The 57,671-nt window shown below is 69.6% G+C and carries 48 protein-coding genes and 2 pseudogenes (1 of these 50 running past the window's edge); 23 read left to right on the top strand and 27 right to left on the bottom strand.

What is annotated here, in order from left to right:
- The 7 genes from ACIBTM_RS23150 to ACIBTM_RS23120 all read right to left on the bottom strand — a co-directional run.
- Window positions 1-148, bottom strand: the 5' end (the start) of a protein-coding gene (locus ACIBTM_RS23150; protein WP_395879151.1) for a hypothetical protein. The gene continues 1,214 nt to the left of window position 1, outside the view; only the first 148 of its 1,362 coding nucleotides appear in the window; it begins with the start codon at window positions 146-148; its stop codon lies beyond the left edge, outside the window.
- 21 nt (window positions 149-169) lie between these two features.
- Window positions 170-706, bottom strand: a complete 537-nt coding sequence (locus ACIBTM_RS23145; protein ID WP_395879150.1) for a hypothetical protein — start codon at window positions 704-706, stop codon at window positions 170-172.
- Window positions 707-730: 24 nt separating this feature from the next.
- Entirely contained in the window at window positions 731-1,039 is a 309-nt protein-coding gene (locus ACIBTM_RS23140; RefSeq protein ID WP_395879149.1) for a WXG100 family type VII secretion target, read from the bottom strand.
- Between the two features lie 36 nt (window positions 1,040-1,075).
- Window positions 1,076-1,393, bottom strand: a complete 318-nt coding sequence (locus ACIBTM_RS23135) for a WXG100 family type VII secretion target (RefSeq protein WP_395879148.1) — start codon at window positions 1,391-1,393, stop codon at window positions 1,076-1,078.
- Window positions 1,394-1,488: 95 nt separating this feature from the next.
- Window positions 1,489-2,178, bottom strand: coding sequence for a hemerythrin domain-containing protein (locus tag ACIBTM_RS23130; protein WP_395879147.1), 690 nt, complete (start codon window positions 2,176-2,178; stop codon window positions 1,489-1,491).
- A gap of 35 nt (window positions 2,179-2,213) precedes the next feature.
- The gene (locus ACIBTM_RS23125) at window positions 2,214-4,850 is read right to left on the bottom strand and encodes an AfsR/SARP family transcriptional regulator (RefSeq protein ID WP_395879146.1); all 2,637 of its coding nucleotides are present in this window, start codon (window positions 4,848-4,850) and stop codon (window positions 2,214-2,216) included.
- 4 nt (window positions 4,851-4,854) lie between these two features.
- Window positions 4,855-6,636 carry a helix-turn-helix domain-containing protein gene (locus ACIBTM_RS23120; RefSeq protein WP_395879145.1) on the bottom strand — a complete coding sequence of 594 codons (1,782 nt, stop codon included), beginning with the start codon at window positions 6,634-6,636 and terminating at the stop codon, window positions 4,855-4,857.
- A 192-nt stretch (window positions 6,637-6,828) separates the two neighbouring features.
- Between ACIBTM_RS23120 and ACIBTM_RS23115 the strand changes: the two genes are divergently transcribed.
- The 3 genes from ACIBTM_RS23115 (at window position 6,829) to ACIBTM_RS23105 (ending at window position 13,151) form a co-directional block, all read left to right on the top strand.
- Window positions 6,829-9,627, top strand: coding sequence for an AAA family ATPase (locus tag ACIBTM_RS23115; RefSeq protein ID WP_395879144.1), 2,799 nt, complete (start codon window positions 6,829-6,831; stop codon window positions 9,625-9,627).
- Window positions 9,624-12,452: an ATP-binding protein gene (locus ACIBTM_RS23110; RefSeq protein ID WP_395879143.1), complete on the top strand. Its 2,829-nt coding sequence runs from the start codon at window positions 9,624-9,626 to the stop codon at window positions 12,450-12,452. Before ACIBTM_RS23115 ends, ACIBTM_RS23110 begins: the two co-directional genes overlap by 4 nt.
- 279 nt (window positions 12,453-12,731) lie before the next feature.
- Entirely contained in the window at window positions 12,732-13,151 is a 420-nt protein-coding gene (locus ACIBTM_RS23105; protein WP_395879142.1) for a DUF4234 domain-containing protein, read from the top strand.
- A gap of 80 nt (window positions 13,152-13,231) precedes the next feature.
- Here the strand turns inward: ACIBTM_RS23105 and ACIBTM_RS23100 are convergent, their stop codons facing one another.
- Entirely contained in the window at window positions 13,232-16,150 is a 2,919-nt protein-coding gene (locus ACIBTM_RS23100) for a BTAD domain-containing putative transcriptional regulator (RefSeq protein WP_395879141.1), read from the bottom strand.
- Between the two features lie 428 nt (window positions 16,151-16,578).
- Here ACIBTM_RS23100 and ACIBTM_RS23095 point away from each other — a divergent pair, with 428 nt between their 5' ends.
- On the top strand, window positions 16,579-17,580 hold the full coding sequence (locus ACIBTM_RS23095; RefSeq protein ID WP_395879140.1) for a DUF4436 family protein: 1,002 nt from the start codon (window positions 16,579-16,581) through the stop codon (window positions 17,578-17,580).
- A 216-nt stretch (window positions 17,581-17,796) separates the two neighbouring features.
- Window positions 17,797-18,381 (top strand): hypothetical protein, encoded by a 585-nt coding sequence (locus ACIBTM_RS23090; RefSeq protein WP_395879139.1) that lies wholly within the window; start codon window positions 17,797-17,799, stop codon window positions 18,379-18,381.
- A gap of 40 nt (window positions 18,382-18,421) precedes the next feature.
- Here the strand turns inward: ACIBTM_RS23090 and ACIBTM_RS23085 are convergent, their stop codons facing one another.
- The 7 genes and pseudogenes from ACIBTM_RS23085 to ACIBTM_RS23055 form a co-directional block, all read right to left on the bottom strand.
- Window positions 18,422-19,084: a GNAT family N-acetyltransferase gene (locus ACIBTM_RS23085; protein ID WP_395879138.1), complete on the bottom strand. Its 663-nt coding sequence runs from the start codon at window positions 19,082-19,084 to the stop codon at window positions 18,422-18,424.
- A 37-nt stretch (window positions 19,085-19,121) separates the two neighbouring features.
- A pseudogene (locus ACIBTM_RS23080) lies at window positions 19,122-19,433 on the bottom strand (DUF6924 domain-containing protein); the annotation flags it as partial.
- 50 nt (window positions 19,434-19,483) lie between these two features.
- Window positions 19,484-20,458 carry a glycine betaine ABC transporter substrate-binding protein gene (locus ACIBTM_RS23075; RefSeq protein WP_395879137.1) on the bottom strand — a complete coding sequence of 325 codons (975 nt, stop codon included), beginning with the start codon at window positions 20,456-20,458 and terminating at the stop codon, window positions 19,484-19,486.
- 28 nt (window positions 20,459-20,486) lie between these two features.
- Window positions 20,487-22,967, bottom strand: coding sequence for an ABC transporter permease subunit (locus ACIBTM_RS23070; RefSeq protein WP_395879135.1), 2,481 nt, complete (start codon window positions 22,965-22,967; stop codon window positions 20,487-20,489).
- A 111-nt stretch (window positions 22,968-23,078) separates the two neighbouring features.
- Window positions 23,079-23,645: a hypothetical protein gene (locus tag ACIBTM_RS23065; protein ID WP_395879134.1), complete on the bottom strand. Its 567-nt coding sequence runs from the start codon at window positions 23,643-23,645 to the stop codon at window positions 23,079-23,081.
- An 842-nt stretch (window positions 23,646-24,487) separates the two neighbouring features.
- A complete protein-coding gene (locus ACIBTM_RS23060; protein ID WP_395879133.1) occupies window positions 24,488-25,474 on the bottom strand; it encodes an AraC family transcriptional regulator in 987 nt (328 codons plus the stop codon).
- Window positions 25,475-25,611: 137 nt separating this feature from the next.
- Window positions 25,612-26,238, bottom strand: coding sequence for a TIGR00645 family protein (locus ACIBTM_RS23055; protein ID WP_395879132.1), 627 nt, complete (start codon window positions 26,236-26,238; stop codon window positions 25,612-25,614).
- Between the two features lie 331 nt (window positions 26,239-26,569).
- Here ACIBTM_RS23055 and ACIBTM_RS23050 point away from each other — a divergent pair, with 331 nt between their 5' ends.
- Window positions 26,570-27,142 carry an EF-hand domain-containing protein gene (locus ACIBTM_RS23050; protein WP_395879131.1) on the top strand — a complete coding sequence of 191 codons (573 nt, stop codon included), beginning with the start codon at window positions 26,570-26,572 and terminating at the stop codon, window positions 27,140-27,142.
- Window positions 27,143-27,149: 7 nt separating this feature from the next.
- On the opposite strand, the gene ACIBTM_RS23045 is transcribed toward ACIBTM_RS23050, so the two are convergent.
- The 7 genes from ACIBTM_RS23045 to ACIBTM_RS23015 form a co-directional block, all read right to left on the bottom strand.
- On the bottom strand, window positions 27,150-27,515 hold the full coding sequence (locus ACIBTM_RS23045) for a VOC family protein (protein ID WP_395879130.1): 366 nt from the start codon (window positions 27,513-27,515) through the stop codon (window positions 27,150-27,152).
- Between the two features lie 29 nt (window positions 27,516-27,544).
- The gene (locus ACIBTM_RS23040; protein ID WP_395879129.1) at window positions 27,545-28,996 is read right to left on the bottom strand and encodes an alpha/beta hydrolase; all 1,452 of its coding nucleotides are present in this window, start codon (window positions 28,994-28,996) and stop codon (window positions 27,545-27,547) included.
- Window positions 28,997-29,187: 191 nt separating this feature from the next.
- Window positions 29,188-30,447 carry a serine/threonine protein kinase gene (locus tag ACIBTM_RS23035; protein ID WP_395879128.1) on the bottom strand — a complete coding sequence of 420 codons (1,260 nt, stop codon included), beginning with the start codon at window positions 30,445-30,447 and terminating at the stop codon, window positions 29,188-29,190.
- Window positions 30,444-32,498 (bottom strand): transglutaminase domain-containing protein, encoded by a 2,055-nt coding sequence (locus tag ACIBTM_RS23030; protein ID WP_395879127.1) that lies wholly within the window; start codon window positions 32,496-32,498, stop codon window positions 30,444-30,446. The genes ACIBTM_RS23035 and ACIBTM_RS23030 overlap by 4 nt, the downstream gene beginning before the upstream one ends.
- 23 nt (window positions 32,499-32,521) lie before the next feature.
- Entirely contained in the window at window positions 32,522-33,649 is a 1,128-nt protein-coding gene (locus tag ACIBTM_RS23025; RefSeq protein WP_395879126.1) for a DUF58 domain-containing protein, read from the bottom strand.
- Window positions 33,649-34,611: an AAA family ATPase gene (locus ACIBTM_RS23020; protein ID WP_395879125.1), complete on the bottom strand. Its 963-nt coding sequence runs from the start codon at window positions 34,609-34,611 to the stop codon at window positions 33,649-33,651. Before ACIBTM_RS23020 ends, ACIBTM_RS23025 begins: the two co-directional genes overlap by 1 nt.
- A 4-nt stretch (window positions 34,612-34,615) precedes the next feature.
- On the bottom strand, window positions 34,616-36,694 hold the full coding sequence (locus tag ACIBTM_RS23015; protein WP_395879124.1) for a fibronectin type III domain-containing protein: 2,079 nt from the start codon (window positions 36,692-36,694) through the stop codon (window positions 34,616-34,618).
- 135 nt (window positions 36,695-36,829) lie between these two features.
- Between ACIBTM_RS23015 and ACIBTM_RS23010 the strand changes: the two genes are divergently transcribed.
- The 6 genes and pseudogenes from ACIBTM_RS23010 to ACIBTM_RS22985 all read left to right on the top strand — a co-directional run bounded on the left by ACIBTM_RS23010 (window position 36,830) and on the right by ACIBTM_RS22985 (window position 44,154).
- Window positions 36,830-38,584: a serine/threonine-protein kinase gene (locus tag ACIBTM_RS23010; protein WP_395879123.1), complete on the top strand. Its 1,755-nt coding sequence runs from the start codon at window positions 36,830-36,832 to the stop codon at window positions 38,582-38,584.
- A complete protein-coding gene (locus ACIBTM_RS23005; protein WP_395879122.1) occupies window positions 38,581-39,357 on the top strand; it encodes an FHA domain-containing protein in 777 nt (258 codons plus the stop codon). The genes ACIBTM_RS23010 and ACIBTM_RS23005 overlap by 4 nt, the downstream gene beginning before the upstream one ends.
- A 413-nt stretch (window positions 39,358-39,770) precedes the next feature.
- Window positions 39,771-39,911 (top strand): annotated as a pseudogene (locus ACIBTM_RS23000) (hypothetical protein); the annotation flags it as partial.
- Window positions 39,912-39,969: 58 nt separating this feature from the next.
- Window positions 39,970-41,394 (top strand): multicopper oxidase family protein, encoded by a 1,425-nt coding sequence (locus ACIBTM_RS22995; protein WP_395879121.1) that lies wholly within the window; start codon window positions 39,970-39,972, stop codon window positions 41,392-41,394.
- A gap of 29 nt (window positions 41,395-41,423) precedes the next feature.
- Window positions 41,424-43,688 carry a heavy metal translocating P-type ATPase gene (locus tag ACIBTM_RS22990; protein WP_395879120.1) on the top strand — a complete coding sequence of 755 codons (2,265 nt, stop codon included), beginning with the start codon at window positions 41,424-41,426 and terminating at the stop codon, window positions 43,686-43,688.
- A 106-nt stretch (window positions 43,689-43,794) separates the two neighbouring features.
- Window positions 43,795-44,154, top strand: coding sequence for a BlaI/MecI/CopY family transcriptional regulator (locus tag ACIBTM_RS22985; RefSeq protein ID WP_395879119.1), 360 nt, complete (start codon window positions 43,795-43,797; stop codon window positions 44,152-44,154).
- A gap of 539 nt (window positions 44,155-44,693) precedes the next feature.
- Here ACIBTM_RS22985 and ACIBTM_RS22980 read toward each other — a convergent pair.
- On the bottom strand, window positions 44,694-44,822 hold the full coding sequence (locus ACIBTM_RS22980; protein WP_395879118.1) for a hypothetical protein: 129 nt from the start codon (window positions 44,820-44,822) through the stop codon (window positions 44,694-44,696).
- 76 nt (window positions 44,823-44,898) lie between these two features.
- Here ACIBTM_RS22980 and ACIBTM_RS22975 point away from each other — a divergent pair, with 76 nt between their 5' ends.
- Window positions 44,899-45,468 carry a VanZ family protein gene (locus ACIBTM_RS22975; protein ID WP_395879117.1) on the top strand — a complete coding sequence of 190 codons (570 nt, stop codon included), beginning with the start codon at window positions 44,899-44,901 and terminating at the stop codon, window positions 45,466-45,468.
- On the opposite strand, the gene ACIBTM_RS22970 is transcribed toward ACIBTM_RS22975, so the two are convergent.
- The 3 genes from ACIBTM_RS22970 to ACIBTM_RS22960 are packed head-to-tail and all read right to left on the bottom strand — an operon-like array spanning window position 45,444 to window position 47,196.
- On the bottom strand, window positions 45,444-45,668 hold the full coding sequence (locus tag ACIBTM_RS22970) for a heavy-metal-associated domain-containing protein (RefSeq protein ID WP_395879116.1): 225 nt from the start codon (window positions 45,666-45,668) through the stop codon (window positions 45,444-45,446). The genes ACIBTM_RS22975 and ACIBTM_RS22970 overlap by 25 nt on opposite strands.
- A 16-nt stretch (window positions 45,669-45,684) precedes the next feature.
- Window positions 45,685-46,731 carry a sulfite exporter TauE/SafE family protein gene (locus ACIBTM_RS22965; protein ID WP_395879115.1) on the bottom strand — a complete coding sequence of 349 codons (1,047 nt, stop codon included), beginning with the start codon at window positions 46,729-46,731 and terminating at the stop codon, window positions 45,685-45,687.
- Between the two features lie 57 nt (window positions 46,732-46,788).
- A complete protein-coding gene (locus tag ACIBTM_RS22960) occupies window positions 46,789-47,196 on the bottom strand; it encodes a hypothetical protein (protein WP_395879114.1) in 408 nt (135 codons plus the stop codon).
- 825 nt (window positions 47,197-48,021) lie between these two features.
- On the opposite strand from ACIBTM_RS22960, the gene ACIBTM_RS22955 reads away from it, so the two are divergent.
- The 8 genes from ACIBTM_RS22955 (at window position 48,022) to ACIBTM_RS22920 (ending at window position 54,576) form a co-directional block, all read left to right on the top strand.
- Window positions 48,022-49,104: a PLP-dependent cysteine synthase family protein gene (locus ACIBTM_RS22955; RefSeq protein WP_395879405.1), complete on the top strand. Its 1,083-nt coding sequence runs from the start codon at window positions 48,022-48,024 to the stop codon at window positions 49,102-49,104.
- Window positions 49,101-50,348 carry an MDR family MFS transporter gene (locus ACIBTM_RS22950; protein ID WP_395879113.1) on the top strand — a complete coding sequence of 416 codons (1,248 nt, stop codon included), beginning with the start codon at window positions 49,101-49,103 and terminating at the stop codon, window positions 50,346-50,348. The genes ACIBTM_RS22955 and ACIBTM_RS22950 overlap by 4 nt, the downstream gene beginning before the upstream one ends.
- Window positions 50,349-50,385: 37 nt before the next feature.
- Window positions 50,386-50,796, top strand: coding sequence for a DUF6153 family protein (locus ACIBTM_RS22945; protein ID WP_395879112.1), 411 nt, complete (start codon window positions 50,386-50,388; stop codon window positions 50,794-50,796).
- 59 nt (window positions 50,797-50,855) lie between these two features.
- Entirely contained in the window at window positions 50,856-51,443 is a 588-nt protein-coding gene (locus ACIBTM_RS22940) for a DUF305 domain-containing protein (RefSeq protein WP_395879111.1), read from the top strand.
- 131 nt (window positions 51,444-51,574) lie between these two features.
- Window positions 51,575-52,063, top strand: a complete 489-nt coding sequence (locus ACIBTM_RS22935; protein WP_395879110.1) for a hypothetical protein — start codon at window positions 51,575-51,577, stop codon at window positions 52,061-52,063.
- 119 nt (window positions 52,064-52,182) lie between these two features.
- The gene (locus tag ACIBTM_RS22930) at window positions 52,183-53,244 is read left to right on the top strand and encodes a C40 family peptidase (protein WP_395879109.1); all 1,062 of its coding nucleotides are present in this window, start codon (window positions 52,183-52,185) and stop codon (window positions 53,242-53,244) included.
- Window positions 53,245-53,281: 37 nt separating this feature from the next.
- Window positions 53,282-53,644 (top strand): BlaI/MecI/CopY family transcriptional regulator, encoded by a 363-nt coding sequence (locus ACIBTM_RS22925; protein WP_395879108.1) that lies wholly within the window; start codon window positions 53,282-53,284, stop codon window positions 53,642-53,644.
- On the top strand, window positions 53,641-54,576 hold the full coding sequence (locus tag ACIBTM_RS22920; protein ID WP_395879107.1) for a M56 family metallopeptidase: 936 nt from the start codon (window positions 53,641-53,643) through the stop codon (window positions 54,574-54,576). Before ACIBTM_RS22925 ends, ACIBTM_RS22920 begins: the two co-directional genes overlap by 4 nt.
- A 58-nt stretch (window positions 54,577-54,634) precedes the next feature.
- On the opposite strand, the gene ACIBTM_RS22915 is transcribed toward ACIBTM_RS22920, so the two are convergent.
- Window positions 54,635-56,071, bottom strand: a complete 1,437-nt coding sequence (locus tag ACIBTM_RS22915; RefSeq protein WP_395879106.1) for an MFS transporter — start codon at window positions 56,069-56,071, stop codon at window positions 54,635-54,637.
- A gap of 244 nt (window positions 56,072-56,315) precedes the next feature.
- Between ACIBTM_RS22915 and ACIBTM_RS22910 the strand changes: the two genes are divergently transcribed.
- Together ACIBTM_RS22910 and ACIBTM_RS22905 are read left to right on the top strand one after the other, a co-directional pair.
- The gene (locus ACIBTM_RS22910; protein ID WP_395879105.1) at window positions 56,316-56,873 is read left to right on the top strand and encodes a carboxymuconolactone decarboxylase family protein; all 558 of its coding nucleotides are present in this window, start codon (window positions 56,316-56,318) and stop codon (window positions 56,871-56,873) included.
- Window positions 56,863-57,399, top strand: a complete 537-nt coding sequence (locus ACIBTM_RS22905; RefSeq protein WP_395879104.1) for a DUF4396 domain-containing protein — start codon at window positions 56,863-56,865, stop codon at window positions 57,397-57,399. Before ACIBTM_RS22910 ends, ACIBTM_RS22905 begins: the two co-directional genes overlap by 11 nt.
- Window positions 57,400-57,671: the final 272 nt, after the last annotated feature.

Genomic DNA, 57,671 nt, shown 5'->3' with positions numbered 1-57,671 from the left:
CGTCGAAGAAGGACGCGGGATTGGCGTTGGCCGCCTTGGCCGCTTCGCCACCGTGCTCCTCGGAGCCGCCGTTGACCGCCGCCTTGATCTGTTTCCATGTCCAGGAGTCGTAATCGCCCCCGGTGGGGACGTCCTTCGACTGCACCATTTTCTCGCGCCAATCCTGTTTCTACGCCCCGCCGCCGGGAGCCCCGCCCCCGCCGGGCATCCCCCGCCCGAACGCCTGCATCAGCTGGGCGACGTCCCCGGCGCCCTTCGAGTTGAGTTCCTCGGTCGTCTTGTATTTGGTGGCCAGCTCGTCGATGCCGGAAATGAGCTTCTCGAAGGCGGTGCCCACTTTGGTGAGCGTGGTGACGTATTCCCTCTTCAACCCGCCTTCACCATCGGCCCCCACGGCCACCGCCCTGATCTTGTGGCCGTGCTGGAAGTTGCCCGCCTTGATATCGATCGACCCGATATCCTTCAGCGCTTCCTTGAGCGTCGGCAGGAGCTGTTGGATGGCCCGGCTGAAATGTTTGAGGGCCATGTCGTCCACCGACACCTGACCCTTACCGCCCTCGGACTTGTACACCGGCGGGACGGGCAGCGCGCCGCCGTCCTCCGGTTTGCGATCCGCCGGCCGGTCGCCGAAACCGTTGTAGTGGCCGCTCTTTTCGAAGTCGCCCTTGGCCTTGTTCGCCGCGGCGTTGCTGTTGGCGTTGGCCATGGCGATGCCTTCAACGGTCACGGCCTACCTCCTCCCGACGCCGATGCTGCTCCACATGTCCGAGCCCTGGCTTTCGGCCTTGCCGTAGCTCGTCATGATCTCGGCGAGCGCCTGGCGGGCCTGCGCGAGCAGGACGGGCATCTGTGCCGCGGAGGCGTCCCACTTCGCCTTGCACTGCTGATAGGAGGCCTTCGCGTCACTCTGCCATTCGGCGAGGTTCTTCTCGGTGTTGCTCTCCAGCGTGCTGAGCATGGTCTTGATCTGCTTGTCCACGCCCTCCATCTGCCCGAGGACACCCTGCACGCGGCCGAAGTCGATGGTGTACTGCGCCATGTCGATGGTTCTCCCTGATCGGTTCTCGATTTCTGACTACAGGCCGGGCAGGCCGGGCATCGCGCTGCCCGCCATGTCGACCGCGCTCTGCTCGGTCTTGACGTAGGACTTCGTGTTGCCGTGCAAAGCTTCCAGCATCGTGCCGAGCTCCTTGACGATGTTCTGGTACTCGCGGCACCAGGCGTTCATCGAGGACTTGAACCGGACGGAAGCGTCCCCGGTCCACGCCACGTTCAACTGCTGGATGTTGTTCTGCATGTTGTTCTGTGTGGTGTTGGACGTGCTCAACGCGGCCTCGAATTCACCGGCCGCCTTCTGCATCGCCGGTGTGGAGACCGAAGTGGGCGACGTCATGGTGTTCCCCTCTCTGGCGAGATCCCGGTCTCGCACAAGTTCTTGTCGACGCAGGACAGAACGTCGAATCTGCCGATCAGCGTGCGATAGCGCGGTTAACGGCCGGTCAACGTCGGATCAACGGCCTCGGCGAGGCCGAAGGTCTGGTTCTCACAGTCGATGTAGGCCGCCAGGAGCGGCTCGATGACCGGGGCGGGCGGCAGCAGACGACGCTCGTCGGCGGTGGCGTACCCCCACAGCCAGGGCTGCATCCACGAGACGAGTTCGGGCGGGGTGGATCCGCGGATCTCGGCCTCGGCGGCGGCGTACCGCGCGGCACTCACGTGGCGCAGGATGACGGGGAAGAGGTGCTGTTCCTCGGCGTCGATGTGCTCGACGAGCAGGTCGCGCTGTTCGGCCAGGAGTGCCGCGAGCCGCGACGCGTGGCGTGCCGGGTCCTCCGCGAAGCGCGTGGCAGTCAGGTCAGCGGCGTCCTGGAGCCGGTCGAGCACCTCGTGTTCGCCGATATACGGGGAAAGGTCGACGGCCTGGCCCGCCGCGTCGGCGATCACGGGCCAGAGCCGGTCGTCCTCGTTGCGGTGATGGTGGCGCACGGCGGCGTTGTACCGGTGGACGTACCTGGTCACGGCGCCGGCGCGGGTGAACGACATCGTCGCCGCACCGGCGCCGGACAGCAGAGCGGCCAAGCGGGTGATATCACCGCGGATGGCGCGGTGGCTCAGGCGAATGCCGGTGAGGTCGGGCAGCGCGGACGCCGTGTCCGTCGGGGCGGAGTCGTTCGTCATGCCGTTCACCGTGCGTGGCCGCGGCCAATGCGGGCTCAACGGCTGATCAACACCGCGTTCGGGCTTCGCAGAAGGGTACCCAGGCGCTGCAGGCCGTCCACGGTGGTGAAGGACTCCCCGGTGGCGTCCGCCGCGCGCATGACCGGCGTCATGATCGTCACGCCGGGCTGCCCGGAGCTGAGCGCCGCGTACAGGCGCGCGACGTACCGGGCGACGCTCGCCGGGCTGTCCGGGTTCTGCTCGTCTCCCGCGAAGAGTTCGGCCGTGCGCATCGCGCGCTCGGCCTCCTCCGGCCGGTCCGTCGCCCACAGCACCAGTGCCAGCAGTTTGCCCGACAGGTGGCGGCGGAAGGCATCGTCCACCTCGGCGGCGCAGGCGAGCGCCGCACGCAGATCCGTCTCCGCCGTGTAGTGCCGCGCCGAGAGGAAGGCGAGCCAGGCACGGATGTGCAAGGCCCTGGCCCGGTACCCCGGATCCCCCTGCACCCTGGCCCGCTCGGCGGCGGCCCCCGCGATCCTGCTGATCTCCAGGTAGTGGGCCCGGCCCATGAAGTGTCCGCTGACCCCGATGACACCGAGCAGCTCGACGGCCGTGCGCAACGCTTGCGGCCCGCACCGCAACAGTTGCCCCACCGTGGCGGTCAGCAGCGCGTGCTCGGTGCCGAACCACTCCCGCGCCTCATTGGCCCCGGTGAACTCCACACCCGCGTGTCGCACCGAACGCAACCACGCACGCGGCGGCTCTCCCGGTACGACGGCTCGCACGGCTCGCACCACGCCGGCCATCAGCAGCTCCGCCACGCGCACGAGTGCCGCCTCGCGTTCCGCGGGGCTCTCCACCTGTTCGGAACGGTGGCGGGCGTACAGGCGCAGCAGGTCGTGGAAGCGGTAGCGCTCCGGTACGTGCGATTCGAGCATGGCGGCGTCCACCAGCGTCTCGGCGAGGGCTTCCGCGGTGCGTTCGTCCGTGTCCAGCAGGGCCGCCGCCACCGGCAAGGGGACGTCCGGCGAGTCGGAGAGGGCGAGCAGCCTGAAGGCGCGGGCGGCCTCGGGAGTCAGTGCTTCGTAGCCGAGACGGAAGGCCGGCGCGACGGCCAGATCACCGACGCGGAGCTCGTCGAGCCGGGCGTGCTCGTCGCGCAGCCGCTGGTCGAGCGAGACGATGCTGCGGCCGGGGCGACCGGCGAGCCGGGACGCCGCGATCCGCACCGCGAGCGGGAGCCGCCCGCAGGCCGCCACCAGGGACCGCGCGGCCGCTGGTTCGGCGTCCACCCGCTCGGCGCCGACGATCGCGACGAGCAGCGCCAGCGCCTCCGGCTCGGGTGGTACGTCGAGATCGAAGCGGTGCGCGCCCGGGAGCGCCAGGTCACGGGCGCGACTGGTCACCAGGACGGCGGATCCGGCGGTTCCCGGCAGCAGCGGGCGGATCTGCTCCGCGTCGCGTGCGTTGTCGAGGACGAGCAGCATCCGCCGGTCCGCGAGGAGGCTGCGGTAGAGCGCCGCCCGCCCCGCGAGGCCGAGCGGGATCCGGTCGGACGGTGTGCCCAAGGCGGTCAGGAGGTCCGCGAGAACACCGGCCGGGTCGGCCGTCCCCAGATCCACGTGAAGCCGCCCGTCGGGGAATACTCCGGCCAGCGCGTGCGCCACGTGGATGGCGACGGTGGTCTTGCCGACGCCCGCGGTGCCGCTGACGGTGCACACCGTGACCGCGTGGCCCGCGCTGCCGTCGGTGAGGGCGGCGCGGATCGCGTCGACTGTCGCGGCGCGGCCGGTGAAGTCGGCGATGTCGGCCGGAAGCTGCTGGAGGAGCGGCCGAGCCGAGGGCACGGGCGCCGGCCCGTCGGCCCCGTCGTCGGACTGAGCGTCCACTGTGGACATCAGCAGCTCGGGGTCGGCGGCGAGGATCCGCCGCTGCAGCTCGGCGAGTGCGGCCGAGGGTTCGACCCCGAGTTCGGTACGCAGCGCCTGCCGTGCGGCACGGTGGACCGCCAGCGCCTCGGCTTGGCGCCCGCAGCGGTAGAGGGCGAGCATGAGCAGTTCGCTCAGGCGCTCACGCAGCGGGAACTCCGCGACCATCGCCTGCAGTTCCGGTACCGACTGGGCGTGCCGCCCCAGTTCGAGGGCGTGGCCGAGCAGGGCCTCGCGCACGGTCGTGCGCATCTCCTCCAAGCGGTCTCGCTCGCGCTGTGCCCAGGGGCCGGGCACACCGGCGAGTGCGCCTCCACGCCACCGCGCCAGCGCCCCGGCGAGCCGGTCGTGCGTCGCGCGGACACCGCCGCTCCGGTCGGCCGCCTCCTGCTCGAACAGGACGGCGTCGACCTCGATATCCCCTGCCCGCAGCGCGTACCCGCCCGGCACGGACGGCAGTACGTCACTGCTTTCCCCAGCGCACCGACCCGGTTCGAGGTCGGTCCGGAGCCGGGAGATGTAGGTGACGACCGTGCGATGCGCGGTACGCGGCGGATCCTCGCCCCACAGGCCGTCGACCAGCTCGGCCATCGAGACGGCTCGGCCCTCGCGCAGCAACAACATCGCGAGAACGGCCTGCTGCTGAGGGGAACCCACGTTGAGCGGCTCATCGCCGGATCGGGCGGCCACGGGCCCGAGCAGTTGAAAACGGGGCCTGCCCCGCCGGACACGCACTTGCAGTTCCTCGTTCCGTTTCTCTCCCACGGACTCAGCTCGCGGAAACGGGTTCGCCGAGCCGGAGCAGGTTCGCCACCTGGTGGCATTTCGCCCACGCTTCCTCTGGCCGGTCGCCGATCACGCCGGTGAGTTCGAGCGCCAGCTCGCGGGCCGGTAGCGCCGTGCGCCCGTTGCCCGTGCGGTGCGCCAGTGCCCAGCCGAGGAGGTCGCGCAGCGCGACCTCCTCGGCCGGACTGTCCGCCGCACGCGCGGCGGACACGCCGAGGCCGTACAACTCGGGCCAGGGATACGGCCGCACCCGCACGTAGGAGTACCAGTGCAGGGCACGGGCGACCGCGATCACATCGTGGTGCCAGCGGGCGCGTGCCGCGTACCGGATCGCCGGGATCCAGTTGCCCGCCTCGGCGTCCAGCCAGCACTCGGCTTCCTCGCAGGTGCGCAGGGGGAACGAGGCGGGCTCGCCGCACAGCTCGGCCGGTTCGGCCCGTCGCCACACGTCGAACAGCAATCCCGCACGGGTCGCGGTGTGCACCAGCCACGAGTTCACGCGGTCGGTGGCCGCCCGCCGCGACGGCGGATGTTCCTCGTCCCGGAACCGTTCGGCGGCGAACTCCCGCAGCAGTCCGTGGAACTCGTACCGGTCGCCGACGCGCCGCACCAGACTCGCGTCGGCCAGCGTCATCAGCAGGTGCTCCGCGCCGCCCGGTTCGATCCCGGCGGCCACCGCGGCCAGTGCCGGGGTGAAGTCCGCGCCCGGGATGACCGACAGGTGCCGGAAGACCAGCCGGGTTCGCTCGTCGAGCTGGCGGTAGGACAACGCGAAGGCGGTCCGGACCTGAAGAGGTCCCGCGGCCAGCAAGGAGAGCCGTCGCTCGTCGGCCAGCATCGCGGCCAGATCCTTCAGCGACCACTGTGGGCTCACCGCGAGCCGGTGACCGGCGAGCCGCAGGGCCATCGGCAGATTTCCGCACAGCCGAGCGACTTCCGCGGCCGCGCCGGGTTCGCCGTGCACCCGCCGCGTACCGGCGATCCGCGCCAGCAGGGCCACCGAATCGCCGGTGCTCAACACGGTCAGCACCCTCCGGTGGCCCGCGTCGAGTTCGGACAGCGCCCGCCTGCCCGCCACCAGCACGAGGCATCGGGCGGTGCCGGGTAGCAGCGCCCGGACCTGGTCCGCGTCCAGCGCGTTGTCCAGCACGATCAGCGCCCGTTTGCCGTCGAGCAGCGACCGGTAGTGCCGCACCCGCTCGGCGAGCGGCCCGCGGATCTCGGCCTCGGGTACCTCCAGCAGGCGCAGTAACCGGTCCAGCGCTTGCGCCGAGGTCAGCGGTTCCTCCATACCGCGCAGATCGAGGAAGAACCGGCCGTCCGGGAACAGGTCCGCCACCGCGTTCGCGGCGGCGACGAGCAGGCTGCTCTTGCCGATGCCCGGCAGGCCGGAGATCGCGGCGACCGGAACCTCCGCGGCCCCCTGCGCGACCAATTCGGCGAACCCGCGAAGCCCGGCGAGTTCGGTGCCGCGACCGACCAGTTCCCCGGACGGGTTCGGCTTCGACGGTCCGGCCGCGGCCCGGCGACGGCCGCGGCGGGCCGCGTCGAGGAACTCCGTCCGCACCCGACCTTCGAGCCGCAGCGCGTCGGCCAGTGCCTCCACCGACCGACGCTGCGGACCGCGGGCCCTGCCGCGTTCGATGTCGCCGATCCCCCGAACGCTCAAGCCCGACGCTTCGGCCAGTTCCTCCTGTGTGAGCCCGGTGGTCTGCCGGTGCCTCAGCAGCAACTCGCCGAGCGCCGCTTCTTTCCCCCACTGCATGGTGCCCCTCATTTGTCTTGTCCCGGCGCCCTTGAAACCCCCAGCGGCGTGACATCACACAGTGTTAGGCCCGACCCCCCGTTTTGCCTCACGGTATGGACCGCAATACTTAACGAGCACCCCGGATTAACCAATAGGGCATCCCCGTTTGGTTACAGTGGGTGATGATCGGGGTGCAGGGGAGGTACCACGGTGATTCTGCAAACAGAGCGGCCTTTGATCGGCCGCGAGGAACAGCTCGCGCGGGTGCGCGAGGCGCTCACGGCCGGTGCCGGAATGCTCGTCTTCGAGGGGCCACCCGGTGCCGGCAAGACCGCTTTGCTGGCAGCGGCCGGGAAACTGGCCGAAGCCGCGGGCCTGCCGGTGGCCAGTGCCCGTGCGCATCCGCTGAAGGGGGACTTCACCTTCGGCGTCGTCCGGCAGTTGTTCGAACCACTGCTGGCGGCGCTGCCGGAAGAGGAACGCGCCATCACGCTGAGCGACCTGGCCGCCCCCGCCGGACAGGTGATCGGCGGGAACGTCGATCACGGCAACGACGGTCTGGACACCTTCGCCGCTGTGCACGCGCTGTATTGGCTCACCGCGCGGCTCGCCGAGCGACGGCCCCTGGTGCTGGCGATCGACGACGTCCAGTGGGCGGACACGGCCTCGCTGCGCTGGCTGCTGTACCTGGCCCGGCGCGCCGAAGGACTGCCCGTGGTGCTGCTGGCCTGCCGCAACGTCGCCGAGCCCGGCGCCGATCCGGGACTACTGGCCGAACTGGCCGACGCGCTCGCCGGTGTCGAAGTGCCCTGGCTGTCCACCGGACAGACGGCTGAGCTGGTGACCTGGGTGTTCGGCAGCTCGCCCGATCCCGTTTTCAGCGCCACCTGCCATCGCGCCACCGCGGGCAACCCGTTCCTGCTCGGCGAACTGGCCACCTCGTTGGCCGCTCAGGGCCTCACCCCGACCGCGGAGTTCGCGGACCGGGTGCCCGACCTGGTCCCGGAGACCGTCAGTGCGTGGGTGTTCAGCCGCATGCCCGCCGGTTCGGCGACCGCCGAACTGGCCAAGGCGGTCGCGGTGCTCGGCGACGGCACCGACCTCGCCACCGCCGCCGCGCTGGCCGATCTGCCGCTGGACCGGGCGGCCGAGGCGGCGGACGCACTGGCCGCGCTGCGGTTCCTGGCCGGGACGCATCCGCTGGAGTTCGTCCATTCGATCGTCCGCAACACCGTCCTCGCCGGGATCGCGGCGGACGAACGCCGGGCAGCCCATCGGCGAGCCGCCCGCCTGCTCCACGACCGGCGCCGGGAGGCCGAGCAGATCGCCGCGCAGTTGCTCGCCTCGGATCCGACCGGGGAACCGTGGGCGGCCGACGTGCTCCGGACGGCCGCGGCCGCGGCCACCCGCCGGAGCGGGCCGGAGGCCGCGGTCACTTATCTCCGCCGCGCGCTGGCGGAACCGGCGCCCGGCGACCTCGGGGCGGACCTGTTGGCCCAACTGGGTCAGGCCGAGCTCGCGGTGGACGCTCCGAGCGCGGTCGCCCATCTCAGCGAAGCCTTCGACAAGGCAGGAGACCCACGCCAGGCCGCCCGGATCGCGGGCAATCTCGCGGTCGCGATCACGCAGTGCGGCGAGTACGCGCGCGCGGAAAAGGTGCTGGCCCACGCGTTGGCCGGGCTCGGCCCCGGCGAGCACGAGCTGATCATGGAGCTGGAGGCGACCAGCATGATGATCGGACTCGGTGCCTTCGCGCCACCGATGGCCGCCAGGGCACGCCGGCTGTTCGACACGGCCTCAAGCCCGGAAGTCGTTCGCTGGGCGGCCGCGGCACTGGCGATCTACGAGGCATGGACGGGTGGCTCGTGTGCGGTGACGGTCGCCATGGCCGAGCGGACCTTCGAGATCGAGGCCGGGCACGATCAGTTCTCCCTGGTGGCGACCGGACTGGCCGCGGCCGCCTGCTGCTACGCCGATCGGCTCGACCTCGCCGAGGCGTGCGGAGACCGGATCCTCGAAATCGCGCGCGCCACAGGAATTCCGACGATCGCGAAATGGGCGCAGTGGGTGTACGGCTTCGTCGCGTACCAGAAGGGCCACGTCACCGACACGATCGAGCGCATGCGGATCGCCGAGGAGATCACCGAATCCGTCAACGGCGAGGGCAGCCATCCCGATGTCTACGCCGGACTCGCGGAGTCCTTTGTGGACCAGGGAAGGCTGGACCAGGCGGAGGCGGTGCTCGCCAGATTCGGCTTCCTCGACGGTGACGTTCCCGACAGCACCGGGGCGGTCGCGCTGTTCGGTGTGCGGGGGCGGGTCCGGCTGCTGCGCGGCGACCCGCGCGGAGCGCTCGAGGACCAGCTGCGCGCCGGCCGGATCCTCGAAGCGCTGGGAATCGGAGGTCCGGCGCTGTCGGCCTGGCGATCCCGCGCCGCGTTGGTCCACCACCGGTTGGGCGAATCCGGCGAGGCCGCGCGCCTGGCCGGTACGGAACTGGAGCTGGCACGTGTGTGGGGCGCCCCGCGCCCGATCGGCATCGCGCTGCTGGCGAAGGGGATCATCCACGACGACCTGGAAACCCTCGCCGAGTCGGTCGAGGTGCTGGCGGATTCGCCTGCCCGCCTCGAACAGGCTCGCGGCCGGTTCCACTTCGGACTGGCCCTGCACGCCCGCGGCGACACCGAAGACGCGCGGGCACAGCTGCGCCACGCCTACCGGCTGGCCAGGGAATGTGGCGCGGACGCGCTCGTCGAGCGCGCGGGAGAAGCCATCACCCGTGCCGGCGGCCGACGTCCCCGCGCGGCGCGGACCGGCGCCGGGGCACTCACCGCGCGGCAGCGCCGGATCGCGGAACTGGCGGCGGCCGGCCGGACCAACCGGCAGATCGCCGAGGAGCACTACCTGACCTTGCGCACCGTGGAACACCATCTCACCAGCGTCTACCAGGTGCTCCGCATCGATCGCCGTGACGAGATCGCGGCCGCTCTCGCGGCGGCGGAATCGTGAACACCCCGCTGTTCGGCCGCAACGCCCACCTCGCCGCCATAGCGGACGCCATCACCGCGGAAAAGCCGGATCACCTGGTGCTGTCGGGGACCTCCGGGGCCGGGAAGTCCGCGCTGCTGGACAGCGCGACCGAGCTCGCCGTCCGAGCCGGACGCCGGGTGTTGTGGGCGAGCGCGCATCCGCTGGAGCAGGACTACGCGTTCGGCCTGGTGCGCCAGCTCTTCCAGCCGATCATCGCCGAACTGTCCGAATCGGACCGGACCGCGTTGTTCGCGGGTGCGGTGGCACCGGCTGTCGCCGCGGTGTGGCCGGAACCGGGGCCGCCCGCCGAAGCCGGTGACTCGCATTTCGCCGTTCCGCACGCCCTGTACTGGCTCGCGGTGCGGCTGGCCGAACAGGGTCCGATCGTGCTCGTCGTGGACGACGTGCAGTGGGCGGACGAGGCTTCACTGCGCTGGCTGGCGTACCTCGCCGGGCGCGTGGATCCGGTGCCGCTGCTGCTGATCACGGCGCGTACCACCGGAATGCGTGGCGCCGCGGAGGCATCGGTCGACCAGCTGACCGGGCAGTTACGTCCGGTGGTGGTGTCCGGGCTGTCCGAACCGCATATCGCCGCGTTCGCCCGCGCCGCGCTGAACGCCGAACCCGAACCCGGTTTCGTGGCCGCTTGCCGGGAGGTCACCGGCGGGAACCCGTTCCTTCTCGGCGAACTGCTCGCCACCCTGGCCGAGGAGGGTGTACCGCCCACCAAGGGCGCGATCACCCGGCTGGCCGAGTTCAGTCCGCACGAGGTGTCGCGCTGGGTGCTCACCAGGATCCGGCGCGCCGATCCCGATGTCTCAGCCGCCTGCGCCGCGGTGGCCGAAGCGATGGCGATCCTCGGGGAGAGCGCGTATCCACCGATCGTCGCCGCCGTCGCCGGGCTCACCGAGGAGACCACCGATCGCGCCGCGGACGTGTTGTCGCGTATGGGACTGCTCCGCGGCCGCGCACCGATGCGGTTCGCGCATTCGATCGTCCGCGGCGCGGTCGACGGGGAAATCCCGGCCGGGCGGCGCCGCACCGCCCACGCGCAGGCCGCCCGGGTGCTCGACGCCCAGCGTGGCGACGCGGAACGGATCGCCGCGCATCTGCTCGCCTGCGATCCGGTCGGCGAGCCGTGGGCGGCGGGCGCGCTGCGCCGGGCGGCAGGCTTGGCGCTGCACCGGGGCGTCGCCGAACCGGCCGTGCGGTACCTGCGCCGCGCGCTCGCCGAAGGCGGTGACGAGGCGACCCGGATCGCGGTGACCGCCGAACTGGGCCGGGCCGAACTCTCCGTCGACCTGCGCTCCGCCGCGGCGCATCTCAGCGACGCGTTCGAGGCCGTGGTCGCGTTGCCGCGCGAATCCTGGCCGGACCGGCTGTTCACCGCGACCGTGGCTAAGGATCTCACCCTCGCCTCCGGTGCGAGCGGGAACTTCTCGATGGGGCGCGACGTGCTCGACCAGGTGGCCGCGGCGCTCGAGGACAGCGAACCCCAGTTGGTCTGCGATCTGGAGGCGTACGCGATCGGCGCCGGCGTCGGCATCCCCGGGTTCCCGCACGAGGAACGGCTGGCTCGCCTGCGCGAACGGGCCGCGCCCTTTCCCGATTCCGCGCTGCTGGCGGCGGCGTTGACCGCGCATTACCGATCCGGCACCGGAACCGACCGGGAGCGGGTGGTCGAGGATCTGCGGCGGGCCTGGGACATGCCCGCGGCCTCGGCCATCGAACGGCTGGGGGCCTTCGCGTTCTGTGCCGCCGGGCTGTGCCGGGCCGACGAGTTCGACCTCGCCGGGCAGTTCTGCGAAGCACTCATCGCCGATTCATCGCTGGCGGGTCAGCCGATCTTCGCCGAACTCGGGCACGCGCTGAACGGCGTGGTCGCCTTCCACACCGGCCGGCTCACCGACGCCATCGACGAGGCACGCGCGGCGATCGAGCTCCGTGACAGCCTGTCCGGAGGCAGCTGGCCGGCGTCCGGCTGGGAGGGTCACCTGATCCGGGTCCACCTCGCCACGGGTGAGATCGAAGCGGCCGAACGACTGCTGACCGCGGCGGGGGAACCCGATACCTGGCAACCGAGCTACTTCGCGAACTGGCTGCTGTACGAGCGCGGGCAGATGCGCATGCTGCGCGGGGACCTCGAAGGCGCGCTGGCGGACCATCGGGAATGCGGCCGCAGGCTCGCCGAATACGACATCCACAATCCGGCGGAGATCCCGTGGCGGTCCAGAGCGGCGCTGGTGAACCACCGGCTGGGGCGGACCGGACCGGCCGTCGAACTGGCGACCGAGGAAGTCGAGCTGGCCCGCCGCTGGGGCGCGCCACGGGCGCTCGGCCAGGCCCTGCGCGCGCTCGGCCGGATCACCCGCGACACCGACCTGCTCGTCGAATCCGTTGCCGTACTGGCGGATTCCCCCGCAAAGCCGGCTCGCGCCTATTCGCTGTTCCACTTAGGACTCGCGCATCACCGGGAAAGCCGCCGCGCCGACGCGAGGACGGTGCTCACCCAGGCGCACCACCTCGCGCACGAATGTGGTGCCCTCCGGCTGGCCGAAAACGCCGCCGAGGCGATCGAGCGGATCGCCGGCCGCCGGCCGAACGCACCCCGGATCGGTGTGGCCGCGCTGACCGCACAGGAACGCCGGATCGCGGACCGGGCCGCGGCGGGCGCCGGCAACCGGGAGATCGCCGAGGAGTTGTTCCTTACTTTGCGCACGGTGGAACAACATCTCACCTCCGTTTATCGAAAGCTCGGCATCGACGGCCGTCGCGGACTCGCCGACACCCTGCGTTCCCGTTAGTTCTGCCGATCCTTCTGCCTGGTTCGGTCGATACTGCAGGGTTAACCTGAGTTCCGTTCGTGCGCCTTCTAACCCCTCCTTCGCACGAATACCCAGTGACGGTCGCCGCCGCTCGAATCCCAGTATGCGGCGGCGACCGTCCTCGCGGTGAATGCCCCGGCGACGTGCGGCTCACGAGGACATTGAATGTCCCGGCCGGCGCGTTCGGCGGATGAGCACGATTCCGCCGCAAGAAACTCCCTACAGCGGGCCAGAAGTAATCACGAGAGGTCAAACGACATGTCCTACCCGGAAGCAACCCACACGCCCCTGGCACCGCAGGATGCCGACAGCACCGAACCGGCGCTCAAACAGCGCAACCCCATCGGGGTGTGGCTCGGCCTGCCGCTGATCACGCTGGGGATCTACCACTTCGTCTGGTACTACAAGATCCACCGTGAGATGGCGGCGTTCCACCGGAAGCCGGACTCCCCGGTGGCCGGCCCGATGCTGGTGCTCCTGTTCCTGTCCTGGACCCTGGTCGCGCCGTTCGTGTCCTACTACCGGACAGGGGAACGCATCCGCTACGCCCAGCGGCACGCCGGACTGCCCGAGTCCTGCAACCCCGTGGTCGGGACGCTGCTGATGTTGTTGTGGGGGGCCGGTGTCCTCTACTACCAGGGCGAACTGAACAAGATCGCGGAGCCGCGCGGTCTTTGAGAGGTAAGGGGTGTGTGACTGTGTGGATTTTGGGACGTCAGATGACCCAAAATCCACACAGTCACGATTTTTCACCGGCTTCAGTGAGAGTTGGCTGCGCTCGCCGCCAGCAGGCCGCGAACGTTCTCGGACTCGGGAGCATCGCAGTTCTCGAAGAGTTCGAGCGCCTGCCGCCAGCAGGTCAGCGCGCGGTCGGGCTGGTTCAGGCCGTCGAGTGCGCTACCGAGTGCGGACAGCGCACCGGCGACGACATAGTCATGGTGCGTCTGCCTTCCGATGGCCAGCGCTTCTTCGGCCACGTCGAGCGCCTGGCCGAACTCACCGGCCTTCCGGCACACCTCGGCGAGGCAGAGCAGCACACGGGCGGTCTGGGTCCGCAGCCGCGCCTTCCGGTACATCGCGATCGACTCGCGGAGATGGCCACTGGCCTCATCGGTCCTGCCCAGTTCGCCGAGGACGATCCCGATCTGGTGGAGTGCGTTCGGGGCCGCGATGTTGTCGCCGATGTCCCGGCTGACCGCGAGCGCCTCCGCGGCCGCGGACAGCGCGCGCTCGCTGTCACCGACGCCGAGGTACGCGCAGGCACTGGTGGCCACCGTGAACGCGACGGCGGCGTCATCGCCGAGGGAGCGGTAAAGGGTGCGGGCCTTGTCCAGCAGCGCGAGTGCCTCGGCGTAGCCGCGGCGTTCCACCGCGCAGATCCCGAGGCCGAGCAGGGACTGGGCCACTCCCTGGGTGTCGTCGGCCGCCGTGCTCAGCTCCAGCCCGGTGGTGAGCTCCGCCTCCGCCTCCGGTATCCGCCACGCGTGGTGGAGGAACACGGCGAGCGCGTGCCGGGCGCGGATCTCACTGCCTCGGTCGCCCCGGCGCCGCGCGGCCGCGGCCACGGTCCTGGCCGCCAGCCCCATGTCCCCGGTCGGCGAAACCCGGTCCATGAGCAAGGCGAGGAGCAGCATCAGGTCGGCCGCCTGCCGGAGCCCGCTCGCCGGGTCTTCCGCGATCTGGCCGACGATCCGCATCGTGCTGTCCCGCATGAGGTCGAGCCAGTCGAGGGCGTCGTCGTGACAGGAGAACGACAGCCCGGCCGCGTAGGTCGGGACCACGTAGCTCGGCTGACTGTCGCCGGGCTCGAGCAGCCGGAACACGTTGCGTGTGGTGGCCAGCGTGAAGTCGAGAACCCGGCCCACCACGGCGCCACGCTCCTCGGCCGAGTCGAAGTCCTCGGCCTTGCGGTGGGCGTACAGCTTGAGCAGATCGTGGTAGTGGTACCGGCCAGGCCGGGGAGAGTCGAGCAGCCCGGCGTCCACAAGGGACTCCAGGACGTCCTCGGTCCGCTGCTCGGTGAGATCCAGTGCCGCCGCCGCGGTGGCCAGCGGAAGGAAGGCCGTGTCGAGCACGGAAAGCAGCCGGAACGCCTCGGCGTGCTCGGCGCCCAGCTGGCGGTAGCTGAGCTCGAAGGTCGCTTCGATGGCCAGATCACCCACCCGGAGCTGGTCCAGCCTGCGGTACTGATCGCGCAGGCGCCGCGCGAACGAAGCGATCGTCCAATCAGGACGGCAGGCCAGCCGTGACGCGGCGATCCGCACCGCGAGCGGGAGGAACCCGCACGCGCCGAGCACATCGAGAACGGCGTCCGGTTCGTCGTCGGCCCGCCGCTGCCCCACGATCGCGCCGAACAACGACACCGCGTCGGCCCGTTCCAGCGCTTCGAGCGATACGAGAACGGCGGGAATCCCGGCCATCGTCGCCCGGCTGGTGATCACGACCGCGCTCCCGCCGACGCCGGGCAGCAGCGGGGCGACCTGCTCGGCGTCGCGAGCGTTGTCCAGTACCAGCAGCACCCGTCGCCCGGCCAGACAGGACCGGAAGAGTGCCGCCCGTTCGGACGGCTCCTCGGGTATCGCGGAGTCGGCGACCCCGAGCGCCCGGAGGAAGCCCGCCAGTACGGCGGCCGGATCGCGGGGGCGCGAACTCGTCCCCTCGAGGTCCACGTAGAGCTGTCCGTCGAGATAGCCGCCCCGGACCGTATGTGCGATGTGGACGGCGAGGGTGGTCTTCCCGATCCCGCCGATCCCGCTGATGGCCGTGACCGGCACGGCACTTCCCGGCTCGGCGCGCAGCAAGCCGCTGAGTTCTCCGACCCGGATGGCGCGACCGGTGAAATCGGCGACGTCGGCCGGGAGCTGGGCGGGTTTCGGCACGGCAGGCTCCGTCCTCGGCCCTGCCGGTGGTGTCGGGCCGGCCAGCTCCGGGTCCGCGGCGAGGATTCCCTGGTGCAGCGCGCACAGTCGCTCGCCCGGTTCGATGCCGAGCTCGCCGGTGAGCATGCGCCGGGTGTCGGCGAACACCCCGAGCGCCTCCGCCTGGCGCCCACCCCGGTACAGCGCGAGCATCAGCAGTTCCCGCAGTCGTTCGCGCAGGGGATGCTCGGAGGTCAGCGCGGTCAGCTCCGCGACCACCCCGGCGTGCCCTCCCAAGGCCAGCTCGACCTCGATGCGGGTCTCCAGCGTCGTGAGCCGCAGCTCGGCCAGCCGGGTCCGCTGAGCCTCGCCGTAGGGACCGGGGACGCCGGCCAGCGGCTCACCCCGCCACAGCCGCAGCGCGGCGGTCAGCAGCTGTCCCGCTCCGCCGAGTTCACCGGCCGCTTTGGCCTGTCCCGCCTCGGCTACCAGCCGCTCGAACACCCCGGCGTCGACATCTTCGGCGCCGCAGCGCAGGGCGTAGCCGCTGCCGACCGAAACCAGGAGATCCTCGTCCGCCAGTACCGCCCGCAGCCGGGAGACATAGGTCCGAAGCGCACCGAGCGCCCTTGGCGGCGGATCGTCGCCCCACAGGCCGGCCACCAACTGGTCCACCGACACCGCCTGGGCATGTCTGAGCGCCAGCATCGCGAGGACCGCCCGCTGCTGGGGCGTCCCCAGTGGTAGCTCGACCTCACCCCGCCACGCCTGAACCGGTCCGAGTACCGCGAACCGCACCTCGCCAGCCGGCTGATCCACCGGCCCCCTCCTCCCCGCACCGCGCGTCGAGCGGGGGAATCACCCTCCGCGCTTCGCGGAGTATAGCGGCGAGTGATCGAAAAGGCCGCCTTTCGGCGTCACGCACCAGGTGGCCACTGACAAGCCGGTGCACGGGTTTCGCGTGGCAGCCGACCGGGTTTTCGCCGGCCGTACCTGCCAGCAGGAACGAACTCGCCACGAAACACACGGCGATCAGCGCGGGCAGGGTTTTCCGCATTCGGGTCCTCGGGATATGGAGATGCTCGATCGGTCGGCCGAGTGTCTCGGAGGCCGAGCAACAAAATGCCAACGTCGCGTTGACGGATCAGTGGGACCACGCGAATCGAGGACGTTTACCCCTTGTTGAACGCCAGTTGACGCCGCCTTCCTAGCGTGCCTCGCGCACGTGCGGACCAGAGAAGGATGAAATGAATTCGAGAGGGACCGCCAAGCGAGGCTTGGCAGGTTGGGTCAGAGCGGTCATCGTCGCGGCGGTGGTCACGCTGCTCACCGGCGTCAGCCTATGGGCTTACACGGTCGAGCGCAGCAACGGCCAGAGCCAGATCGTCATGGGGGACACGAACGCCGCCGACCGGGTGGACGTCTATGTCTTCGTCCAGAAGGTCGACGCGGTGACCCAGGAACTGTCCGTCCAGGTCGAGCTGCACCCGCAAGGGCAGCTGATGGACGGCGAGACCGGCATGCCACGGCACGAGATCACCGTCTACACCAATGGGCTCAAGGGAGAAACCCTGTCACTCAAGCCGGGGAAGAACCCCGGAGTGTCCGACTTCAAGATCGCGTTGCACGACGGCGTCATCACCGACTACCCGTTCGACCGGTACAAGTTCGATTTCCTGTTCGCGGCCGAGGCGGAGAAGGAAGCCGTCCCGGTGAGCGTGACGTTCACCAACGCCGACTCGTTCTTCAAGATCAAACCCGCCGACCTGAAGACCGACGGTGGTGTGCTGACCTTCACCGCGCAGGCTGGGCGGTCCACCGGGACGATGGCCTTCGCGGTGTTCATCATGATTTTCATGTGGGGCCTGAGCCTGGCCGCGGTGATCGCCGCCTGGTTCGCGGCGGGCGGCAGGCGCGGTTTGCTCTGGCCGTCACTCAGCTTCATGGGCGCGCTGCTGTTCGCGCTGGTGCCGTTGCGCAACGCGCTACCCGGCTCCCCGCCCATCGGCTCGATCGCCGATTTCGGCGCGTTCTTCATGGCCGAGGCGCTGATCTCCATCTCGCTGATCACCACGGTGGTGTTCGGGTACATCGTCGAACGCGGCAATGAGAAAAAGGAAGCGGCCGAGAATCACCTGGCGCCACCGGCCGCGGGACCGCCACCGATGACGATGCCGCCGGCGCCGGTCGGCCAGGTCGTCCACTCTGGACACCGGCCCGGTTGGCCGGACCAGCGCGTCCCCCGATGAGCGAACAGGCGGCGAATATGCGCCACGACAAGGAGCCCACCGGCCGGCTGCTCCCGAATCGGATCGGCTACGCGCGATCGGACTGTCCGGGATTCCGTGCGTTGATCGGACGTTGACCGATCGGCGTTCGGCGGACGGGATAGTCGCCTCGTATCGAACTGTGCTTTTCGCGCGCCCGCTGCGCGCCAGTGAAATGTTGTTGTGAAAGGGATTTCCATGAAAAGTAAGACCATCTGCGCGGCGCTGCTCGCAGTCACGTGCGCACTCGGGCTCGGCGCGTGCGGTTCCAAGCCCGAGGCGCCGAAGGCCGCGGATCGACCGGCCGCATCCTCCGCGGCACCGGCCCACGCGGGCACCGGCGCGGACACCGTGAAATGGCTCGACCAGTTCTGCACCGCGGCCGGCGGCATGACGGACCTCGCCAAGAAGTCCCCGCAGTTCGACGCCTCCGCCTCGCCCGGCCAGATGAAGGCCGAACTGGAAAAGCACCTCGGTCAGCTGTCCACGTCGCTGGGCGGCATGGTGGACAAGCTCCGGGCACTGGACAAGGCCCCCGTCCCGAGGCTCGACGAGACTTCCCGCAAACTCGCGGCGTCCCTCGGCCAGTTGAAGCAGGTGGCCGACGGTCTCAAGGACAAGGTGGAGAAGGCGGATCCGACGGACGGCGCGGCACTCACGCAGATCGGCGAGGAAACCGACACCGAGGTGGCCAAGGTCGACTTCGACTTCGACACGAAAGCCGACAAGGGTATCGAAGACGCCGCGGCGAAGGCTCCGGCCTGCAAGAAGCTCACCAGCTGACGCGAGGCCGCGACCACAGCGGCGCGGCAGACGTGGCCGGTCACCCGCCGACGCGGGCGACCGGCCACACCGCGCGATCCCGGCGGCATGGCCACAGGTGATCCGCCGGAATCTCGTAGATGATCTCCAGGCCGTCCTCGTCGTCCCATTGTTCGCCGACCTTGACGAAGCCGTACTGCGATGCCAAGCGATAAGAGGCCGTATTGCCGGGGCTGATCGTGACCCGGACGGTGTGCACCTGTGGCTCCTGGACGGCCCGCGCCAGCAACGACTCCAGTGCCGCCCGCGCGTAACCGCGTCGCCGGTGCGCCGGGTCGACGGCGTAGCCGATCTCCACCATGCCCGCTGTGTCGGGAGGCCCGTGGTAACCGGCTGTTCCGACGGCCAGTAGCCGTCGCTGATCCCAGATGACGCCGGTGACCCAGGCCGCGCTGCCGGGGTCCGCTGCGACCTGCCTGCTGCGCCGCTGCCACAGCCCACGCCGGTCCGGTCCGGCGAGGTAGGCGGTCAGTGGTACCGGGCTGGTCGCGGTCGCTCCGGCCAGATCGCCGCGAGCGAGCGAGTCGAATACGGGGCCGGTCAGGTGAACGATACGAACGTCCGGCTTCGGCCTGTTCGATGTCGCTGCGTGATGATCGTCCGGCACGGAGACGAACCTGCCACGGATCCGGGCACGACGCATCCGATATACCCGGCCGCTCATCGGTGTGACAGTTCGCGACTCGCGGCAGGAAAGTGCGTCAGAACCCGCGGAAGACGCCGTCCCCATCTACCGCCCCGGTGAAGTCCGCCCAGTCCATGTTGGCCAGGTTGATGTTGTTCTCCACACTCCACAGCTCGGCGGGCACTACCCGGAACGGCCGATGATCGCGCAGGTCACCATCCAATTGCGGGAGAACCCGGACAGCCAGAATGGGATGCTCGGCGTCGCCGAGGGTCGTTTCGTCCGCCAGAAAAGAAACGATCGGCCCAGTCGCCTGCTTCGCCTTCAGCACCTCGACACTCAGGCCCTCGAACACCGGGTCGTTCACCAGCGCGACATTCGCCAGGAATCCGTCCGAGGACCGAAGCGGCCGGTAACGCGATCATTCCCGCGGCCGCTTCAACTGATGAAACCCGCCGACTTGAGCCAGTCGCGGGCGACCGTGGCGGGCTTCTGGCCGTCGACACTGACCTTCTTGTTCAGATCCGTGAGCGTCGCGGTGTCGAGCTTCGCGGCGATCGGCGTGAAGACCTGCTCCAGCTGCGGATATTTTTGGGCGAGCGGAGTGGCGATCGTGATGGCGGGGTTGTACGTCGGGAAGAAGTGCTTGTCGTCCTCGAGCACGGTGAGGTGCTGCGCGGCCACGCGCCCGTCGGTGGAGGCGACCGAGCCGAAGCCGCAGGGCTCCCCCTTCCCGATGCTCGGGTAGACGACGGCGTCGTTGAGCAGGTGCACCTGCGGGTCGGGCAGGGTGAACCCGTAGGTCTTCGCCAGGCCGGGGAATCCGTCGTCCCGGCTCTTGAACTCCGGGCCCATACAGGTCGAGGCTGCGGCCGGGTCCCGCTTCACCAAGGCCGCGTAGTCGGACAGCGTTTTGACGCCGGTCCGGGCCACGGTCGCCGGGTTGCCGGCGAGGGCGTAGGTGTCGTTGGCCGGCGAGCGTGCCCACCAGGTGACGCCGTTGGCGGTGTCCGCCTGTTTGACCGCTTCGTACTGCGCCTGCGGATCACTGATCGGCTTGGTCTGGTTGAGGTAGCTGATCCAGGCGGTGCCGGTGTATTCCCAGTACAGGTCGACCGCGCCGCTGGTGAGCGCCTGGCGGACGTTGCTCGAACCGGTGATGTTGGTCTTGTCCTGCGGGCTCGCCCCGGCCGCCTGCAATGCGACGAGGGCGATCTGGCCGAGCAGCAGCTGCTCGTCGAACTCCTTGGAACTGACGCGGATCTGGGCGCCGTTCAACGCGTCGATCTTCTTGATGGATCCCGCGCCCACCTGAGCGCCCGTCTCGTCCTTGCCGATCGTGCAGCCGGCCGCGAGCACCGCCGCCGAGGCGAGCGCGAGCATGGCGGCGGTCGTGCGTTGGAACATCCGCATCGGTTGGTCCTCCTTGAAGTCGGTCGGGCTACCTGCCGCGCGGGTGCAGGAGCTCCTCGGCGACCAGCCCCAGCCAGTCGACGAAGAGCGCCAGTGCGGCGACGATGATGCCGAAGGTCAGGCTCAGGATCGGCCGGTACAGCCCGATCCCGGCGACAAGCCCGCCGCCGAGACCGCCGCCGTCGATGAACGTCGCCAGTGTCGCGCTCGCGACGGTGAGCACCAGCGCGGTCCGGATCCCGGCGAGGATCACCGGGACGGCCAGCGGCAGTTCGATCCGCCACAGGATGGCCGTCTTGCCCATGCCCATGCCACGCGCGGCGTCGACGACGGTCGGGTCGACGCCGTCGAGCCCGACGATCGTGTTGCGCAGCACCGGCAAGGTCGCGTAGACGACGAGCGCCGCGACCGCCGTCGCGGTACCCGTGCCGATCCAGAGCGCGAGCAGCACGACGAGCCCGATCGACGGGATCGCTTGGCCGAGATTGCCCAGCCCCAGGCCGACGGGCCGGGCCCAGCGGGCGCCGGCGCGGGTGAGCAGGATGCCGAGCGGGAGGGCGATGGCGACGGTGCACACCGTCGAGATCAGGGTGAGCCGCAGGTGCGCGCCCAGTTCGGTGAAGATCTCGCCGGGGTTGAGGAAACGCTGTTCGATCGAGTCGATCGGGTGCGCCCGCACGATCAGGAAGAGCGCCAGCAAGGCGAGGATCAGCAGGACCGGGCGCACCAGCAGGCCGAGCCGGCGCCGACGAGGCCGCGCGGGCACCGTGGTGTCCGGACCCGGCCCGGGCACCTCCTCCGCCTCCCGGATCGCGGGCTCCTCTTCGGTGAGCCTGAGCGCCGCGACGAGGCCGGGCACGTCGCACACCCCCAGCGGCCGCGCGGTGCTGTCCTCGGTGACCACGACCGCCGTGCTGCCGGTCCGCACCATGACGTCCAGCACGTCCCGCAGGGTGGCGTCGGGCCTGACCGAAGGCAGGGCGTGCGACTCGGCCGCCTGCCGGAGGTCCAGGTCACCCACCCGGATCAGCGCGAGCCGCTTCAGGTTCCGCTTCGGGCCGACGAAGCTCGCGACGTAGTCGTCCGCCGGCGCGGCGAGGATCGCCTGGGGCGTGTCGTACTGCGCGATCACCGACCGCGGCCGCAGCACGGCGATCCGGTCGCCGACCTTCAGCGCCTCGTCGAAGTCGTGCGTGACGAACACGATCGTCTTGCGTACTTTTCGTTGCAGGCGAAGGAATTCGTCCTGCAGCCGGGCCCGCGTGATCGGGTCGGTGGAGCCGAACGGCTCGTCCATCAACAACACCGGCGGGTCCGCGGCCATCGCCCGCGCCACACCGACGCGCTGCTGCTGACCACCGGAAAGCTCTCGCGGATACCGGACGCCGTGCTCGCGGGTCAGGCCGACGACATCGAGCAACTCGCCCACGCGGCCGGCGATACGTCGTCGGGTCCAGCCGAGCAGCCGCGGCACCACGCCGATGTTGGCGTCCACACGCAGGTGCGGGAAGAGCCCGATCTGCTGGATGACGTAACCGGTGTTGCGCCGGTGTTCGTCGACGTCGAGCGCCGACACGTCGGTGCCGCCGATCGTGACGGCGCCCGCGGTGGGCTCGACGAGCCGGTTGATCATCCGCATGGTCGTCGTCTTGCCGCACCCTGAGGGACCGGTCAGCACGACGATCTCGCCCGCGGGGATGCGCATCGTCAGGTTTTCGACCGCCGGTACCGCTCGTCCGGGGTAGTGCTTGCGGACGTCCCGCAGCTCGATCGTCTCGCCGCCCATTCCCGCTGTTCCCCCCGGCGTCGCCGAGCCCGCCGCTCGGCGGGCACGGGGACGCCGCCGTGTGGTCAGCTTGCCGACCACCACGAAGGCCAGGTCGAACAGCAGCGCCAGCACCATGATCCCGAGCGTTCCGGTGAGTACCTGGTTCAGCGAGTTGACCGAGCCGAACCGGCCGAGCCCGTCGAAGATCTGGTTGCCGAGGCCGGGGCCTTTGACATACGCGCCGATGGCCGCGATACCGATCGTGATCTGCGTCGAGACCCGGATGCCGGAAAGGATCACCGGCCAGGCAAGCGGCAGGCGCACGCGAAACAGCAGCCGCGCGCGGCCGAACCCCATCCCGCGCGCCGCGTCCACCACGGCCGGATCGACGCCACGCAGCCCGACGATCGTGTTGCGCGTGATCGGCAGAAGCGCGTAGAGCACCAGTGCGCACAGGACATTCGTCAGCCCCAGCCCGAACGGGCCGATCAAGATGCCCAGCAGCGCGATCGACGGGATGGTCAGGAACGCCGCCGTCGTGGTGGTCGCCATCGAGCCGAGCCACCGCCGCCGGTAGGTGAGCAGGCCGATCGTCATGCCGATCAGCACGGCCAGTGCCATCGCCGCCAGGGTGAGATCCACGTGCAGGATCGCGTCGTTCACGACGTCGATCCAGTTCTCTCGGAGGTACTCCGACAGGCTCAGGGCGCTGCTCCTCGACGTCGCAGGGCGGAAAATCACCGACCGCTCCGGTTCGGCCGGGTCTCAGCCCAACATGTCCGCGGGGCTCCTGTCCACAGCTCGACGTAAAGATTCGGCGCGGGCGACCTCACGGCCCGGCCGCCTACCGGGTCACCAGCACCGTGCGAAGAAGTCGTCGAGCCGGGCCATCTTGAGCCGGCCAGGACCACCACCGTGCAGGAAGACCCGGTAATGCAACTCGAGGGTTCCCCCGAACGTCGACCCGGTCACCCCGAATCCGACGGCTTGGTAGCCGCCGGCGTTCAACCGGTGCTCGGAATAGTTGCGCCGCCTCCACTCGTACACGCCGGAACTGTTGGGATCCAGCCCCCAGACCTCCAGCACCATGAAGGTGTCGTCGGTACTCGGCTTCACGTAGATCTGCGCGGCGCACTGAGCCTCCAGACGCGGGAAATTGATCCCACGGGCGAGCGCCGACCCGCCGTTCTCCGCCAGCAGCCAGCCGTTGTTCGCGCCGGTCCTGGCGAGCCCCCGCCCGATGTCGAAGCCGTTGCTCCCGTCACCCCAAGGAATACCGCCCCACCGGTCCGCCGGGTTACCCTCGAAACTGTCGTCGAACACGGTCTCCGCATGTGCCTGCCCCGTCAGCAACCCCAGCGAGGCGATCACGCACAGCAGCATCGCCCCGAGCCGTGAAGACGTTCTTCTCACCGTCAACGCCATTCCCTCCTCCAAAAAATGTCGTGGCGTCAGTACAGCAAGGAATGTCACGGCCCGGGCTTGCCGAAAGTGCGGCTGTTCGGGCAGGGATGGCAGGCCCTCTGGTTCGGCTCGAAGGCGGTCGTGCCGCTGAGGTACATGAAGGCCCCCTTCCTGTACCTAGGCGCAAGGAAGGGGGCCTTCATGTACTGGGCAAGGTCGAGTTTCCTCGGCTGAGCCGAGGCAAGGGGTCCTTCACGCGCGGCATCTGTGACCGCTATGGCTGCCGGTGTACCTGAGTCGAGTGTGGCGATTTCGCGAGTCCGTGAAAGCCTGCGTGCCACACCGCCCGAGCGGTGCCTGGCGCTGATGCTCTACGGTCCCCGCACCGACGAGGAACTGCAGATCGCCGAGACCGTGATCGCCGCGTCATACCGCTACGCCACCGGCTTTCGTGAGGAAAGAGCCTTGCGGCAGAACGAGACGCTGCACTCGCGAAGTAAGGCGGTCGGTGTGATCGAGGGTCGGCAGGCCGGAATCCGTCCAGCAGTTGGGGCGCGAGTACAGGATCCACCGGGTGGTGGACCGGACCGAAGAAATCGTGTTGATGAAGTAGGTCGGAAGGTTGTAGCACCGCCCGCCGTCGCCACTGCGGCAGCGAACGCCGCGATTCCCTTTGGCGCGAGAAAGCATGTCTCTCCTCTGTTTTGTCGAGAACAGCCATCACGCCGAGAGCGACTGAATATTGTCGGCCCTCGACGATATCGGCATGCAACAGAATTCAGTGAATCGACTGCGACTGCCCCCAGCAGCAGCCTCGCTTAAGCGTGAGGACTACGGACGAACGCCCTCTATCCGTTCTACGCCGAGTGGCTTGCGTCTGGCTCCGGCGGGCTGTGGCGCCTTTCGGCGGTGCGGGACGGCACCTGTCCGTACGCATCGCGGTAGTACGCGGCGAACCGGCCCAGATGGGTGAAGCCCCAGCGCGTCGCGACCTCGGAGACCGTCCCGGACGCGGAACCGTCCGCGATGCGCAGCAGGTCCTGGTGCACCCGGTCCAGCCGTACCCGCCGCAGATAGGCAACCGGGGTGGTCCCGAAGTCGTTTCGGAAGCGCGCCTGGAGAGTGCGGGGGCTGACCCGTGCCGCCGTGGCCATGTCCGCGACCGACACCGGCTCACCCGCGTGCTCCTCGCAGTACGCCATGGCCCGTCGCACGGCACGCGGCAGTGCCGGATGGGCGTACGCGGGCAGGGCGGCGAAATGGTCGTGCGGCTGGAGGTCCACCAGGCCGTGCACGAGGAACTGTTCGAAGTGCGCGGCGGCCAGCGGTGACAGATCCGCGAGAGGTGACGCGGCGAACCGTGCGAAGACTCGCGCGGCCTTCAGCCACGCGGCCACCTCCGGGTCGCCGTCCCCGAGGGCGGGAGCGAACCGCACGGCGGCGGCGGGCGGTTCGCCGGTCCGCGCGGCGACGGCCTTGTCCACCGCCACCTGCGGCAGACACAGGATGAGCGTGTCCGCCCTGGCCGACAGGGACATGCCCAGGGTCATCCCGGGCCCGGCGACCGAGCACGACGCGGCGACCTCGCGGCCCGCCACCCAGACCGTTCCCTCACCGGCGAGCGGGATGTGGATGTTGTAGAAGTCGGGCAGTTCGCCTGCCGCGACCTCGACCGGGACACCCCAACCAAGTTCGTACAGCGCCAGACCCTGCCGATGCAGGCGGCGGAAGCGGCCGGGCACCCGGTGTCCCCGGCCGACGCGCAGACGGTGGGGCGAGAACTCCCCGGTCACCACCTCGTCCAGCGCCTCGACATCGTCCCCCTCGAACAGTACGTGCGGCATGCCGACAGGTCCCCCTACCGCCACCCCGCGTGTGCGTCTCTCATACCTGCCACGCATCTCGTTCACCTCGGCCCCCGGCTTTCCGCCGAATCTACAGCTCACCGAGTCCGGCAGGCGGTCCACCGCTCGGCGTCGGCTCAGTGGTGACCCGCCGCGGCGCCGGTGGAGTGATCGTCGTGGACTCGCTGGGCGGGCAGCGAACCGGTGTGCTGGGGCTGATGGTCGGTGTCGGAGTCGCTCATGATCCGGTCGATGGCGGCGAGCCCGATGGCGGAAAGGACGAAGAGCCCGTGCAGGATCGCCTGCCACATCACCGCTTGCGTGTCGATACGCCCGGTCTCGGGAATCCGGGCGGGCTGGATGAACGTACGCAGCAGGTGCACCGACGAGATCCCGATGATCGCGGTGGCCAGCTTGGTCTTGAGCACGTTGGGATTGACATGGGACAGCCACTGGGGCTCATCGGGGTGCCCGCGAAGCCGGATCCGGGACACGAACGTCTCGTAGCCTCCGACGATCACCATGATCAGCAGGTTCGAGATCATCACGATGTCCACCAATTGCAGCACGGCGAGCATCACGTCGCCCTCGGTGAACCCCACTCCGGTGAACGCCTGCCCCACCAGATGCCAGGTTTCGATCAGGAACCGCCATACGTACACCAGCTGCGCGACGATCAGCCCGAGATAGAGCGGAACCTGCAACCAGCGACTGAAGAACAACAACTTCCCGACGCGCGAAGGTCCACTGTGCCGAGTGGACATGGGGACAGTGCGAGCGGGCATGGGGAACCGGCCTCCAGATCGATGCGAAACGTGATGCGAGCAGCCATCCGGCAAGCCACGTCATCGCGGTACCAGCACCACCCCTTGATCAACTTCTAGCGGTACCGCCTCCTTGTCGCGAGGCGAACGGCATGGGTTTCCGCCGAAGGTGGGTCACCCGGCCGCGACAGGACGCCTGGCACGCGGAAGCCGCGAATCTCTTGCCGGACAACCGACAACCCCTCACCGTCACGCTTTCAGCGGAGCAACTGGGGCGGGGTTGTCGGCAAGGTGGTGCCGTTGACCGCTGGAGCCGACCCGGGGAGACACTGTGACCGAGTTCGATCTGCTGACCGCCAAGATCAGCCACGGATTCGACCATCTGGACGTGGACGGAGACGGCCTGCTCACCGAACACGATCACGTGCTCTGCGGGCAGCGCGTGGCCGCTTCACTGGGACATGCCCGCGGTTCGCAGGCCGAGCAGAAGATCATCGATGCCTACCTGGCGATCTGGCGGGACCTGCACCTGCCGCATATCCCCGACGGCGGCACGGCGATCTCCAAAGAACAGTTCGTGACCTCGACCCGCGGCCTCGCCGAGGACCCGGCCGCCGCGTCGGCCACCGTCGGCGCACTGGCCGAAGCGTTCCTCGCCATCGCGGACACCGACGCCGACGGCGGAGTCGGCCCGGCGGAATTCGTCGCGTTCCAACGCGGCCACTTCCCCGGCCTCACCGACGCCGAGGCCGACGAAGCGTTCGCCCACCTCGACACCGATGACGACGGGCACCTGTCCGCCGACGAGTTCGTCCGGGCGATCATCGAGTACTGGTCCAGCACCGACCCGGACGCCCCGGGGAACTGGTGGACGGGACGACCGCCCTTCACGACCGGCGGCTGATCGCCGGCTACCGCGGTCCGTAGAGCACGACCGTGTTGCCCCACGGGTCACGTGCGACGGCACGGACCTCGTGCGGACCGCTCTCCGGCTGCCGGACCACGGATCCACCGCGCTCCACGATCGCGGCCACCGCCGCGGCCACGTCGGGCACCTTGAACGACGCGGCGGGCACGCCGCCGGTGACATCCTCGGCAGGACCGGCGAGAGCCAGCGTGGTGCCACCGGCGTCAAGGGCGGCGTAACGGTCGCCGTCCACGAACTTCGTCTCCAGGCCGAGAGCGGTGGAGTAGAACCGCACGGCGGCGTCGACGTCCGCCACCGGGTGCAGCACGTTCCCGATCCTGGCCTGGCCGATCTTCGCGTTTTCACTCATGCGGCGACCGTAGCGGCTTCCCCTGGTGCTCAACGTGGTTCGGTCGCGCACGCCATATCGTGCTCCGGGCGCTGCCCCGTGGTCAGGAAGGCGGTCGCGACCGTGTCGGCACACGTGTTCCCGAGGTAGGGATAGACGCCGTGCCCGCCCGCGTCGACGGTGACCATGCGGGCCCGGTCGCCGAACGCGCGCCGCAGCTTCTCGGCACCCGCCAGCGGTGTCGCCGGGTCGCGCCGGTTCTGCAGCATGAGGACGTTGCTCGGACCCCGGTCTCCGACGCGCACCGGCGGTTCACTCGGCTCGGGCCAGAACGCGCACGGCTGGACGTTGGCCCCGGCGGCGCCGAACATCGGATGACGGAGCCGGTCGATCGCGACGGCGCGCTGATAGGTGCCCACCGATCCGGGCCAGCGGGAGTCGTTGCAGATCATGTAGTAACGGCCCGAGATCAAGTTCTCCACGCCGGGTATTTCGCCGGGTCCCATCGGCGGGAGCGGCTGGTCGTTGTCGAGCGCCTGCCAGATCTTCGCCACGAGCGGCATTCCCGCGTCGCTGAAGAGGAAGCCGTAGGTGAGCATCCGGAACGCCGGGCCGTCGATGTCGCGGACCGGGGCCTTGTCCAGCCGCGCGGCGAGGTCGAAGTACTTCGCGGTGACCTGCTCGGGTGTACCGCCCAGACCGTAGGTCGCCGATCCGGCCGCGGCGAACTCGGCGAAGTCCGGGAACCGGTCGTCGAAACCCTGGGCGTACAACCGGTCGTTCGCGTAGTCCCAGCCGTCCGGGCCCACGTTGCTGTCGAGCAGGAACCGGTCACCGCGCCCTGGGTACAGCGTGGTGTACACGGCGCCGAGGTGGGTGCCCCATGAGTAGCCCGCGAAGGAGATCTTCTTTTCTCCCAGCGCGGCGCGGATGCTGTCCATATCCCGCGCGGTGTTCGCCGTGCTCACGTGCGGCAGCAGCCACGACGTCTTCGAAGCGGCGCACTGCCGGGCGATGGCCTTGGACTGCTTGGCCCGCTTCGTCACGTCGGCGGCGTCGCGCGCATACGGCGGGACGTTGCCCACCGAGGCCTGCTCCGGCGTCAGGTCACAGGTCACCGGGGTGCTGTGCCCGATCCCGCGCGGGTCGAACCCGATCACGTCGTAGCTGTCCAGCACACTTCGCGGAAGCTTCGCCGTCACCAGATCGGCGGGGAACTTCAGCCCCGGCGACGGACCGCCCGGATTGGTCAGCAGCACGCCACGACGCTGTCCGGGGTTCTTGCTCGCCAGCCGCGAGATCGCGATGTCGATCCACCTGCCGCCCGGGTCGGCGTAGTCGAGCGGGACCTTGATCGTCGAGCATTCCAGGCCGGGTGCCGCGGTGTCCGCCGGGCACGGTCCCCACCGCACCGGATCCGGGGACGCCCCCGCCGGCACCGCCGCCGCGGCGGAAGCCGCCAGGATGGTGCTCGCGAGCGCGATGGACCACGTCTTCCTCATCCGAGAACCCCTCTTCCAAACTTTTGGCGAATCCCCATCCTTTCCGCCGGGTGGTGAAGGCACATCGAGCGCGCGAATGGTTCCGTCCTCGCCTTTGGTCGGCCACGAGGACCAGCCGGAAGGACGACGGCGGAAAGCGCCCACCTACCTGGTCGGCGCGAACAACTGCGTCGACGACACGGTCACCGCGGTCAGGGGCGGCAAACGGCTCCCCGGATCGGCTTGGGCGGACTCGTGTGGATGACCCGGCTGTCGGTCGCCTGCACCTCGAAGCAGTAGCGGCGCACGGGATCGACCGGAATGGTGATCGCGTGCGCCCGCCCGGCCAGCACGGTCCGGTTGGGTTCGTTCTCGGGGGCGACGATCACCGCGTAGTCGACGCTGCCCGAACTGCTGGTCCAAGCGAGCATGACGTGGTTTCCCCGGTCGGTCGGCTCGGCGAGCTCCAGTTCGAGGTCCGCCACCTGTTCCGGTTCTCCAGTGGCGGCCGGTGTCGTGGTGACGACCTCCGGCCGCCGATCGCCGAGCAGTACCACGGCCACCGCACCGAGAACGGCCAAGGCCGCCGCCGCACCGAACACGACGCCGAGGCGCACGCGAACCGCGCGACGAGCCTCCGCCGGCGCGGGTGGAACGGCGTCTTCGCGCTCGTTCGACGGCGGAGGCCAGTCCGGTTCCTCGGGACGGGGGAACATTTCGGCGAGCCGGTCGGCGACCCACGCGGCGTCCGGTGGGCGGTGTGCCGGGTCCGGGGCGAGCAGCCTGCTCACCATCGCCGACAGGATGACCGGTACACCGGGCCGGTCGATCGGCGGCACGGGAGTGCGCAGCAGCCTCAGCAGCCGCTCGCCCATCGGTTCCCCGAGCCTGCCGGGCTGCGGGTGGTCGCCGGTCAGGGCCAGGTACAGCACCATTCCCAGGCCGTACAGATCGGTCCGCTCGTCGAAGGTCTCGGTGCGCAGGGTCTCCGGCGCCAGGTATTCGAGCGACCGCGCCGGATCTCGCGGGAACGCCTGCCGCAGGGCGACCCCGAAGTCGGCGAGGACCGGTTCGCCGGTCGTGCGGAACAGCACGTTCGCGGGGTGGACACCGCCGTGCACGACGCCGGCGGCATGCGCGGTGGCGAGGCAGGTCGCGACGGTATGGCCGAGTACGACGGCGTCGGCCGTGGAAAGTCTGCCCACCTGGCCCAGCAGCGTGGCGAGGGAGTGCGTGCATCGTTCCATCCGGAGCGCGTGCCGCCCGTCGGGCAGTTGGTCGACGCCGTCGACCGGCAGCGCGGAGGCCACCGCCCGCAACCGGTCGCGATCCCGTTCCACCGCAGACAAGGTCGCTCGATCGAGCCGCGCCGGGAAGACCTTCATCGCGACCGGGACACCCGCGTAGGTCGCGGGATACACGGTCGCGACCGGCCCGATGCCGAGGGGAACGCCGAACAGGTTTCCGGTCATTCGGTCACGAGTCCCGGTTCCCGCAGGCTGCCCAGAGCGAACGCGGCCCGGAGCCGGGTCCGGAACGAGGCCTCCGTGAATCCTTTCCGGATCGCCCGGACCGCCGACCACGCCTGTGCGGCCGTCCGGTCGTCGGCGCCGTACGGGGACCACAGCGTGATGTCCACCTGACGAGCGAGCCATTCCAGGCCCTCCGCGACGGAACTATCCACTGTGGACGGAAGGCGACGGGCGAGTTCGCGGGCCGTGGCACCGCGGGACACCACGATGTCGTGCGCGCGCAGCACGTCTCTCGCCTCCATCCAGGCCGCGATGACCGCCGCCGAACCGGTACGGCGGCGCCGTCGAGCGGTCCGGACGGCTCGCCGCCCCGGTATCGCGACGGCGACGAAGGCGAGCACCGAGGCCACACCGATACCGAGCCAGGTGAGCAACGTCCCGATCCACGGCGTTTCGGGCTCGGACGGCCCGGTGGTGGCATGCTCGTCCATGGGGACCTCCGGATCACGTAATCGCTGCGATGGCGGAAGGGCTTCGCGAGCCTGGGCGGTGACCCGCGCCAGCGCACCGGCCGCCGCGGCGGTGCCGCGGGACGCACCGCCGGTCGGATCGAGCGGAACCCAGCCGACGCCGGCGACGGCCACCTCCGGCCAGGCGAAGGAGTCTCCATTGTGGACTGTCACCGGGCCGGGACCGCCCGGCGGGGTGCGGAACCCCACCGCGACACGGGCCGGGATACCGATCAGCCTCGCCAGTGCCACATAGGCCGTGGCGAACTGCTCGCTGGTACCCGCGCGAGTGGTGAACAGGAAGCCGCTCAGCTGCGCCCAGCCGCTTCCGGTCGGCAGTACCGGACCGGTCGCCTGCCGGTAGTTCTCGGCGAGATACCGCTCCAGCACCAGCGCGGCCCGGAACGACGGGCGCAGCCCACCGGTGGCGGTCCGCGCCAGTTCGGCGACGCCGGGCGGCACCTGCCCGACCCCACCCGACACCGCGGACGCGTCGATTCCCGCGTCCAGCAACGTATCCGGCGCCACCGCCGGTTCACGCCAGCCGAGTTCGTACTCCACCGGTCCCCGCCGCCCCGGCAGCAGAAGCGTGCCGGTCGCGGGGTCGACCAGCGGATCGGCACCGGCGACCGTGGCCAGCAGAGGCTGGCTGGGCAGCCAGGGGCCGCCGCCTGCCGGGACCGTGATCCGCGCGTGCCGGGTGGCCGTCCCGAGCGTCGCGCCGAGCCGGAGATAGTCGCCGTTCGCCCGCCAGCCCGCCCCGTCGAAGTCGGTGAGGACGGCGATCCGCCAGCGGTCGGTCCCGGCCGTCCCGGTGTAGCCGAAAACCGGTTCGCCCGGCCGGGTCAGCCTGTCCGCGACCTCGTCGAGCGGATTGTCCACCCGCAGCGGTGGCACCGGAGCGGTCTCGTGTTCGAGCGCCAGCGACGGCCGGACGCCCTGGTCGACGGCGGTGCCCCCGGCCGAGACCGCCACCGCGAGCACCACGGTGGGCAGCAGGAGGACGAGCCTGCTCTCCCGCCGCCGGGTCACGGCGAGCAGCGTGCCCGCGACGACGACGTAAGCCAGCCCGGCGGCGGTGGCCACCGGCCCGGACAGCGCCAGGTAAGCCTGGCTCAACCCGGCGACGGCCAGCCCCGGTAGCAGCGCCACCGCGGGCAGGCGCGACAGTTCGATCGCGAGCACCGCGGCGAACAGCACCGCGAGCGGGACGAACAGGAACAGTTCCGCGTCCGCCCGCGCGGGCCAGGTCGACTGGAGCGTCAGCTGCCAGGACCGGGTGACGCCGTCGAGCAGCCCCCGCAGCATCGCCGCGTCCGGGAGACCAGGCCCGAATTCGAGCTCTCCCAACGCGAGCAAGCCCAGAACGAGCATCAGTACCGGCCGCCACGGACGCAGCGCGGCCACCCGCAGGGAGACCTCGGTGACGGCGAAGCAGACGAGAAGAACCGTGACGAGCGGGAGCAGCAGCGCGCCCATACCGAACACCGGCGCGAAGAGCAGGCCGGCGAGTCCGGTGGCGAGCAGCAGCAGGGCGGCCACGAGCCGTTGTGTCCATTGTGGATTCATAAGCCGAGCGCGTTCCATCGTCGGGCCGCGTCGGCGGCGTCGGAGACCGAGAGCACCACCGCACCGGGGATGCCTTCGAACGTCTCGGCGTCGCCGAGCACGAAGACGATCAACGGCGAGTACCGGTCGCGCAACGCGGCCACCGCGGCCCGATCGGCCGGTGTGCCACCGGCGGTCACCACGGCCAGCCCGCCGACCCCGGAGCGGCTCAGCCCTTCCGGGACCAGCGCCGGGCCGGACGACGGTTCGAGCACGCACAAGGCGTCCAGCAGCGGACGCACCGCCCGCGGCCCTCCCCCGGTGTCCACGTCGAGCCCGCCGGAGGAGACCAGCCGCGTCGGCCGGTCCGCGCGCGCCGCCGAACCGGCCAGCGACGCGGCGGCGTCGACGGCGTCTTCCAGGCGGGGGCCTCGCAACCGGGAGTCCAGCAGCACGGTGAACCTGGGCTGGTGCGGATCGACGTAGTCGCGCACCATCAGCCTGCCGGTCCTCGCCGTCGCCTTCCAGTGCAGATGCCTGATTTCGTCGCCGTGCACGTATTCGCGGACTTCACGCAGGTCTTCGGAACCGCGCAGCCGTCCGTCCACGACCGCCCCCTCGTGGTGGTGCCGCGGCCGCCCGCCGCCGGGCGGGGACATCACGTGCACCCGCGGATGGACCCACAGCGTCGCGGTCTCGCCGGTGGTCAGCCGCCGGTACCCGAGCCCGAAGGGGTCTGCCCGTTCGAGGACCAGCGGACCGACCTCGTGCCGTCCACGCCGCTCGGTGGGCAATTCGTAGTTGTGCGTGGTTTCCGCGTTGGGTCCCAGCGCGCGGATGTCGACCTTCCGCGTCGCGGCACCGACCCGGTCCCCCGCGGTGAAGGCGCCATGCCGCCGCCTGGCCGGATTGCGCACGCGCAGCGTGGCGGCCGCGGGCCTGCCACGCTCGACCCGGTCCGGATAGACCTGGCGGGACACCACGACGCGGGGACGCCGTCCGGTCGCGACGATCGCCGCGACCAGCGCGCCGGCGCCGGCGCCCGCGATCGCGAGGAAGAACGGATAGCCGGCCCAGTGGCCGAGGACGAACAGCCCCGCGGTCGCGGCGAGAACGCCGGCGCCGCGTCTGGTCAGCCGGATCATCAGGCCCGCGGCCCCACACTCACCGGGGCGGGCGTCGCGTCGAGGACCTCGTCCACCACGCCGCCGGGGTCGCGGCCGTTCAGCTCGGCGTCGGCGGTGAGGATCAGCCGGTGCGCGAGAACGGCTTGCGCGACCTCCTTGACGTCGTCCACGGTGACGAACGTCCGGCCGTCGGTCGCGGCGTAGGCCTGCCCGGCGCGGATCAGCGCGATACTGCCCCGCGGGCTGGCCCCGTACCGCAGGGCGGCGTGCTCGCGTGTCGCGGCCGCGAGCCGGGCGGCGTACTCGCAGAGAGCGGGTTCGACGTGGACGGCCCGGACCTGTCCGATCGTCCGGCGCACCACCCCGATGTCCACCACCGGTGCGAGTTCGTCCGGGCCGACGCCCGCGCAGTCGCCCATGATCACCTTGACCTCCGAAGCGAGGTCCGGGTAGCCGACGTCGAGCCGCATCAGGAACCGGTCCAGCTGCGCTTCGGGCAACCGGTAGGTCCCGGCCATCTCGATCGGGTTCTGGGTCGCGACGACCAGGAACGGCCGCGGTACCTCGTGCCGGACGGCGTCGACGGTGACGGTCCGCTCGGCCATCACCTCGAGCAGGGCCGACTGCGTTTTCGGCGTGCCACGGTTGATCTCGTCCGCGACGACGACGTTCGCGAACACCCCGCCGGGGTGGAACTCGAAGCGTTCTTCCCTCTGGTGGTAGACGGGGACACCGGTGATGTCGCCCGGCAACAGGTCGGGGGTGAACTGGATGCGGTTCCACGACCCGCCGACGCTCCTGGCCAGGCAGCGGGCCAGTGTTGTCTTGCCGACACCGGGCACGTCCTCCACGAGCAGATGCCCTTCGGCGAACAACGCGGTGACCGCGAGCCGGACGACCTTTTCCTTGCCGCGCAGCACACTGTGGACGTTCTCCGCGATGCTTTTGTAGACCGCACCGGGCTGGGGAAAGGGAGTCATCGGGCTAAGTCCACCTGATCTTGTTGGAGGTGATCCGGCCGTCCGGGGTCTGGACGCTGACCCAGATGGTCTGGCCGGGCACGTCGTAGTTGAGTTCGTTGTAGATCGCCGAACCGTCGGCGCCGGTCGTGGTGGATTCGGTCCGCACGTTGGTGTTGCTCGACGAGCTGAGCCGGATCGCGTACCGCGTGTTCGGCGCGAACCCCTTCATCGTCACGTTGACCTCGGCACAGTCCGGCTCGTGACAGTTCTCGCTGGAGGTGTCCCGGCCGCGGCTGATGGTGATCGTCGGCGCGGGGACGGTGACCGTCCGGCCGGCCGCCTGTCCCTCTCGCGTCTGCCCGTCGGGCGTCCTGGTCACCGCGCGAACGGTGAAGGTGTAGGAATTCCCCGCGGTCAGCCCGGAATAGCTCGCGGAGGTGCCCCCGACCGTCTGCTGCGCGAAACCGGTACCGGTGACGAGATAGTGCACCAGTTCCCCGCCGCCCAGGTCCGGTCGTGTCCAGGAGAGCGTCGCGACACCGTCGCGATGGCTCACCGTCAGCGCCGGCGCGGCCGCGGCCGCCGCCGGGGTCGCCGACGCCGAAGCGCCCGGTCCGGTGCCCGCCTTGTTGACCGCGACGACGGTGAATGTGTAGCGGGTTCCGTTCGCCAGCCCGGTGATCCGGATCCGGCGGGTGCCGCCGTCCACCGTCCGGGAACCACCCGCCCAGCTGATCCGGTACGACGTCACTTCGGCCCGGTTGGCGGGAGCAGCCGACCACGCGACCGTGACCGCGCCCGCCTCACCGGTCGCCGACACGCCGGGCGGAGCGCCCGGAGGACTGGCGGGGACGGCGGGCGGGGTGACCGGAGGCGGATTCGGCTTCGTGGGGCCGGGCCGGTCGGTACCGGTGTCCTGGCCGGGGCGCCCGTCCTGGCCACGTCGCTCAGCGGGCGGAGCCACCGGCCCCTGTCCCGGGGCGGGCTGTGCCGGGGCCGGTTGGTCCTTCTTCTCCGTGGGCGGGACCACGGGAACGTCGGTGATCTTGCCGTCCTTGGCGACGACGAGGACGTGGGCACCTTGGCCGCCGTCGACGTAGACATGCGAATCCTCGCCGCGGACGACCCGTGCCGTGCCGCCGTCGGACGGTAGCGGTTTGTCGTCCGTCTGCCTGCCGTCGGCGTCGTAGGTGAACAACCGGCCTGACGTGCGGTTGACCACGACGACCACCGAGCCCGCCGCGACCGGTGCGTCGTACTGACCGGGCGGGAGGGGTACCGTGATCGGCCGCCGCGGCCCGGGGGCGGGGTCGACCAGATGCAGCAGGCCGCGCACCGGGTCGAGCACGGCCACGCGACCGGCCACGTCGTTGGCCGCCGTCCGGAGGTCGGCGCCCGCGCCGAGGCCCATCGGCACCGGGACGCCGAGACCACCGGCTTCGACGGCACGCACGACGCCGTCGGAAGTGTCGACGAAATACAGCTTGTCCCCCACCAAGGTCAGCGCGCCGAAATGTCCGGCGGGGAGGGTGACGGGGCAGGACACCTGCTCGGCGCCGCGGTCCAGCCGGCAGAGCAGGCCCGACGCGATACGCGGCAGCCACAGCGTCCCCTCCGCGGTGGCGACCGGGTCGCCGACCGGTCCCCCGGCGGAGATCGGCGCGGGCGGATCACCGAGCCGGATGAGCTGACCGGACTGCCGGTACACCAGGTACGGACCGCCCGCGGTCTCCACCCCGACCGGAACCTCGGCCGAGGGCGACACCCCCGGCGGCCCGGCGGTCAGGTCCGACTTGCCGAACGGGGTGATCCGGGTGCTCCCCACGACGTAGCCGCTGGTGTCCCCCTGCACGACCTGGCTCCCCCGGTCACCCGGCACCGCGACCTGCGCGTCGATCCCCGCCGTCCCGCCGTCGATGTGGAAAGCGGCCTGGAGCAAGGAGTTGTAGACCCAGTGGCCGCCGGGGATCTCCTGTAACCCCGGCGGCGGTTTCGCCGCACCGGTGACCGCGGTCGTCAGAACCGCCACCGAAACCACGACGATCGTCACGACCGGCAGCCGGGCCCGCCAAGCCGTGCTCCCCCGAGTCCCCTTTTTCACGGCACGGACGGTAGCCGAGTGATTCGGGAGGGTTCCCGAGCCGAAATCCCATCACCTACTGGAACGGGGACCGGCCACGCTACGCTCGGTGCCCGTGCGGGTACTTCTCCGGCTCACGACCACGGACGGTCCGACATGACGTTCTCACGCCGAGACCGTGAACCGGCGGGCCGCCGGATCGCGGATCGCTACCGGCTGGTCGAGCGCGTCGGCGCCGGCGGCGAAGGCGTGGTCTGGCGGGCGATCGACGAGCGGACCGGGCGGACGGTCGCGGCCAAACAGGCGAAGATGAGCGCCACCGGAGCCGGCCGCAAGCTGCGCCGCGAGGCCCGCCTGGCCGCGTCGGTCGACCATCCGCATGTCGTCGTCTGTCACGAAATCGTCAGCGATCACGACGAGCTGTGGCTGATCCAGGAGTACGTCCCTTCGCGGACCCTCGCCGCCGTCCTGAGCGAACGCGCGCTGCCCGAAGCGAAGGTCGCGGAAATCGGTGTCCAGCTGGCGTCGGCGCTCGCCGCGGTCCACGAGCGGAAGATCCTCCATCGCGACCTCAAACCGGGCAACGTCCTGATCGGTGCGGACGGGCGGGTGAAACTGACCGATTTCGGCATCTCCCGTTCCGTCGCGGCGGACGAGACCTTGACCGACGCGGCGTTGTACGCGGGCACGCCCGGCTATCTCGCTCCCGAGGTCGCGCGCGGTGAGCCGCCCACCGAGGCCTCGGACGTGTTCTCCCTCGGTGCGACGCTCTACGCCGCCCTGGAGGGTTCTCCGATGTTCGCCGGAGAGACCCCGCTCGCCAGGGTCCGGCGCGCCGCGGACGGCGACATCCCGGTGTCCCGTGCCGCGGGCGGCCTGGCGGATCCCCTCGCGCGGATGCTGGACCCGGACCCGGCACGCCGCCCGTCGGCCGCCGAAGCGAGCGCGGCCCTGGCGGCCTGCTCGGGCGGCACGGCCGAGGTGGCGCTGGCGCGAAGGGGTGCGGTCCACCGGTTCCGGCGCCCGATCGGCGCGGCGGCGGGCATCGCGGCCGTCGCGGTCGGCGCGCTCTCGGCGAGCACACCGACGGCTCCGGCGACACCCGCGCCCTTCGACGCCCGCGCCCTCGATCCCTGCCTCTTGACCGACACGGCCGCGCTCCGCTCGTACGGACGCACCGAGCTCGAACCCGATTACGGCAACTTCAACCGGTGCGACGTGCTCCTCCACCGCGGCGACGGGACTTTCACCGACGTCAAAGTGGAGCTGAAGAACCACCCCGGGAGCCCGCCTGAAGGCGAGCTGAAACGCGTCGGGGAATTCGACGTCGTCGGCGGCCCTCTCCAGGACGACAAGTGCATCCGGCTGATCCTCGTGCCCGAGGGATATCTCGTCTCGGTCACCGCGGGCGACGACCCCGGCGCCCCGGTGGACCTGTGCGCGGTCGCCGACGTCGCCACCGATTCGGCGACGAAGGCGTTGTCCCGCGACGGAACCCCGCTTCGGAAAGGGAAATTCCCCGCGGGCTCGCTCGCCGAAGTGGACGCGTGCGCCCTGCTCGATCCCGCGGCACCCGAGCTGCCCGGCCCGCCGCGGCCGTTCTTCGGCCGGTGGAGCTGCGCCTACGAAGGCCCCGCGGGCCGGGTCCGGGTGATCTTCGACCGGGGAGATCCCCTCGACGACGAAGACGGCGCGCGCAGCACCCAATCCGGCCGGGAGATCCGGACGGCCGCCGACGACTACGGGCCGGGAACGTGCCGCTCGACGATCGCCTATCGCCCGTACACCGATATCGACAACATCCCGATGCTGGAATCCGTCCTGATCGTCGTGAACGGTGACCCGCCATCGGCGCGGCTCTGCGGCCCGGCCACGATCCTGGCGGGCGAAGTGGCGAGGAGATTGCCATGACCACCTTCGACTGCTGCCATCCCAGCCTCGCCCACGGTGTCCCGCCCGCCGCGGCGGGGACGATCTTCGCCTCGACCGTGTCCGGCCGGTCGTCGATGCCCCCGGGAGAGGGCCGGAAGCTCCTGTTCGGCCGCAATCGGGACGACGTGCACGTCTGCGTCGGCGAGGACGACCGGGAGATCAGCCGTCATCAGGGAACACTCGTCCACGAAGGCGGCGTCTGGTGCGTGCGCAACGAGGGCAGGCTTCCGCTTCGGCTACCCGGTTCCCGGCTCGTCTTCGGCGGCGATGAACCGGCCCCGCTTTCCGACGGCTACACCGCGCTTTTCATCCGCAACAACAGCGGACGAGAACATCTGCTGGAGATCTTCGTCGCGGGAACCGATTCGCCGGCCCCGTCGTCCGTCGCCACGGAGGTCACGAAACCACCGCGCGTCTGGCGGCTGACCATGGCCGAGCGCACCGTTCTTGCCGCGCTGGCGCAACGATTCCTCCGCCAGGAGGCCTACCCGCAGCCCCTGAGCTGGCGCCGGGTCGCCGAGCAGCTGGCCGAGCTGGATCCGGACGAGAACTGGGCGCCCAAGAAGGCCGAGCACGTGGTGGCCGGGGTCCGCAAGCGGCTCGTCGAGGCCGGGGTCCCCGGGCTCACCAAAGAGGAGGTCGGCGAGCCCGTCGGCAATGCGCTGAACGTCCACCTGATCGGCGAGCTCCTGCAGTCCACGACCCTGGTGCCACCGGATCTCGCCTTGCTCGAACCGCGTGATCGACAGTGATTTCGTACGTCCACTCCGAAAGCTGATGGCTTGGTCCGCTCGTGGCCCCGGCGACGATCATGATGTCCCCAATGTCGCATCTGTGACGCTGAGCGTCACAGATGCGACATTGGGGACGCCTCGCCACCGCAGAGCCGACAACCCTCAATAGAGCCTTTCGGGCGTTTCCGGGGACATGAGCGCAGTTTGGACGCACCTTGGTCACGGCAAGGCGCCATAGGCGGCGACGTCGATCAAGTTCTCCTCCTTCGCGCCGAGTTCCCGCAGTTGGCGGCAACGCTCTCCTATCGCGGATAGTAGAGGCTTTCGTCCATCACGGCCGGGACCTTCGGATTTCCCGATCGCGACAACCAGCCCTGATACCGGCCGGGGCGGGAAGTGATGCTCGAAACAGCCAACGAATCGAGGACATCATGAAGCGCCGACACCTCGGGCTGTACGCGATCGCCGTGGCGATCTTGATCGTCGGCCTCGCCTTCGCCGAAGTTCCGTTCTCCACGATTCTTCTCGGTCTGGTAGTGCTGGCCTGCCCCCTGATGATGCTGTTCATGATGGGCGGACACGGCGGATCCGGTGATCAGGACCGCGATCAGCGTTCCGAAAGGCGGTCACATGAGCCGGTTCACCCGCCGCGCCTTTCTCGGCACCACGGCGTTGGCCGTGACCGGGCTGGCCGCCTGCTCGACGGAGAATCCGCTGATCCTGCCCACCGACCCGCTGGTGGGCCGGACCGAAACGGCGCGCGGCGGCACCGGCCGCGTCCGATCGGCCACACTCACCGCGATCACAGGCCAGGTCGACCTCGGCGGCCCCGTGGTCGACACGTGGACCTATGACGGCGTCGCGCCCGGCCGGGAAATCCGCGTGACCGCGGGCGATCTGATCGAGGCGCGGCTGGTCAACCGGCTGCCCGTGGAAACGTCGATCCACTGGCACGGCCTCGCACTGCGCAACGACATGGACGGGGTTCCCGGCTTGACCCAGGCCCGGATCAAGCCGGGAGAGGAGTTCACCTACCGCTTCGTGGCGCCGACGCCGGGCACCTACTGGTTCCATCCGCACACCGGCACCCAGCTCGACCGCGGCCTGTACGCACCGCTGATCGTCGAGGACCCGCGAGAACCCGGCGGCTACGACGCGGAGTGGACGGTCGTGCTCGACGACTGGATCGACGGCGCGGGCACCACTCCAGACCAGGTCCTCGCTGCTCTGCGGCGGGGCGGCGGCCACTCGATGCACGGCATGGGTGGCCGGACGGCGGGCGGAGACGTCACCTACCCGCACTACCTGCTCAACGGCCGCGTCGCCGGCGCACCGATGACGTTCACCGCCGAACCCGGCCAACGCGTGCGGATCCGGTTCGTCAACGTCGGTTCCGACACCGCGTTCCGGGTCGCGCTCGGCGGCCACCGCATGACCGTCACCCACACCGACGGCTTTCCGGTCATACCGGTCGACACCGACGTGCTGCTGATCGGCATGGGTGAACGCTACGACGTGCTCATCACCCTGTCCGACGGCGTGTTCCCGTTGGTGGCGCAGGCCGAAGGCAAGGAAGGGGCCGCGTTCGCGCTGGCCCGCACCGGAACTGGCGCCGCTCCCCCACCATCGATCCGTCCGGACGAGCTGCGCCGGAGGCCTGTCGGCTATCCGGAGCTGAAGGCCGCCGAACCGTTGCCCGCCCGGCGGCCCGACGTCACCCACCGGCTCGCGCTCACCGGCGGAATGATGGATTACCGATGGGGGATCAACGGTCGCGCCGGTGACCACAGCGACCGATCGCGAGTCCGAAGTGGACAACGGGTGCGCGTGGAGTTCGTGAACACTACGATGATGTGGCACCCCATGCACGTCCACGGCCACACCTTCCAGCAGGAAGGCGGGCCACGCAAGGACACCGTGATCGTGCCGGCGGGCCGGATCGTCGCCTGCGAGTTCGACGCGGACAACCCCGGCCAGTGGATGATCCACTGCCACAACACCTACCACGCCGAGGCGGGGATGACGACCGTCCTCGGCTACGAGTCCTCGTCATGACGGCGGCGCCGGCCCGGAAAGGCATGACCATGAGCGACCACACCCGCACCGCCGTGCTCGACGTCAGCGGACTGCACTGGGCGAGTGAGCAGAACGTCGTCGACGCCAAGCTCGGCAGGCAGCCGGGCGTCCATCACGTCGAGGTGAACCCGGTCGCGCAAACCGCGACGGTGCGCTTCGACCCGGCCGTGACGTCGGTGGCGGCCCTGCGTCAGTGGGTGATCGACTGCGGCTACCACTGTGCGGGCCAGTCGGTTCCGCGGCATATCTGCGACCCTGCGACGGAGCCGGAGCACACCGGCCACGGCGATCACACGGGAATGTCGATGTCCGGGATGGTCACCGACATGCGCGACCGGTTCCTGGTAGCGGCGCTGTTCTCCATCCCGATCGTGTTGTGGTCGCCGATCGGCACCGAGGTCTTCGGGCTCCACCTCCCGACACCGTTCGGCGTCCGGCAGGACGTGTGGGCGTTGCTGCTGAGCCTTCCGGTGATCTTCTACTCGTGTTGGATCTTCTTCGACGGCGCGGTGCGCGCGTTGCGGCACCGCACGCTCGACATGATGGTGCTCGTCGCGGTGGCCGTCGGCGCGGGCTGGCTGTACTCGCTGGTGATCACGCTCACCGGCGGGGGCGAGGTGTTCTACGAAGCCGCGACCGTCCTCGCCGCTTTCGTCCTTTTGGGACACTGGTTCGAGATGCGCGCCCGAGGTGGGGCGAACGACGCGATCCGCACCCTGCTCGATCTCGCCCCGCCCAAGGCGGTCGTGCTCCGCGACGGCGATACCGTCGAAGTGCCGACGGCCGAGGTGGTCGTCGGGGACCTGCTGCTGGCGCGCCCCGGCGCGAAGATCGCCGTGGACGGGGTCGTGGAGGACGGCGAGTCCGAAGTGGACGAATCGATGGTCACGGGCGAAAGCCTGCCCGTGCACAAGGCGCCCGGCTCCACCGTCATCGGTGCCACCATCAACGCCAACGGCACCCTGCGCGTCCGCGCCACCAAGGTCGGCTCGGACACCGCCCTCGCACAGATCGTGAAGCTCGTGCAGGAGGCGCAGAACTCCAAGGCGCCGGGCCAGCGCCTCGCCGACCGGGCGGCGTTCTGGCTGGTGCTGGTGGCGCTGATCGGCGGTGGCGCCACTCTCGCGGCCTGGTTGCTGGCGGGCAGCGCGTTCGCCACGGCCATTCTGTTCGCCATCACCGTCGTCGTGATCACCTGCCCGGACGCGCTCGGTCTCGCCACTCCGACCGCGATCATGGTCGGGACCGGCCTCGGCGCGAAACGCGGTGTGCTGTTCAAGAACGCCATGGCACTGGAGACCTCCGCGCGGATCGAGGTCGTCGTGATGGACAAGACCGGCACACTCACGAAGGGCGAGCCCGAGGTGACCGACGTGATCGCGGACGGTCTGGGCGAGGCGGAACTACTGAGGCTGGTCGCGACGGTGGAACGCGAGTCCGAGCACCCGCTCGCCGAGGCGATCGTCCGCCATGCGGGCGAACTGGACGGACTACGCGCGGATCGGTTCGAAAACGTGCCCGGCCACGGGGCGATCGCCCAGGTCGGTGGGCATCGCGTGGTGGTCGGCAACCGACGGCTGCTGGAGCGGGAGGGCATCGACCTCGCGGCACTCGGCCCGCGCCGGGACGAACTGGCCGCGACCGGACGCACCGCGGTCCTGGCCGCGGTCGACGGCGTCGCGGCCGGAGTGATCGGCATCGCGGACGCACCGAGGGAAACCTCCGAGACCGCCGTCCGGGCGTTGCACGACCTCGGCGTCGAAGTCGTCATGCTGACGGGCGACAACCAGGCGACAGCGGAGCGGATCGCCGCCCGGCTCGGTATCGACACCGTGATCGCCGAGGTGCTGCCCGGCGACAAGGCCGCGAAAGTCGCCGAGTTGCAGCGCGGCGGACGCAAGGTCGCGATGGTCGGCGACGGCGTCAACGACGCCCCGGCGCTGGCACAGGCCGACCTCGGCATCGCCATCGGCGCGGGCACGGACGTCGCGATCGAGACCGCCGATGTCGTCCTCATGCGGTCCGATCCGCTCGACGTTCCGGTCGCCTTGCGCATCGGCCGCGGAACCTTGCGCAAGATGCGCCAGAATCTCGGCTGGGCCATCGGTTACAACACCATCGCGCTACCGATCGCCGCCGGTGTTTTCGAACCGGCTTTCGGTCTCATGCTCCGCCCGGAGATCGCCGCGCTGTCGATGTCCGGCTCCAGTCTGATCGTCGCGGTGAACGCACTCGCCCTCAAGCGGCTGAGGCTGCCCAGCCTGTCCGGATAACCGCCGGCACAGGGCGAACCTGCGGAAACGCCTCCCGCCGAGTGCTACGGTCACACCTAGTAGACAGCGAAGGCAGGAGCGTCACGACGGACGGCAGGGAGGTCTTATGCGCGGTCTCGGCGATCTCGAGAGTGCGGTGATGGACATCCTCTGGCGTGCCGAGATCCCGCTGAAGGTCCGCGACGTCCTCGAACAACTCGACACCGGAAAGAAGCTTGCCTACACCACGGTGATGACCGTGCTCGACAACCTGCACCGCAAGCGATGGGTGGAACGCGAACGCCGCGGGAAGGCGTTCGTCTACCACCCCGCCCAAAGCCGGGCTCAAGCCGCCGCGAAGTCGCTACGGGAAGTCCTCGACGAGTCCGGTGATCCGGAGGCCGTCCTTCTCCACTTCGCCACGACGGTGTCGCCCGAGGAATCAGCGGTACTGCGCAAGGGTCTGCGCGGTACGGCTCGCGAATGACCGCGCGCCTGACTGTCCACAAGGGACACTTCCCGGACAGGTGAGGTACATGAAGGTGTGAAGGTCGAGTTTCCTCGGCTCAGCCGAGGGAAGGGGTCCTTCACGCGCAGCCGCTGTGACTGCTGGAGCGCCTGAGACGAGCGTGGCGATCGCCGAGTCCGCGAAGGCCTCCTTCACTACCTTCAGGGTAGGCAAGGAGGCCTTCACAGACCTGCCACGCGTCCAAGCCGCAGCCAAATCCAGTAGGTACCCAAGAAGCCGTTGCCCCTAAGCCGAATCGCCACTCACGAGGCAGATTGGACAGCTGCGGTACATGAAGGCCCCCTTCCTGTACCTAGGCGCAAGGATGGGGGCCTTCATGTACTCGGGAAGGCACGTAGGCACCTGCCACCAAGCGTGATAGCACCCAGTACGCGCTCCCCGCCCCCACGTCACTCGTCAAGCCGATTGCCAACCCGCCGACTATTACTAAGTCTTATAGTAGATAATCGGACCGAGCCCGAGGAGGCGCGATGGCCGACTTCTGCCCCCTCGACGGCTCAGCCGCCGCTTACCTGATCGACATCCTCGACGAGACCGAACGAGCGGGCTTCGAGCGACACATTCGGTTCTGCCGGATCTGTCGCCGGGAAGTCGATGATCTGGCACCGGTCGTCCGCCTGCTCCAAGCCATGAAGGCCGACACCGCGACAACGAGGGGGACACGAGCAGGACAGGTGATCGACCCGATAGCAAGGAGCGACAGTGACGGTCTTCGGCACTCACGTGCCCATTTCGATCTGGACACTGGTCGCACTGGTCGCCGGCTGCCTGCTCAGCCTGCCGTCGGCGAAGCTGCTCGCGGCCCGCACCGGCTGGGGCAGGAACGCCACCCTGACGACGCTCGTGCTGCTCGCCGCCTCCCTGGCCCTCACCCTGACTCCCGGTGAAGACTCGGGCTTCAGCGAGTTTCACCCTTGTCTGTCCATCGGTGACGCGAACCTGATCGACGGGCTCCTGCATTCCGGCGGCGGGCTCGGCGGCACTCTGCTCAACGCCCTCCTGCTGCTTCCCCTGACCTGCGCCGCGACCCTGGCGACCGAGCGCGCGCTGCCGATACTGCTTTTCGCGTTCCTGCTTCCCGCGCTCATCGAACCGGTGCAGGCCTTGATCCCCGGCCGGTACTGCAGTCTGTCCGATCAGGCCGCCAACACGGCCGGCGCCGTGCTCGGCGTGGCGCTCGGCCACCTGCTGCTGCGACGAGCGCGCAGGCAGGCATCCGAGGGCGCCACGCCCGGGCAGGCCGACGATCAGGGCCGTGGAGATGCGCGGTAGCCCAGCTCCTCGATCACCTTGATCACGTCCTCGACGCTACTCCGATCCGCGTCCAGCTCGACGATACTGACCCCCTTCTTCATGGTCGTCTGCGTGCTCAGCACGCCGGGGAGATCTTCCAGCGCGTCGTCGATGAGCAAGGCGCAGCTGCCGCAGTGCATACCCTCGACCTGAAAGGTGAACTTCTCGGTTGATGCCATGACATGCTCCTGGAACTCAGACGATGGTGAGGACGCCGGTGTACATGCCCATGCCGCAGGCGTAATCCAACCGCCCAGGCCGCAGGACACCCAGCTCGATCCGGGTCTCTCCCTTGACCGGCAGGATCTTCTGTTCGTCGCGGATGACGAACGAGCGCACGCAACCCTGCGCCCCTTCCGACTTGATCACCAGCGTGGTGGGCACCCCGGATTTCGCCTGGACGTTCTCCGGGCTGTAGGAACCGGTGCGCGCGGTGATCACCACGGTCTGCTTACCGTCCACTGTGGACGCGGCCGCGGTGTCGGCGGCCGAACCGCCGACGGCTTGCGCGATACGGCTCGCGGACAGCGGCGATCCGGCGAGTTCCAAGCCCCCGTTGAGGGTGTAGAAGCCCATCGCCAGCACCACGAGCCCGGTCACCATGGCGAGCCTGCCTTGCCACGCGGTCGCGGCCTTGCGGGCGGCGTAGCCGAGGATCGCGAACAACGGTCCGGTTCCGAGTACGAACACCGCCATCGTCGCCGCGCCGGCGAGCGCGCTGCCCGAGGTCAGCGCGAGGGCTTCGACCGACAACGTCACGCCGCACGGAATGAGGACGGTGGCCAGGCCGAGCAGTGCCGGAGCCAGCGCGGCCTGCGACCGTGCCCGGTTCCGGACGATCTTCGTCCACGAGATCGGCGGTTCGACGACCACCCGGCGGAAGCCGGGCACGCCGAGCTGCGCCAGCCCGAAGACGATGATCAAGAGACCGGCGCCGATCTGAAGCCAGGTGCGGGCGCCGACGGACAGTTCGACAGCGCCGCCGACGGCTCCCAGTAGCGCGCCGAGCAATGTGTGCGAAACCAGTTTGCCGGCGAGGAACCCGCCGACCGGCGCGAGGTCGTCACCGAGCTGGGCGCGCCACCCCCGCCGATCCACCTCGCGCACGGGCCGGGCATGGGCCGATGAGGCGGTCGCCGCCTTTTGGCGGGTGATCAGTCCGGTCAGCAGTCCACCTTGGACGGCGGCACAGGACACACCGCCGGCGAACAAGCCGGTGATGAGGACAGCAGCGAGATTCATGCGAAAGCCTCCTGAGAGGAAAGTAGTGAGAAGCCGGTGAGTGCGGGCAGACTTCTCCTACGTGCGCAGAAGGCAGAGTTCCTCCAGCCGCGGGGTACGAGACCAGACGGCGGGGGTCACCACGACGCGTACTCGCCTGAAAGCCGTCACCAGGCCCCGCGACCGCGAAGGTGGCAACGCCGCGACGGCCGTGACGACGACGAGAAGGAAAGCGAGGCAGGCCGCCAGCGTTCCACCCAGACCCTGATGGTCGAGCGTTCCACCGCTTTCGGCCGCATCAGGGACGGCGGCTCGCATCTCCGTTGATGAGCCCACGTGGCCCATGCCGTGCACCATCGGCATGGCCATGCCTTCGGTGCATTGCGAACCGGCCGCGAACGCCACCCCCGCGAGGACGGCCAGCACGGCGACGAACCGTGCGAGTCGTCCTCGCACGGCTGCCGTCCGGCGGGCCGTCCACGTCACGACGGCGATGATACGGAGACCGGTCGTCAAATCGGTGTTCGGCTTCGCCACCCTTGCCAACCAACTACTATTATACTTAGTATCAGCGCCGCCAGGGCGCCCTCGCGGCGTTCCGCGACGCGCGCGTCGCTCCCTCCCCCTGACGACGCGCGCCAGCGGGTGCGGAGTCCCGCATGACTCCGCACCCGCCTTTTTTCGTATCCCCACTACCGCCGGTAGTAGTCGAGCGCGGAATCGAGTGAATTCTCGACTACTAACAGGATTAGTACGATTGAAGGTGGCAGACGGAAGATCTTTACTGATACGGTCCGATGACTGTGAGGGGCTATCCGACTACGCCGCGTCGCAGAGTGGGGCCGATGCTGTGGCTCGCCACTCTGCTCTTGTGGCTTCTCGCGCTGCAGCTGGGGCAATGTTTCCCGCAAACGCATCCCCACGCGGACGAGCGTGTCGCCACCGGCGTCGCGACGCCCGCCCCGCTGGCCGACGATTGTGAGCCCGAGCACCACGCACACCGGCAGCACAAGGCCACGGACGCGATTCATCGCGGCACACGAGGAACCGCGGATACGACGTGGCAGCCGATTCCCGCGGAGAACACGTTCCCCGGATCATTCCGCTCACCGGCTCATTCTCCCGGCCAGGAGAGCCCGGGGCGGGATCCGTGCACAGCCGGACGCGCTTTGCTCATCGAGATCTCTGTCGCGCGAACGTGATCGGTCCGGACGACCCGGCCGCCCACGTTCCATTCGACCGTCGCATCCTCGCGACGACTCACCGAAAGAGATCTCGATGAGGACTCCCTTGTCCGCCAACGGCTCGACCATGTCCGGGACCACACTCCCCGGCCAACGGACCGTCACACACGGCCGGAATCCGGCCAGCGCGGTCGGCAACACCCCGGTGCTGTGGATCGACGAGCCGGCGGCGCCGGACCGCGGCTTCTGGGCGAAGCTCGAAGGATTCAATCCCGGCGGGATGAAAGATCGCCCTGCCTTGCACATGATCGCCCGCGCCCGCGAGCGGGGCGACCTGGCTCCGGGTGCGCGGATCGTGGAGTCGACCAGTGGCACGCTGGGGCTCGGCCTCGCCCTCGCCGGAATCGTCTACGGCCACCCGGTCACCGTGGTCACCGACCCAGGCCTCGAACCGATCGTGCACCGGATGCTGGCCGCACACGGCGCCCGTGTCGAGCTCGTCACCGCCCCGCATCCGACCGGCGGCTGGCAGCAGGCCAGGCGGGACCGCGTGCGGCAGCTCCTGACCGAGGAACCCGAGGCGTACTGCCCCGACCAGTACAACAACCCGGACAACGTGGCCGCCTACGAACCGCTCGCGCTGGAGCTGGTTGATCAGCTCGACCGCGTCGACGTCCTGGTGTGCTCGGTGGGCACCGGCGGGCATTCGGCCGGTGTCTCGCGGGTCCTGCGCGAGCACTATCCGCGGCTGAAGGTGGTCGGCGTCGACACCATCGGTTCCACGATCTTCGGGCAGTCCGCACGCCCCCGGTTGATGCGCGGACTCGGTTCGAGTATCTATCCGCGCAATGTGGACTACGGCGGTTTCGACGAAGTCCATTGGGTCGCCCCGGCCGAGGCGGTGTGGACCTGCCGCCGGCTCGCCTCGTCGCACCACGCGACCGGCGGGTGGAGCGTCGGAGCGGTCGCACTCGTGGCCGGCTGGCTGGCGAGGACGGAAGCGGCGGACACCCGGATCGTCACGATCTTCCCCGACGGCCCCCACCGCTACTTCGACACCGTCTACAACGACGACTACTGCGCGGCGAACGGCTTGCTCGGCCATACCCCCGCGGCCGAACCGGACGTCGTCGACGATCCCGCCGAACAGGTCGTCGAGCGGTGGACACGGTGCGCGCACGTCATCGACCCGTCCGAGGTGCGGGCGTGAAGGATCTGGCCGTCAAGTTCAGGTCGTTCGACCGGCCTTCCCAGCTGTTGATGCTGAACCAGTTCACCATCAATCTGGGCTTCTACATGCTGATGCCCTATCTCGCCGGCCATCTGTCGGCCGATCTGGCACTGGCGGGCTGGGCGGTGGGGCTCATCCTGGGCGTGCGGAACTTCTCCCAGCAGGGCATGTTCCTGATCGGCGGCACCCTGGCCGACAGGCTCGGCTACAAACCGCTGATCGTCGCCGGATGCGCGCTCCGGACCGGCGGGTTCGCCCTGCTCGGCCTGGTCGATTCGGTTCCGGCGCTGATCATCGCCTCGGCGGCCACCGGCTTCGCGGGTGCGTTGTTCAACCCGGCCGTGCGGGCCTACCTCGCCGAAGACGCCGGTGAGGAGCGGCGGGTCGAAGCCTTCGCCTTGTTCAACGTGTTCTACCAGGCGGGCATCCTGCTGGGCCCGGTCGTCGGGCTGGTGCTGACGAGCTTCGCCTTCCAGGTGACCTGCCTCGTCGCGGCCGCGGTGTTCGCGGTCCTGACCGTGCTGCAGATCCGGTCCCTGCCGCCACGCTCGCGCGCCAAGGGCGATCCGGCCGCACGTACCTCGATCCGGCAGGACTGGGCGACCGCGTTCGGCAACCGCTCGTTCGTGCTGTTCTCGCTCGCGATGATCGGCTCGTACGTCCTGTCGTTCCAGGTCTATCTCGCCCTTCCCCTGGAGGCTCGCCGGGTCGCCGGTCCCGGCGTGGCCGGAACCACACTGGTGGCACTGCTGTTCGCGGTGTCCGGCGGGCTGGCGATCGCCGGTCAGCTGCGGATCACCGCGTGGTGCAGGCGGCGGTGGGGATCCGGGAAATGTCTCGCCTTCGGTCTCCTGCTCATGGGAGCGGCGTTTCTCCCGCCCATGCTCACCGTGGCCGCGACGGCGGCGTTGAGCTGGGCATCGCTGATTCTCTCGGCCGCCCTGCTGGCACTGGGGACCATCGTGGTGTTCCCGTTCGAAATGGACACGATCGTCACCCTTTCCGAGGGCAAGCTGGTCGCGACCCACTATGGGCTTTACAACACCGTGGTCGGCGTGGGCATCCTGCTGGGCAACCTGCTCACCGGAACCGCGTTGGACATCGCGAGAAATGCCGGTGCACCAGCGGCACCATGGGCCGTCCTCGCCTTGATCGGCGCCGGTTGCGCCTGGTGCCTGCGCGCGCTCGACAAAGCCGAACGCCTCACCCCGGTGGCGGCGTGAAAGCCGTGACACCGAAGCGGACAGGTAACCTCGGGCCATGACGGCGAGCGCGCTCGGCAGGACCCAGCGGGTCTTCCTGCTGGGTGTGCTCGCCTTTTGCCTCATGGCGATGCACCACTTGACGACGTCGGCGGGTATGCCGGAAATGTCTCCGGCGGCGCAGGTCGCCGTCGTCGGACACGGTGAAGGAACCGCCGCCACCGAGCAGGACGGCGACCATCCCACCTCGCCGCACGACGACCACGGCTTCCTGCACCTGTGCCTCGCCGTGCTCGGTGCGATCGGCGCCCTGCTCGCCGGGCTGGGACTGCTTTTCCGGTCACGCCGCGCCCATCCGGTGCGCGGGGCGACCGAGCCCGCCGGTCCCCGGGCACCGCCGCCACCGTCCAGACCTCCGGACCGGCCCGGCAGGCTGATTTTGAACTCCTTGTGCGTGTTGCGCGTGTGATGGACGGATTTCCTCGTCGATCACACCCATTTCAGCAAACGAACAAGGATGTATTCAGCATGCGCAAATCACTGATCGTCAGTGGTGTCGCCATGGTCGCCGCGCTCGGTCTCGCGGGCTGTAGCGGCAACGACACCGGAATGTCCGGAATGGACCATGATCCGCCGGCGGGCCAGCAGGCCGGCCAGAACGCGGACGACATCGCGTTCGCCCAGCAGATGATCGAACACCACGGCCAGGCACTGGACATGTCCGGACTGGTGCCGTCGCGCAGCACGAACCCCCAGGTCATCGACCTCGCGAGCCGCATCGAGAAGGCTCAGGATCCGGAAATCCAGCAGATGAAGAACTGGTTGGCCGCCTGGGGCGCCGGACCGGCGGCGAGCTCGGGTATGCCCATGGACCACGGGTCCATGTCCGGCATGATGACGGAGGCCGAGATGAAGGAACTCGGACAGGCCAAGGGTGCCGACTTCGACAAGATGTGGCTCGGCATGATGATCAGGCACCACCAGGGCGCGGTCGACATGGCGAAGACCGAACTCGCCAAGGGGTCCAACGCCGAAGCCAAGGCGCTTGCCCAGAAGATCATCGACGCGCAGGAAGCCGAGATCCGCGAGATGCAGGGGCTGCTCCCGCAGGGCTGATTCATTGCCGCCGGGCGCTTTCCGCGCCCGGCGGCCGCCCGCCGGGTCTCGACGGGATCCCTCGACGTTGGCTACTATCATGCCTAGTACTACTTGCCGCCTCCCCTTTCGACTCGGACGACAGGTGATCGATGTCGCGTCATGCGCTCCGGATCGTCACGCCGGCCCGAAGCCACCTCGCGCAGCTCCTGCGCTCGTGGACGCAAGAGCCTCGCGTCCTGCATATCGGCGCGGCGGACGAAGACATGAAGGCGTCTCTCGCGGATGCGGGGTTCATGGCGACCGTCGCGACCAATGTGGACGATCTCGATATCACCCTGCCCGCGGGAACCTACTTCGACTCGATCCTGTTGAGCCCGGATTCCTTGGCCGACAGGGAAAGTCTGCGCTCTCGGATTCGCTTGCTGCGCGACGTCGCCGAACACGTCACACCGGACGGCATCATTCTCGTCGAAGTGCCGCCCGAGCGAGCCGAACCTCGGCACGGCGCGCACGTCCACATCGCCGACGAGCTCGACCTGATCGCCGAAATGGCCGGACTACGCCGGGTGCACCGTGCCCGGCTCACCGAAGTTTCGCGCGAACCGACCTTGGTGAGCCTGTATCGGCGCAAGCAGTAGCGATCGTCACTAGTACTAAGCGAAGTAGTGGACAAGCGCGGCTCGTTACCTTACGGTGACCCGCGGGCCCTCGGGGCGGTCCACGACCAGCTCGAAACACGACAGGAGATCCAGCACCCGTGACACCGCACCGACGCCGTACGGCTTCACTGCGCGTCCTGACCGCCGCCGTCGTTCTCCCGCTCGGATTGAGCACGGTCCCCGCGAGCGCTCAGCCGGCGCCGCCACCCGCCGAGGCACAGGATCCGATGTCCCGCTACCAGCGCCTCGGCGCGGAGGCCGCCAAGGCCGAGGAGGATTTCTCCGCCGCCCAAGACGACCTGGCCGCACGGAAGGCCACGAGCGCCAAGGCCGATGCCGATCTCGCGGCCGCCGGCAAGGAATTGGCGGACGCGGAGGGCTCCATCACGAAGTTCCGGGGCGAGGTCGACAAGCTCGTCGCCGCGAACTTCCAGGGAGCGTCTTCGGTCAATCAGCTCGCGGCCTTGCTCGACAGCGGCAGCCGGACGGAGTTCCTGCAGAAGTCCGCGGCGATCTCCCTGTTGTCCGGGCAGAAAGCGGACGCGCTCGCCGGGCTGAGGACCGTGCTCGATCGGGCCGCCAAGGGGCGAGCACAGGCGGCGGAAGCCCAGAAGCGGGCGAGCGAGGCGACAGCGGCCGCGCAGTGGGCGGTGGACCAGGTCACCAGCCGGAAGAACGACCTCGACCGGCAGATCAAACAGGTTCGTCAAGCGCTCGGGGCGCTTCCGGCGCAGGACAAGGCCAAACTGGGCAAGGTCCAGGACAGTGGCTCTTATCTCGGCCCGCCCGGAGCGGCGAACGACGCACTGCAAGCCGCACTGTCCAAACGGGGCTCCGAATACGAATGGGGCGCCACCGGCCCCGCCGAGTTCGACTGTTCCGGGTTGACCTCCTGGGCCTACCGCCAGGCGGGCGTCTCCATTCCTCGCACCAGCCGTCAGCAGTACACGGCCGGGAAACCGGTCTCGCTCGACCAGTTGCAGCCGGGCGACCTGCTGTTCTATGACGACGGGACCGGCAATCCCGGTGCCATCCACCACGTCGGCATGTTCGTGGGCAGCGGGAAGATGGTCGACGCTCCGACCGAAGGACAGCTCGTCGACGTGCGCTCGATGAAGGGTGACGGGCACCTGATGGGCGCGAGGCGCATAGTCGGCTGACCGGGCCAGGGCGGTATCCTCCCTGGCAGGAGGTGTCATGCGTCGGTTGGGCGAGCTCGAAGCCACGGTGATGGACGTGCTGTGGCGCGGTTCCGAACCCATGCTGGTCCGCGAGGTTCTCGTGGAGATCGCCAAGGAACGCGAGCTGGCGTACACCACGGTCATGACCGTGCTGGACAACCTGTATCGCAAGGAGTGGGTCGTCCGGGAAATGGAAGGCCGCGCGTACCGTTACCGGGCGATCACCACCCGCGAGGAGTCCACCGCTCAGGCCCTCCGGGACGTACTCGATTCGGCGAGCGACCCGGAATCGGTACTCCTGCACTTCGCCCAGTCGGTCTCCGAGGAGGAGTCGGACATCCTGCGCCGCGCCTTGCGCCGAAAGCAGCGAAAGCGGTGATCCCCGCCGCCGCGCTGCTCTTCGGCGTCCTGCTCGTCGGCTGGTGCTCCCCACCGGTCCTGGCGAGGTTCGGGACGCCACAGGGCAGCCCGGCGGCGGCGATCACCTGGTGGCTCATGACCGCGATCGGCCTGCTGGCAGGCACGGTCGGCGGCGTCCTCCTGCTCGCGTTGCCCGGCCACGGCCCCGCGGATCAGATCACCCGCTTGATCGACGCTTGCCTGGCCACGATGAGTCACGACGGGATACCGTCCCTCGACCTCGTGGTCGGCGGTACGGCCGGAGTCCTGCTGACGTTCGCGCTCATCCGGCTGCTCTCGTCGTCGATCAGGCGCCGGCAGCGCCGCAACCAGTTGCATCGACGCCATCTCGACGCGCTGCGGTTGGCCGGATGCCGGCCGTCGGATCGCGTCCGGACCTTGTGGCTGCCGCATGAGCATCCGATCGCCTACAGCCTGGGCGGACGCCGGGCCGTGATCGTCGCGAGCGACGGGTTGCGGGCCCGGCTCACCCCCGCCGAACTGCGAGCGGTGTTCGCCCACGAGAGCGCTCACGTCCGGAGCCGTCATCACCTGCTCACCGGCTGTGCCGACGTGCTCGGCCGGACGCTCCGCTTCGTCCCGCTCATGCGCGAGCTGCCGAAGGCGATCAGCCTGTTCGTCGAGCTGGCCGCCGACCGGACGGCGGCCGCGGAATGCGGAGCCGGTCCGGTGCGGTCGGCGCTGCTCACCATCGGCACCACGGGTGGCCCTAGAAAAGCGCTCGCGATGTCGGGTGGCGACACCTCCCTCCGGATCAGCCGGCTCGACGACAGCCGCCGGTTGCCCTTGCGCTCCGGGTTGACCGGCATCATCGGCGGTGCCGCCTGTTTGACCGCCCCCGCGGTCGTGGCCGTCGCCCTCATGGGGGCGTTCAGCCTGGCCTTCTGCTGAACCCCGTGTGGAGGGCGGACCTGGATAGGTCTCGCCCTCCACACGGGGATACAGCCGGTCATCGCAGCACCGCCGGGTCACCTCCGCCGGCCACACTCGGCTCGGGCTTCGGTGTGCGCAGGGTCGCCATGGCCAGGAAGCCACCGGCGATCGCGATCCCCGCGGCCCCGAGGAACGCGGCCGAGTACCCGCCGGTCAGCGCGACCGGGTCACCGATCCGCCCCGCGCCCGCCGACACGCCGACCGCGGTCATCGCGGCCAGACCGAGCGCCGATCCGATCTGGTACGAGGTGTTCACGATCCCCGACGCGAGCCCGCCTTCCTCCGGTTTCGCACTGGAAATGGCGGTACCCAGCGACGGGATGAACGCCAGCGCCTGACCGAGCGCGGCGACCAGCGACGCGGGCAGGACATCGACCACGAAGTTGCCCGTCGGGCTCACGAACGACAGCCACACCAGACCCGCGGCGAGCGCCCACAGGCCCCCGATGATCATCTTCTTCGGCCCGAACCGGCCGATCAGCCGGGGCGCGACCGCGACCATCAGCACCACGATCAGCACGGTCATCGGCAGCAGCGCGGCACCACTGGCGAACGCTCCGTAACCCAGGACCTGCTGCAGGTACAGGTTGAGGAAGTACCACATCGGGATCCACGCCGCCCCGAGCAGGAACTGCGCCAGGTTCGCGCCGCCGAGGTTCGGCGTCCGGAAGATCCCCAGCCGCACCAACGGCACCTCGCGCTTCCGCTGGATCGCCACGAACACCGCCAGCAGAACGACTCCACCCAGCAGTGCACCCCAGGTGCCCGCCGAACCCCAGCCCGCTTCCGGTGCCCGCACGACACCGAACACGGTCAGGCCGAGGCCCGCGGTCGCCGCGACCGCACCCGCCAGGTCGACCGAGCCACGCCGGGCCGGGGCGGACGGCATCAGCTTGCCGGTCGCCACGATCGCGACCAGTGAAATCGGGACATAGAGCCAGAAGATCCATGGCCACGACAGCCACTCGGTGATCACGCCGCCCAGGAACACGCCCGCGGTGCCACCGGCGGGAGCGGCCGCACCGTAGAGCGCGAGCGCCTTGGTCAGCTCACGCGGACGTGCGCCGAACAGCATCATCAGCAGGGTCAGCGCGGACGGCGCGATCAGTGCCGCGCCCGCGCCTTGCAGTACCCGGCCGAGCAGTTCGACCCACGCGGTTCCCGCGACCGCGGCGACCACGGAACCGCCGAGGGTGACGACCCAGCCGGCGGTGAACATCCTCCGCGCGCCGAACAGGTCCGAGAGGCGTCCGCCGAGCAGCAGCAACCCGGCCAACGCGATGACGTAGGCGTTGAACACCCACGACAGATCACCCGGGGAGAACCCGAGGTCCTGCTGCATCGCCGGTAAGGCGACACCGATGATCGAGGTGTCCATGATGACCATGAACTGGGCCAGCGCGATGAGTCCCAGCGCCCACCACCGCCGTGGGTCGGGAGATGTCTCCGTCATGACGTCCGTCCTTTCCGGATTCGGTACCCCTAGGGGGTATTGCGGAACTGAAGGTAGACCGATCCACGTCGTCGCACAAGTACCCCCAAGGGGTATTGGTGTAGCGATCATCACAGCCGCCATTTGCCGACAAATCCGTTGCACGACAAAGAGTCGTCACGTAGAACAACGAAGGCCCGAATGAGCCATTGGACAGATACCCCCTACAGGTATAAGGTTCCTGCGACCGACAGGAGGAGGAGCCGTGCAGCGTCTTCAGTCGCTTGATCCGGCCAACGCGCCGTCGAAGTCCGCCGAGCTGCTCGGCGACATCGTCGAACGCCGTGGCTCGGCCGGCCCCATGGTCTCCGCGATGGCCAACTCCCCCGCCCTCCTTCAGGGCTACCTCGACTTCTCGCGGGCCATGAAGCGGGTCAAGCTTCCCCGGGCCCTCAGCGAAAAGATCTCGCTCGCCCTGCAGGAATGGATCGGTTGCGCACTGTGCCTGCAGGCGCACACCCGGGCCGCGCAGGCCGCCGGGCTCAGCGACAACGACATCGCGCTGGCCCGGCAGGGCACCTCCACCGACCGGCGCGAGGCCGCGCTGATCGCGTATGCCGTGCGGGTCCTCGCCGAACCGGCTTCGATCGGCGACGAGGACATCGCCGAGTTGCGGGAAAACGGCTGGAGCGATCAGCTCATCGCCGACACGGTGGGGCTGGTGTCCCTCAACCTGCTCACCGGTTCGTTCAATCTCGTCGCAGGACTCGAACCCGCGCCTGCCGAGCAGTCCACAAAGGAGAAACACGACCATGTCCGTTGAGCACGACCACTCGCACCACGAACACGAGCACCACGGTGACCACGGTGGGCATGCGGGCAACGGCGGCCACGAACACCATCAGCCGGGCAAGGTCTCCTGGGGGATGGCGGCATCGGCCACCCTGCACTGCCTCACCGGCTGCGCCATCGGCGAAGTGCTCGGCATGGTGATCGGCACGGCGCTGGGCTGGGGCAACCTCGCCACCATCGTGCTCGCCGTCGCTCTGGCGTTCGTCTTCGGCTACGCCCTGACGATGCGCGGCGTCCTGCGCGCGGGCGTCGGCTTCAAGCAGGCCCTCAAGGTCGCCCTCGCCGCCGACACCGTCTCGATCATCGTCATGGAGATCATCGACAACGCGGTGATGCTCGTCGTCCCCGGCGCGATGGAGGCGGGCCTCGGCAGCGTGCTGTTCTGGGGCGCGCTCGCCTTCGCCCTCGCCGTGGCGTTCGTGCTCACCACCCCGGTCAACAAGTGGCTCATCGGCCGCGGCGCCGGGCACGCGGTCGTGCACGCCTACCACCACTGAGTTCACGACGGATCCGAGCCGCCCCTGGTGCTTTCGCACCGGGGGCGGCTTTTTGTCGTCCTGGGTTCTGATCAACGGAGGATCGGGGACGTTGAGTGTCCCCAATCCTCCGTTGATTAAGCTCCGAGCGGCCCTCCACACTCGACCAGGTCGCCGCGAGCAAGGCAAAGGTGGAGTGTGGGGGGGGGGGGGGGGGGGGGGGGGGGGGGGGGGGGGGGGGGGGGGGGGGGGGGGGGGGGGGCGCGGGGGGGGGGGGGCGCCCGCGGGGCCCG

It is taken from the genome of Amycolatopsis sp. NPDC049868 (assembly GCF_044461365.1).
Lineage (GTDB): Bacteria > Actinomycetota > Actinomycetes > Mycobacteriales > Pseudonocardiaceae > Amycolatopsis.
Note: the sequence above shows the minus strand (reverse complement) of the source record. Positions and strands in the feature narration are given on the sequence as shown.

Coding starts and splice junctions, on each gene's coding strand:
- ACIBTM_RS23145 (WP_395879150.1), bottom strand. CDS start 706: ATGGCCAACGCCAACAGCAACGCCGCGGCGAACAAGGCCAAGGGCGAC.
- ACIBTM_RS23140 (WP_395879149.1), bottom strand. CDS start 1,039: ATGGCGCAGTACACCATCGACTTCGGCCGCGTGCAGGGTGTCCTCGGG.
- ACIBTM_RS23135 (WP_395879148.1), bottom strand. CDS start 1,393: ATGACGTCGCCCACTTCGGTCTCCACACCGGCGATGCAGAAGGCGGCC.
- ACIBTM_RS23130 (WP_395879147.1), bottom strand. CDS start 2,178: ATGACGAACGACTCCGCCCCGACGGACACGGCGTCCGCGCTGCCCGAC.
- ACIBTM_RS23120 (WP_395879145.1), bottom strand. CDS start 6,636: ATGCAGTGGGGGAAAGAAGCGGCGCTCGGCGAGTTGCTGCTGAGGCAC.
- ACIBTM_RS23105 (WP_395879142.1), top strand. CDS start 12,732: ATGTCCTACCCGGAAGCAACCCACACGCCCCTGGCACCGCAGGATGCC.
- ACIBTM_RS23095 (WP_395879140.1), top strand. CDS start 16,579: ATGAATTCGAGAGGGACCGCCAAGCGAGGCTTGGCAGGTTGGGTCAGA.
- ACIBTM_RS23090 (WP_395879139.1), top strand. CDS start 17,797: ATGAAAAGTAAGACCATCTGCGCGGCGCTGCTCGCAGTCACGTGCGCA.
- ACIBTM_RS23085 (WP_395879138.1), bottom strand. CDS start 19,084: ATGAGCGGCCGGGTATATCGGATGCGTCGTGCCCGGATCCGTGGCAGG.
- ACIBTM_RS23075 (WP_395879137.1), bottom strand. CDS start 20,458: ATGCGGATGTTCCAACGCACGACCGCCGCCATGCTCGCGCTCGCCTCG.
- ACIBTM_RS23060 (WP_395879133.1), bottom strand. CDS start 25,474: ATGCCGCACGTACTGTTCGAGGGGGACGATGTCGAGGCGCTGGACGAG.
- ACIBTM_RS23055 (WP_395879132.1), bottom strand. CDS start 26,238: ATGTCCACTCGGCACAGTGGACCTTCGCGCGTCGGGAAGTTGTTGTTC.
- ACIBTM_RS23045 (WP_395879130.1), bottom strand. CDS start 27,515: ATGAGTGAAAACGCGAAGATCGGCCAGGCCAGGATCGGGAACGTGCTG.
- ACIBTM_RS23040 (WP_395879129.1), bottom strand. CDS start 28,996: ATGAGGAAGACGTGGTCCATCGCGCTCGCGAGCACCATCCTGGCGGCT.
- ACIBTM_RS23035 (WP_395879128.1), bottom strand. CDS start 30,447: ATGACCGGAAACCTGTTCGGCGTTCCCCTCGGCATCGGGCCGGTCGCG.
- ACIBTM_RS23025 (WP_395879126.1), bottom strand. CDS start 33,649: ATGATCCGGCTGACCAGACGCGGCGCCGGCGTTCTCGCCGCGACCGCG.
- ACIBTM_RS23020 (WP_395879125.1), bottom strand. CDS start 34,611: ATGACTCCCTTTCCCCAGCCCGGTGCGGTCTACAAAAGCATCGCGGAG.
- ACIBTM_RS23010 (WP_395879123.1), top strand. CDS start 36,830: ATGACGTTCTCACGCCGAGACCGTGAACCGGCGGGCCGCCGGATCGCG.
- ACIBTM_RS23005 (WP_395879122.1), top strand. CDS start 38,581: ATGACCACCTTCGACTGCTGCCATCCCAGCCTCGCCCACGGTGTCCCG.
- ACIBTM_RS22995 (WP_395879121.1), top strand. CDS start 39,970: ATGAGCCGGTTCACCCGCCGCGCCTTTCTCGGCACCACGGCGTTGGCC.
- ACIBTM_RS22990 (WP_395879120.1), top strand. CDS start 41,424: ATGAGCGACCACACCCGCACCGCCGTGCTCGACGTCAGCGGACTGCAC.
- ACIBTM_RS22985 (WP_395879119.1), top strand. CDS start 43,795: ATGCGCGGTCTCGGCGATCTCGAGAGTGCGGTGATGGACATCCTCTGG.
- ACIBTM_RS22970 (WP_395879116.1), bottom strand. CDS start 45,668: ATGGCATCAACCGAGAAGTTCACCTTTCAGGTCGAGGGTATGCACTGC.
- ACIBTM_RS22965 (WP_395879115.1), bottom strand. CDS start 46,731: ATGAATCTCGCTGCTGTCCTCATCACCGGCTTGTTCGCCGGCGGTGTG.
- ACIBTM_RS22955 (WP_395879405.1), top strand. CDS start 48,022: ATGTCCGGGACCACACTCCCCGGCCAACGGACCGTCACACACGGCCGG.
- ACIBTM_RS22945 (WP_395879112.1), top strand. CDS start 50,386: ATGACGGCGAGCGCGCTCGGCAGGACCCAGCGGGTCTTCCTGCTGGGT.
- ACIBTM_RS22940 (WP_395879111.1), top strand. CDS start 50,856: ATGCGCAAATCACTGATCGTCAGTGGTGTCGCCATGGTCGCCGCGCTC.
- ACIBTM_RS22935 (WP_395879110.1), top strand. CDS start 51,575: ATGTCGCGTCATGCGCTCCGGATCGTCACGCCGGCCCGAAGCCACCTC.
- ACIBTM_RS22925 (WP_395879108.1), top strand. CDS start 53,282: ATGCGTCGGTTGGGCGAGCTCGAAGCCACGGTGATGGACGTGCTGTGG.
- ACIBTM_RS22915 (WP_395879106.1), bottom strand. CDS start 56,071: ATGACGGAGACATCTCCCGACCCACGGCGGTGGTGGGCGCTGGGACTC.
- ACIBTM_RS22905 (WP_395879104.1), top strand. CDS start 56,863: ATGTCCGTTGAGCACGACCACTCGCACCACGAACACGAGCACCACGGT.